The sequence below is a fragment of the Microbispora sp. NPDC046933 genome (assembly GCF_040644635.1).
Lineage (GTDB): Bacteria > Actinomycetota > Actinomycetes > Streptosporangiales > Streptosporangiaceae > Microbispora.
This window is the reverse complement of sequence record NZ_JBEYWW010000027.1, coordinates 1-57,317: the sequence shown is the minus strand read 5'-3', so window position 1 is coordinate 57,317 and position 57,317 is coordinate 1. Positions and strand designations below refer to the sequence as shown.

Below are 57,317 nucleotides of genomic sequence, written 5' to 3'. Positions count from 1 at the left end.
GATCGTGGTGCCCGAGGAGTTGGACACCCCCTTGACCACCGGGCTCGCGATCACCGTCTGCCCGCCGTTCACGCTGTTCGCGACGAGGGCCCCGGTGACCCCGCCGCCGAGCGCCACGGCCACGAGGGCGAGACCCGCGCCCGCCTTCTGACGGGCGGTCAGCGTGCCCTTCCGCGCCGGAGGCGGCGGAAACTGCGCCGTGTCATAAGGGCTGCTCCCGTAGGCGCCGTACGACTGGTACGCCCCGGTGTACTGGCCGTGCTGAGGCGGCGTGCTGCCGAACTGGCTCCAGCCGTGACCGGGGAGTATCTGGGTGTTCTCGTCGCCGGGAACGTGCTCAGGTGAGCTCATCGCCATCCCCCTCAATGGATTCGCCGGTGATCCCGGCTCTCCGCCGGTACACGTAATACGATGGCGCATCGGCGATAAGGTCACGCTAAGCGATCAGCGGTGGGGTCCCCCGAGCGCCCTACGCGTACTTTATGTCAGCTCGTCCGAGGCCAGTACTCGTCCCTGAGCAGGCGCTTGTACAGCTTGCCGGTGGGGTGGCGGGGCAGCTCGTCGCGGAAGTCGACCGATTTCGGGCACTTGTAGTGGGCCAGGCGTTCCCGGCAGTAGGCGATCAGCTCGGCCTCCAGCGCGGGACCGGCGCCGGCCGGGTCCGCCGGCTGCACGACGGCCTTGACCTGCTCGCCCATCTCGGGGTCCGGCACCCCGAAGACGGCCACGTCGGCCACCTCGGGATGCATCGCCAGCACGTTCTCGGCCTCCTGCGGGTAGATGTTCACCCCACCCGAGATGATCATGTACGAGCGCCGGTCGGTGAGGTAGAGGAAGCCGTCCTCGTCCAGGTAGCCGACGTCCCCCAGCGTGGTCCAGCCGCGGCCCTTGGGGTCCTGGACCGACGCGGTCTTCTCGGGGTCGCCGTGATACTCGAACTTCGGGCCGTCGGAGAAGTAGACCGTGCCGTGCTCGCCGGGCGGCAGCTCGTCGCCGTTCTCGTCGCAGACGTGGGCGACCCCGAGCAGCGGCCGGCCCACCGTGCCCTTGTGGGCCAGCCAGTCCTCCGGCCCCGCGTACAGGAAGCAGTTGCCCTCCGTGCCCGCGTAGTACTCGTGGACGATCGGCCCCCACCACTCCATCATCCGCTCCTTGACCTCGACGGGGCAGGGCGCGGCGGCGTGGATGGCGCAGCGCAGCGACGACAGGTCGTAGCGCTCGCGCACCTCCTCGGGCAGCTTGAGCATCTTGACGAACATCGTGGGCACCCACTGCGCGTGGGTCACCCGGTGCCGCTCGACGAGCGCCAGCGCCTCCTCGGGGTCGAACCTCTCCATCACCACCACGGTCGCGCCGAGGCGCTGGAAGGACATGCTGTACCGCAGCGGAGCGGCGTGGTAGAGCGGCGCGGGCGACAGGTACACGCCGTCGGCCGAGGGCGCGAACAGGGACCGGATGAGCCGCACCAGGGCCCCGGGGGCCTCCAGCGGCGCCCGGCTGAGCGGCGGTTTGACCCCCTTGGGGCGTCCCGTGGTGCCCGACGAGTAGAGCATGTCGGCGCCCTGGCACTCGTCGTCGACCGGCGTCGCCGGCTGCCCCGCCACGGCCTCCTCGTACGACGTGAAGCCCGGGGCGACGCCGTCGACCATGAGCCGCAGCTCGACGCCGGGCGTGGCCTCGGTGACGGCGCTCGCGACGGCCGCGAGCTTCGCCGAGGAGATGAAGACCCGCGCCCCGCAGTTGTCCACGATGTACGACAGCTCGTCGGCCTGGAGCCGGGAGCTGATCGCGGTGTAGTACAGGCCCGAGCGGTGCGCGGCCCACGCGATCACGAGGAAGAGCGGATGGTTCTCCAGCATGAAGGCGATGTGGTCGCCCGGCCGCAGGCCCGCGGCCCGCAGCAGATGGGCCAGGCGGTTGGACTCCTCGTCGAGCTCCCGAAAGGTGATCACGCGACCGGAGCCCGCCATGATCACCGCCGGTTTGTCCGGCGTCACCGTCGCGATCGCCCCAGGGTGCATAACCGAACGTTACTCGGTTCGCATTCGGGGCGGTAGGCGCGAATTCCCGATGGGTCCGCTCAGCTCTCCAGCGTCCGGTAGGGGTCGCGTAGCGGCCTGGCCCGCTCGGCGAACGCGGCCTTGATCTCCGTCATCTTCGGCCCCGGCGCGTAGAAGCGGCCCTTCGTCTCCCCGTACGGCTGGAGCCACCCGGTGGCCGCCAGCTCGCGCAGGTCGCGGGCGGCCTGGCCCTGGCTCAGCCCCTCGTCGGCCTGGTACATGCCCCGCCGCAGCCGACGGGAGACGAACACCTGGTAGAGCGCGGAGACCGTGCGCGGGTGCAGGCCCTGCGCCCCGGTCCGCTCCTCCAGCAGCATCCACACCTCGCCCGCCTCCGCGAGCCGGCGTCCCACCCGCTGCGCCTGCATGTGGTGGCAGCGCAGGACGAACCGCACCCACGAGAGGGTGTCCCCGTGCGGGCTCCACCGGCCGTTCTGTACCGTCCGGAGCGCTTGGTAGTACTCGAGAGTGGTTTCGCCTGTACCCAGCCACTCCTCGATCGAGGAGAACTCCGGGGTGGTGATCTGGTCGCGGCCGAGCACGAGCGTCTGCAGCGCCCGCGACATCCGCCCGTTGCCGTCCCGCCATGGATGGATCGCCACCAGATTGAAGTGCGCCATGGCGGCGCGCACGTAGCTGGGCGCGTCGAGGTCGCCCCCGTTGAGCCACTCGACGAGTTCCGCCAGCAGGCCGGGGACCTGCTCGTGGTCCGGGCCCTCGTAGACCACCTCGCCGGTCGCGGAGTTCCTGATGTAGATCCCGCCGGGTCGCACCGTGCCCGGCGTCTTGTCCACGTGGTGGCCGATCATCATGAAGTTGAGCGCGTGCAGCAGGCCCACGTCGTATCGGAAGGCCGATGCCCGCGACAGGGCGCCGATGTAGGTGAGCGCCTGCCGGTAGCCGGCGATCTCCCGGGCCACGGCCGCCGACGTCTCCAGGGGGTCCTCCCCCGACATGATCGACTCGATGTCCTCGACGCTGGCGTGGTAGCCCTCGATGTTGTTGGACCCCTGGATCGCCCGCGCCTGCAACTGCCGCCGCAGCAGGCCGTCCCAGCGGTGGGCCTCGGCCAGGCGGTATTTCAGGTCGCGCCGCATCTCCTCGATCTCGGCGAGCACCTTCTCGTCCGCGGCCTCCAGTGCCGGTGTGCCGTACAACATGGGGCCATGACAGCATGGACGAATCATCCGGTCAAGCGACTGGATGATTCGTCCATGAATGTACGCGTCAGGAGGCGGGGATGACCGAGCCCTTGAACGTGTCCTCGATGTACTTCTTCACCTCGGGGCCGGTCAGCAGCCCGACCAGCGTCTTCACGCGCGGGTCGCTCTCGTGCCCCTGCGCCACCACCAGGCCGTTGGCGTACGGGTTGCCCTCGGCCTTCTCCAGCACCAGCGCGTCGGAGGACGGGTTGAGGTTCGCCTCCAGCGCGTAGTTGCCGTTGATCACGGCGGCGTCCACGTCGTCGAGCGAGCGCGGGAGCTGGGCGGCCTCCAGCGGGCGGAAGGTCAGGTTCTTCGGGTTGCCGGTCACGTCGCGCTCCGTCGCGGCGGTGCCCACGCCGTCCTTGAGCGTGACCACGCCGTTGTCGGCGAGCAGCTTCAGCGCCCGGCCGAGGTTGGTGGCGTCGTTGGGCACGGCGACCGTGCCGCCCTGCGGCAGCGAGGCGAGGTCCTTGACCTTCTTGGAGTACAGGCCGAGCGGCTCCAGGTGCACCGGGGCGACGAAGCTCAGCTTCGTACCCTTCGAGGCGTTGAAGTCGTCCAGGTACGGCTTGTGCTGGAAGTAGTTGGCGTCGAGCTGGCCGTCCTGGAGCTGCAGGTTGGGCTGCACGTAGTCACTGAACTCGACGATCTCCAGCTTCAGGCCCTTCGCGGCGGCCAGGTTGTCGGCCACGTACTTCAGGATCTGCGCGTGCGGCACCGGGCTCACGCCGACCTTGAGCGGGGCGTCCGCCGCCGCCGTGCCGGAGGCGGTCGCCGTGTCCGAAGACGAGGACCCGCAGGCGGACAACACGAGCGCGACCACGGCGGCGATGACGAGGCCGAGCGTTCTACGCATGGGACAGAACTCCTTAGATGGGTTAACGGTGGGAAAGACGGCGGGCGACGGCGTCGCCCAGGGTCTGTGCGAGCTGCACCACGACGACCAGGACGACCACGGTGACGACCATGAGCGTGGTCTCGAACCGCTGGTATCCGTAGCGGACGGCGAGGTCGCCGAGACCGCCGCCGCCGATCACCCCGGCCATGGCCGAGTAGGAGATGAGCGTGACCACGGTGACGGTCAGCCCGGCGACCAGGCCGGGCAGCGCCTCGGGGAGCAGGACGCGGGCCACGATCGTCACCCGGCCCGCCCCCATCGCCTCGGCCGCCTGCACGACGTCGCGGCCCACCTCGCGCAGCGCCGTCTCGACCAGCCGGGCGAAGAACGGCACCGCGCCGATCGTCAGCGGGACCACCGCGGCGGCGGTCCCGATCGTGGTGCCGGTGAGCACGCGGGTCACCGGGATGACCGCGATCATGAGGACGATGAAGGGCAGCGACCGCCCGATGTTGACGACCAGGCCGAGCACGCGCCGCACGGCGGGCGCCGGGAACAGCCCGCCCCGGTCCGTCCCGGCGAGGCAGACGCCGAGCGGCAGCCCGAACAGCACGGTGAACAGCGTGGACCAGCCCACCATCACGGCGGTCTGCCCGGTGGCCTCCCACAGCAGGGGGCTCATCTCCGACCAGGTCATGCGTCCTCCTCCACCAGCAGGCCGCGCTCGCGCAGCTCGGCGAGGGCGGCCGCCGTACCGGCTCCGGTGATCCGCAGCCGCAGCCGGCCCGCCGCGACCCCGGCGACCTGTTCGACCGCGCCCGCGGCGACGGCGACGTCCACGTCGTGCGTACGCGCGAGACGCGACAGCAGGGTCTGGTCCGCGGCCAGGGCGACCGTCACGGTGCCGGGCTCGGCGGGCGGCAGCGGGAACAGCTCGGCCGCGAGGCGCGACCCGGGGGTGGCGAGCAGCTCGGGGATGGGGCCCGCCTCGGCGATCCGCCCGTCGCTCATGATCGCCGCCGAGTCGCAGACGGCCTTGATGACGTCCATCTCGTGGGTGATGAGCAGGATGGTCAGCCCCAGCTCCCGGTTGAGCCGCCGGAGCAGGGCCAGGATCGACTGGGTCGTGGCGGGGTCGAGCGCGGAGGTCGCCTCGTCCGACAGCAGCACCGACGGCTCCGCGGCGAGCGCCCGCGCGATGCCGACCCGCTGCTTCTGGCCGCCGGACAACTGCGCGGGGTAGGCCCCGGCGCGGTCGGCCAGGCCCACGAGGTCGAGCATCTCCGCGACGCGCCGGGCCCGGGCGGCCCGGCCGACGCCCATGACCTCCAGCGGGAAGGCCACGTTGCCCGCCACCGTGCGCGACGACAGCAGCGCGAAGTGCTGGTGGATCATGCCGATGCGCTGGCGGGCGCGGCGCAGGTCGGCCGCGCCGAGGGTGGTCAGCTCGCGCCCGTCGACGGTCACCACGCCCTCGTCGGGACGTTCGAGCAGGTTGACGCAGCGCAGCAGGGTGCTCTTGCCGGCGCCGCTGCGCCCGAGCACGCCGAAGACCTCGCCCTTACCCACGTGGAGGTCGACGCCGTCGAGCGCGACGACGTCGCCGTAGGCCTTACGCAGGCCGGTAACCGTGATCACTTGCTGTCCCCGAAGAAGTTGGCGGCCGATTCCTCATGCGTGTGCGGCTAGCGCGTGCCGGGTGGGAAGGGCAGATGTGTGATCCGGCGCAGGATCAGATCGGGCAGCGGGGAGAGCGTCATCGGGGAGTGCCTTCGTGAGGAGGGGGCGGACAGACGATGTTCAGACCGCGGGACACCCTCGCTCGGGCGGGTTCACCAGGTTCGATACGCTCACGACCGGCTCAAACAGGAGCGAGCTACTCCTTATTCCATACCGGGAATGTGTCCTTTGTCACATGGAAAGGCCTGTGTCACAGGGAAAGGCCCGCGCCTCCGGAGCGGAGACGCGGGCCGTGTGGAGTGGGTCAGGCGGCTGCCTGCTGAGCGACCGTCGCCGGGGTGAGGGCCAGGTCGAGGACCTCACGCACGTCGCTCACCGCGTGGACGGTGAGGTCGGCCAGCACCTCGGCCGGGACGTCGTCCAGGTCGGGCTCGTTGCGCGCCGGGATGAGCACGGTGGTGATCCCGGCCCGGTGGGCGGCCAGCAGCTTCTGCTTGACCCCGCCGATCGGCAGCACGCGCCCGGTGAGGGACACCTCGCCGGTCATCGCCACATCCGCGCGGACCGGCCGGCCCGACAGCAGCGAGGCCAGGGCGGTGGTCATCGTGACACCGGCCGACGGGCCGTCCTTCGGCACCGCGCCCGCGGGCACGTGGATGTGCACCGACCTGTCCTTGAGCGACCCGACCGGCAGCTCCAGCTCGGCGCCCCGCGACCGCAGGAAGGACAGCGCGATCTGCGCCGACTCCTTCATCACGTCGCCGAGCTGGCCGGTCAGGGTCACCCCGGTCGCCCCGGTCTCCGGGTCGGCCAGCGACGCCTCGACGTAGAGGACGTCGCCGCCCGCGCCGGTCACCGCGAGGCCGGTCGCCACACCCGGCACCGCCGTACGCTGCCGGGCCTCCGGCAGGGACGACTCGGGCACGTGGCGCGGCCGGCCCAGGTAGGAGACCAGGTCGTCGGCGGTGACCGTCACCGGGAGCCCGGCGTCGCCGAGGGCCACGTTCGCCGTCACCTTGCGCAGGATCCGGGCGATCGAGCGTTCGAGGGAGCGGACGCCGGCCTCGCGGGTGTACTCGCCCGCCAGGCGGCGCAGCGCCGCCTCCTCCACCGTCACGTCGGCGGCGGTGAGGCCGGCCTTCTCCAGGTTGCGCGGGAGCAGGTGGTCGCGGGCGATGGCGACCTTCTCGTCCTCGGTGTAACCGTCGAGCGTGACGATCTCCATGCGGTCGAGCAGCGGCCCGGGCACCTGCTCCAGCACGTTGGCCGTGGCGAGGAACAGCACATCGCTCAGGTCGAGCTCGACCTCCAGGTAGTGGTCGCGGAACGTGTGGTTCTGCGCCGGGTCGAGCACTTCGAGCAGCGCCGCCGTCGGGTCGCCCCGGTAGTCGGCGCCGACCTTGTCGATCTCGTCGAGCAGCACGACCGGGTTCATCGAGCCCGCCTCGCGGATCGCCCGGACGATGCGGCCGGGCAGCGCCCCCACGTACGTGCGCCGGTGACCGCGGATCTCCGCCTCGTCGCGGACGCCGCCGAGGGCGACGCGGACGAACTTTCGGCCCATGGCGCGGGCGACCGACTCGCCGAGCGAGGTCTTGCCGACTCCGGGAGGGCCGGCCAGCGCGAGGACGGCGCCGCTGCGGCGGCCGCCGACCACGCCGAGGCCCTGGTCGGCCCTGCGCTTGCGCACCGCGAGGTATTCCACGATGCGGTCCTTCACGTCGTCCAGGCCGGTGTGGTCGGCGTCGAGCACCGCGCGGGCTCCCGCGATGTCGTACTCGTCGGTCGTGTGGACGTTCCACGGCATGTCGAGCACCGTGTCGAGCCAGGTGCGGATCCAGCCGCTCTCGGGCGACTGGTCGGAGGACCGCTCCAGCTTGCCGACCTCCTTGAGCGCGGCCTCCCTGACCTTCTCCGGCAGGTCGGCGGCCTCGATGCGGGCACGGTAGTCCTCCTCCTCGTCGGAGGGGTCGCCGTTGAGCTCGGCGAGCTCCTTGCGCACGGCCGCGAGCTGCTGGCGGAGCAGGAACTCGCGCTGCTGCTTCTCCATGCCCTCCTGGACGTCCTTGCGGATGGTCTCCGCGACGTCCAGCTCGGCCAGGTGGTCGCGGGCCCAGCCGACCAGCTTGTCCAGCCGCTCGGCCGGGTCGGGGGTCTCCAGCAGCAGCAGCTTCTGCGGCGTCTGCAGCCAGGGGGCGTATCCCGCGCTGTCGGCGAGGACGGCGGGGTCGGTGATCTGGTTGACCGCGTCGACCACCTGCCACGCGCCCCGCTTCTGCAGGATCGTGGTGGTGAGGGCCTTGTACTCCTTGGCGAGCTCCTCGGCCCTCGGCCCGGCCGCGACCGGCTCCAGCACGGTCGCCTCGACCCACAACGCCGCGCCGGGGCCGGTGGTGCCGGTGCCGACGCGCATGCGGTCGACGCCGCGCACCACGGCCGCGGGCTCCCCGCCCGGCAGCCGGCCGACCTGTTCCACGACGGCGCTCACCCCCACCGGGCCGTAGCGGCCGTCTATGCGGGGCACCAGCAGGACCGTGCTCTCGCCACTGGCGCGGGCCGCGTCGATGGCGGCGCGGACCTCGGAGTCCGACAGATCGAGGGGCACGACCATGCCGGGCAGGACGACCTCGTCGTCGAGCGGGAGGACGGGAAGGATCTGGGACATCAGCACTCCACTGGGTTGAGTTATGTCGACTCAACTAACAGGAGTCCGATCCTGTTCCCTGTTCTGCGTCAGTTCGCTGTGAGCGATCGTAATGATGTAATCCGCCTTGCCGTGAAGGCGCGATCACTCCCCCGGGTAACGCATGATGGCGTCCATGACATCCGGAAATATCCGGCTTCGCTCGGCACCAGGCCGGTGGGTGCTGCTCACCACGGTCCTCGGGTCGGGCATGGCCACGCTCGACGGCACCGTGGTCAACGTGGCCCTCCCCGCCCTCGGGCGCGACCTGCACGCCGGGATGTCCGGCCTCCAGTGGACCGTGAACGCGTACACGCTCACCATGGCCGCGCTGATCCTGCTGGGCGGGTCGCTGGGCGACCGGCTCGGCAGGCGGAAGGTCTTCGTCGCCGGGGTGGCCTGGTTCGCCCTGGCCTCCGCCCTCTGCGGAATCGCGCCGAACACGCCCGTGCTCGTGCTCGCCCGTGCGCTCCAGGGCGTCGGCGGGGCCCTGCTGATCCCCGGGTCCCTGGCGATCATCCAGGCGAGCTACGTGCGGGAGGACCGGCCCCGCGCCGTCGGCGCCTGGTCGGGGCTGGGCGGCGTGGCCGCCGCCCTCGGGCCGCTGCTCGGCGGATGGCTCGTGGAGGCCGCCGGCTGGCGGTGGGTGTTCCTGCTCAACCTGCCGCTCGCGGCCGTCGTGGTCGGCGTCGCCGCCCGGCACGTGCCCGAGACCCGGGACGCCGGACCGCACGGCCGCTTCGACGTGCTCGGGACCGTCCTCGCCGCCCCCGCCCTGGCCGGGCTGACGTACGGACTGATCCTCGCGGGCGACGGGCTGGTGCCGCTGGCCGCCGGGCTCGTCCTGGCCGCCTGCTTCGTGGTGGTGGAGATCCGGCGCTCCCCCCGGTCCCTCGTCCCCGTGGGAGTGTTCGCCTCGCGGGAGTTCACCGCGGTCAACGTCGTCACGCTGGTCATGTACGCGGCGATGGGGCTGGTGTTCTTCCTGCTGGTCGTCCAGCTCCAGGTGTCGGCCGGGTTCTCACCCGTCGCCGCCGGGTCGGCGATGCTCCCGGTCACGATCCTCATGCTGCTGCTGTCGCCCCGGGCCGGCGAACTGGCGAGGCGGGTGGGCCCACGCCTCCCCATGACGGGAGGCATCCTCCTGTGCGCGGCCGGGCTGCTGCTGATGAGCCGCATCGCCCCGGGGTCGTCCTATCTCGCCGGCGTGCTGCCCGCGGCGGTCGTGTTCGGGCTCGGCCTGTCCGCCGCCGTCGCCCCGCTCACCGCGACCGTGCTCGCCACGGCGGAGGAGCGGTACGCGGGTGTCGCCAGCGGGGTCAACAACGCCCTGGCCAGGACGGGCGGCCTCCTGGCCGTCGCCGCCGTCCCGCCGCTGGTGGGGCTGACGGGGGACGCCTACGACTCCCCGGCCGCGTTCACCCGGGGGTTCCACACCTCAATGCTGGTCGGCGCGGCCATGATGGCCGTCGCGGCGGTCGTCACATTCCTCACGATCAGGACGAACGTCCTCGTGGCCGCGCCCGAACCGCCCGCTCCCGGCTGCCCGGTCGACGCCCCACCCCTCGACCCCCGCCCTCCGGCGAGTTGAGGCGCCCGGCGCGGGAGGCGCACGCGGAACCGGATCCCCTGCCCGATCGTCACTACCCATGCACCATCACGCTTATCGAAGGACCCTCCATGCGCAGCGCGCTCTTCGGGAACCTGAACGGCCAGCAGGTCCCCGGCAACTTCGTCCTGCAGAACTCCAAGATGCTCCGCGTCCACCTACCGAGCGAGGTGATCGCCAGGCAGGGCTCGATGGTCGCCTTCCAAGGCCAGATGGACTTCGACTACGAAGGCTCCGGCGGAGTCGGCAGACTGCTCAAGAAGATGGTGACCGGCGAGGGCGCGCCGCTGATGCGCGTCAGAGGGCAGGGCCTGCTGTTCCTGGCCGACGACGCCCACGACATCCACCTGTTCTACCTGGAGAACGAGGCCCTCACCGTCAACGGCCGCAACCTGCTGGCCTTCGATCCCCAGCTCACCTGGGACATCCAGCGTGTGCAGGGGGCGGGGATCGCCGCGGGCGGCCTGTTCAACATGACGATCAAGGGCACCGGCTGGGTGGCGGTGACCGCGCACGGCACGCCGGTGCTCCTCGACACCTCCCAGATGCCGACGTTCGCCGACGGCCAGTCCGCGGTCTGCTGGAGCGCCCACCTGCAGGTGGGCGTCAACCGGACGATGAAGGCCGGCGCGCTGATCGGCCGTGGCAGCGGCGAGGCCCTGCAGCTCGCCTTCCGGGGTCAGGGGTTCGTCCTCGTCCAGGCGAGCGAGGGCCCGCCGGTGGTGCAGGCCCAGTAGACGCGGGGCCGCGGCGCCCGGCGAGATCCTCGTGCGCCCGCTGAACGGCTCAGACCAGCAGCGTCTTGAGGTCCTCGCGCAGGGCGGCGGCGTCGCGGAAGTGGACGGCGGCGAGCCCCGCCCGCTCGGCCGCCGCGACGTTCTCCAGCCGGTCGTCCACGAAGACGAGGTCGCCGGGCGCCACCCCCAGCCAGGCCACGGTCTCGTGGAAGATCTCCGGCTCGGGCTTCACCAGGCCCATCCGGCCGCTGTAGAACCGCGGGCCGATCGGCCGCATGAACGGCAGCACGTCGATGCCCTCGGCGACGCAGACCGGCATGTTGGACAGCAGCGCCATCGGCACCCCGACGCCGGCCAGCTCGTCGATGATCGCCACGGTCTCCTCGTTGGGCCGCGACCAGCTCGCCACGTCGAGGGCGACGACCGCGTCCAGGTCGGCTCCGCCCATCGGCCTGCCGTACACGTGGGACCAGTACGCGGCAGGGTCGAGCGAGCCCCGGTCGAAGTCGAGCCGCACCTCCCAGTAGCGGTCCTCGAATCCCGGATCACCTCCCGCCATGCGCGCGACGTCCTCGGGGGCCTGGGGAAGCGACACGACGTTGCCGTAGTCGAAAAGCACAGTCTTCATGGTCGTACGATCATAACCCGCGTTCGGAACTCAGGTCACGTAGGGCTTGAGGTACTCGTTGGCGCTCCCGCAGCGCAGGTAGTTGCGCACGGTGTGGAAGTCGAGCCAGTCGATGTCGCAGGAGACGTCCCGCTCGACGCCGTCGAAACATGACGCGAGCACGGCCGGGATCGCGGCGATGTCGTCCTTGTCGGCGATGTTGACCCAGCGGCGCACGCCCGGCGGGCGCGCCCCGCGACCCCGGACCGGGATGGGCGCGAGCCGCTCGAATACGACGTCGTGCATGCCGAGCGGGCTGCCCAGCGTCACGAGCAGTTCGACCGAGAGATCGGGATGCGCCCACAGCGCCTCGTACGCCACGACGCTGCCGAGGGAGTGGGCGACGACCACCCGGGGGCGACGCCTGCGGACGACGTCGGCCACCGCGTCGCGGGCCCGCGCGCGCCGGTCGCCGCCGCCGAGGTAGGCGGCCACCTCCGGGCAGAAGTCCTGGGCGAACCGCACCGCCTGCGGGCCCATCCTCGTCAGCAGCCACTCGGCCAGCCGGTGCGCGAGACCGGTGAGCGACTCCCCCGCCGCGTCGCGGAACGGACCGCCGAGCTGGGCCGCCCAGTCGGCGAGGACCAGCTTGGCCGGCGCCTCCATCTGCCGTGGCGGCTTCGGCGGCCCGCCGTGCAGGTGGTGGGCGTAGTAGGCGATCTCGGCGAAGTACTCCCCCGCGCCGTCCGCCCGGCCGGTGAGGCCCTGGTGGAGGTAGGCGTTCCACTTGGCCCGCATGGCCGCGGCCGCGCCGCCCGCCGACCCGCCGGCCTCCTCGTAATAGTGGTACTTGCCGATGCCGTGGACGCCCACGATCGAGGTCATGCTCCCGCCCATCCTGTCCGCTCCGGATTCCGGGGGTCACTGTGCACGACGCGATGGACCGCGACAACCGCAAGCCGCGTTTACGGTGATAAATGGAGAGCGGCGGTGATATTCACCGGGCTAGGTTTGGTCGTCCCCACGACTTCGAGGAAAGGTGCGTCATGTCAGGCCCGTTGCACGTGCGCGGCTCGGTCGTCGTGCCCGAGGCGGAGCTCGCCTGGCGCTTCTCCCGCTCGTCCGGCCCGGGCGGCCAGGGCGTTAACACCACCGACAGCCGGGTCGAGCTGAGCTTCGACCTCGCGCGTACGACCGCCCTCGGCCCGGCGCTCAGGGCCCGCGCGCTCGAGCGGCTCGCCGCCCGCCTGGTCGACGGCGTGATCACGGTGGCGGCCTCGGAGCACCGCTCGCAACTGCGCAACCGGGAGGCGGCGCGGGACCGGCTCGCCGCCCTCCTCCGCGAGGCGATCGCGCCGCCGCCCAAGCGGCGCCGTCCCACCAAGCCGTCCAAGGGCGCGGTCGAGCGCCGCCTGACGGCCAAGAAACACCGCTCCGACCTCAAGCGCCTGCGCCGTACGGAGGACTGAGCCGCGACACGCCACGGGGTAGCGTGGCGGCCCCCTTCGTGGTCACACCCGGACCGTGCCTGCCCTGCGCCGCCCTAGATCCGCCGGTCTTCCATCTCCCAGATGTGGTCGGCGACGTGCCAGATGATGCGGCGTGCGGCGTACCGGACGGGCCAGCCCTCGCCGCCGGGAGGAAAGGCGTCCGAGGGCCGCGCGAGCACCCGCGCGATGTCCTCGCGCATGGCGGTCAGGCCGGCCTCGTCCGTGAAGGGCTTGTGCCGCACGCCGATCTTCCGGGCGTACGCGCGCTCGGCCTCCACGACGTGGGCGACCATCTTGTCCCTGTCCCTGCCGCCGCCCCTGGGGCCCTTGCGCAGCTCCTCGGGGGACGCCTCGGCCACCTCGGCGAACACCGCCCAGGCCGCGCGGGCGAGGGCGGCCGCACGCGCGGCCTCCGGCGCGTCCACCGGCTCCCGGTCGAGGTCCGGGATGGCGGAGATCGCGCCGAAGTCCGTCGTGCGGTCGCCCTTGACCCGCTCGACGACCGTCGGGTCCCCCGGCGCGAACTCCAGTCCGGCCCGCTCGGCGATCACCCGGTAGCGCGGCGTGTAGTCCACCAGAGTGTCGAGCGCGGCCTCCTCGGTCCTGCCGATGCGGCACCAGCCCGGCCAGTCGATCGAGCAGGCGAAGACCTTCTTGGGGCCGATTTCCAGATAGACGCGGTGGTTCATGCCGGCCAGCATGGCAGCCATAGGCGACAGGGTCCGTCAGGTTCAGACCAGGTCGATGAGGTCGGCCACGGAGTTGACCACCTGCGTGGGCCGGAACGGATACCGGTCGATCTGGTCCTTCTGCGTGACACCGGTGAGCACCAGGATCGTGTGCAGCCCGGCCTCGATGCCGCAGACGACGTCGGTGTCCATGCGGTCGCCGATCATCGCGGTGGTCTCGCTGTGCGCGTCGATCCGGTTGAGCGCGCTGCGCATCATCATCGGGTTCGGCTTGCCGACGAAGTACGGCTCCACCCCGGTCGCCTTGGTGATCATGGCGGCCACCGCGCCGCAGGCCGGCAGCGAGCCCTCGGTCGACGGGCCGATGGGGTCGGGGTTGGTCGCGATGAAGCGGGCGCCGTTGTCGATCAGCCGGATCGCCCGCGTTATCGAGGTGAAGCTGTAGGTGCGGGTCTCGCCCAGCACGACGTAGTCGGGGTCGAGGTCGGTCAGCACGTAGCCGACCTCGTGCAGGGCCGTCGTCAGCCCCGCCTCGCCGATGACGTACGCCGAGCCCTCGGGCCGCTGGTCGGCGAGGAACTTGGCGGTGGCCAGCGCGGAGGTCCAGATCGCCTCGGGCGGCACCTCCAGCCCGGCCGCGCGCAACCGTACGGACAGGTCGCGGGGGGTGTAGATCGAGTTGTTCGTCAGGACGAGGAACCGCTTCCCCGACTCCTTCAGCCGCCTGATGAACTCGTCGGCACCCGGCACCGGCTGCCCCTCGTGGACCAGCACCCCGTCCATGTCGGACAGCCACGACTCGATGGGCTTTCGCTCGCTCATGTGTCCAAGCATGGCAGGTCGCGGGGCGACGGAGCACATCCCTCACCGCGTCAGGAAATATCCTGATGAGCCCTCAGGTTGGGCGAAACATGAGTGAGGAGAACATCCGCGGCGTGCCGCGTGGGACGGCCGAGGTGCCGCTGTCGATCCTGGAGCTGGCGACCGTCGGCGAGGGCTCGACGCCCACCGAGGCGCTGCGCGACGCCACCGAACTGGCCCGGCGGGCCGAAGAGTGGGGCTACCACCGCATCTGGGTCGCCGAGCACCACGGAATGCCCGGAGTGGCCAGCTCCTCTCCGGCCGTGCTCATCGCGCACCTCGCGGCGGCGACCCGGTCGATCCGGATCGGCTCCGGCGGCGTGATGTTGCCCAACCACGCCCCGCTGGTGATCGCCGAGCAGTTCGGCACGCTGCACGCGCTGCACCCCGGCCGCATCGACCTCGGCCTCGGCCGCGCCCCCGGCACCGACATGGCCACGGCGAACGCCCTGCGCCGCTCGGCCGAGGTGGACCCGGACGACTTCCCCCAGCAGGTGGCCGAGCTGACCGGCTTCCTCGACGCCTCCTTCCCGCCAGGCCACCCGTACGAGAAGATCCGGGCCGTGCCGGGCGGCGCCGACTCGGCGGCCGCGGGCCGGCCGCCGATCTGGCTGCTCGGCTCCAGCGGGTTCAGCGCCAGGCTGGCCGGGCTGCTCGGGCTGCCGTTCGCCTTCGCCCACCACTTCAGCGCCGCCAACACCGAGCCCGCGCTCGACCTCTACCGCTCCTCGTTCCGGCCCTCGGAGGTGCTCGACCGGCCGTACGCGCTGATCGGGGTGGCGGCCGTCGCGGCCGACACCGACGAGGAGGCGCTGCGCCAGGCCATGCCGGGCGCGCTGTCGTGGCTGCGCCTGCGGCACGGACGGCCCGGCCGTACGCCCACCGTGGAGGAGGCGGAGGCGTACCCGTACACCCCGACGGAGCGGGAGTTCGTCCGCGAGCGGCTGTCGACCGTGGTGCACGGCGACCCGCAGACGGTGCGCGCCGGTCTGGAGGAGCTGCGCAAGCGCACCGGGGCCGACGAGTTGATGATCACCACGCAGGTCCACGGCGGCGCGGCACGCCTGCGCTCCTACGAGCTGATCGCCAAGGCGTACGGGATGGTCTAAGGGCACGACCTAGCCGCGCAGGAAGGCGACGACGGCGAGCACGCGGCGATGCGCGTCCTCGTCGGGGGGCAGGTCGAGCTTGGTGAGGATGTTCCCGATGTGCTTGCCGACGACGGCCTCCGACACCACCAGCGCGCGGGCGATCGCGGCGTTCGACCTGCCCTCGGCCATCAGGGCGAGGACCTCCCTCTCCCGCGCGGTGAGCCGCCGCAGCGGGTCGCGGCGGCGGCGCAGGAGCTGACGCACGACCTCCGGGTCCACGAGCGTCCCCCCGCCGGCGACGGTGGTCAGGGCGTCCACGAACTCCTCGACCTCCCCGATCCGGTCCTTGAGGAGGTAGCCCACGCCGGTGCCGTCCCCGGAGTCGAGGAGTTCGGCCGCGTAGGTCTGCTCGACGTACTGGCTCAGCACCAGGACGGCGAGCCCGGGATGCGCGGCGCGCAACGCCACGGCGGCCCGCAGTCCCTCGTCGGAGAAGCCGGGCGGCATCCGCACGTCGGTGACGACGACGTCGGGGGCGTGCTCCTCCACCGCTTTCACGAGCGCCTCTGCGTCGCCGGCGGTGGCGGCCACCCGGTGGCCGAACCGGGTCAGCAGCGTGGCCAGCCCCTCGCGGAGCAGCACGCCGTCCTCGGCGATGACGACGGTCAGGGAAGGGCCGGCAGGCATTCGATCTCCGCGCGTAGCAGGGTGGGGCCGCCCGGCGGGCTCGCCAGCATCAGCCTGCCCTCGACCACCGAGACGCGGTCGGCGAGCCCGGCGAGCCCGGTGCCGGCGGTGACGTCCGCGCCGCCCACGCCGTCGTCCCGGATCTCGACGGTGAGCTGCCGGCCGTCGAGGCGGCCCCGCACCCAGGCCCGCTCGGCTCCGCTGTGCTTGGCCACGTTGGCCAGGCCCTCGCTGACGACGAAGTAGGCCACCGACTCCACCGGCCCGGGCAGCCGGGGGACGTCCACGTCGACCTCGACCGGGACGGGCGACCGGTCGGCCAGCTCCGCGACCGCGGCGGGCAGCCCGCGGTCGACGAGGATTCGAGGATGGATGCCGCGGATCAGGTCGCGGATCTCCGCGAGCGCGAGCTTCGCCTCCTCGTGCGCCCTTGCCACGAGCTGGGCCGCCTCCTCCCCCGGGGAGACCTTGGCCAGGCCGAGCGTCATGGTCAGCGCGACCAGCCGCTGCTGCGCGCCGTCGTGCAGATCGCGCTCGATGCGCCGCCGCTCGGCCTCGAACGCCTCGACCAGGCGGCTGCGGGAGCGAGTCAGCTCGGCGAGCCGCTCGCCGGACTCGGCTTTCGTGAGGAGCAGCCGGGCCAGCAGGGCGTGCGCGGTCGCGAGGGCGGTGATCGGGTAGGCCGCCAGCACGAGCACCGCGATCCCCAGCAGCGCGGCGGCGAACGCCTCGGCGAGCGAGTCGAGCGGCCAGAACTTGAGCAGCACGATCGACCCCGCCTCCGCGACACTGATCGGAGCGCAGATCATCACGAGCGGCACGAGCAGGCCGTACGTCACGGCGATCAGCTCGATCGGGCCGAGCACGACGGCCAGCAGGCCCGTGTAGGCGAGGGCCCGCCACGTCGCCTGCTCCCGCAGGCGCGTCCCGAGCCATCCGCGCGGGCCTGGGCGCGCGGGGCGGTGCGGGCTCGGCGCGGGCTCGGCGTCCATGATCCGCAGCCTCCGGCGTTCGAGCGCGCCCAGTGGCACGGCGGCGACGACCGGGACCGCCAGCAGCGGCACGCCCACCAGGAAGACGGTGAGCAGCGCCCCGGCGGTCAGCGAGACGACCAGCGATGCCAGCACGACCACGCCGACGACCGCGCCTGTCACCAGGTAGGCGAGGGCGCGCAAGGGCAGCGAGGTCGCCAGCAGGTCCTTCCTGGCGACGGCCTGCCACGAGCCGTTGGGGCGCACCCGACCCACCCTAGAGGCCGTCCGGACCGGCTCGAAGACGGCCAGGCCCACCTGTGGAGGTAGGGCTGGGCATACCTCCACGGGTGGGCCGGGGCGGCTGGCGGGCGCGGGTCCGCCGCCGATCTGATGGGCGGCATGAACGAGACAGTCCAGCAGGTCTCCGATCTGAGGGCGTTCGCGGGCGTGGCGCTGCGCCGGCAGGGCGTCGTGGGAGCCGTGGCCCCGAGCTCGCGCTCGCTCGCGCGGGCCCTCACCACCGTCGTCCCGACGACCGGCCCCGCCGTGGTCGTGGAGCTCGGCCCGGGCACCGGCGCGATCAGCGAGGCCATCCGGGAACGGCTCGCCCCCGGCTCCCGCCAGGTCGCCGTCGAGATCGACCCGGGGATGGTGGCGCACCTGCGGCGCGCCCGGCCCTGGCTGGACGTGATCCAGGGCGACGCGGCCCGCCTCGGCACGCTGCTGGACGAAAGGGGAGTCTCCCGGGTCGACGCCGTGGTCAGCACGCTGCCGTGGACGCTCTTCCCGGAGGACGTGCAGGAGTCGATCCTCGGGGAGGTCGGGCGGGTGCTGCGTCCGACGGGAGCGTTCACGACGGTGACCTACCTGCCCGCGGTGCCGCTGGCCCGGGCGCGGCGCTTCCGGCGGCGCCTGCGCGCCGCCTTCGACGAGGTGCTCACGACCGGGCCGGTCTGGCGCAACGTGCCGCCCGGCCTGGCGTACGTGTGCCGCAGGCCGGTGGGCCGTGGCTGAGCTGCTCGGCTGCCTCCCCGTGGCCGTGGCGGCCGCCGTCGCCGGCCGGCAGCTGTCGTACGCGCAGGGGCGCAGGCGCGAGGGCGTGTCCCGGGCGCACGCGGGTGACGCCGGAGGCTCACCGGGGGGCGAGGGCCTCCAGAGCCTCCTCCGCACGGCGCATGGAGTCGCGGGGGTCGGCCTCGGGGTCACCGATCTCGGGGTCGAAGTTGAGGTCGTGGAACACCTCGGTCACGCCCTTGGCCGCGAGTTCCCCGACATCCCGCCTGATCTTGTCGTACGACCCGGTCAGCGGGCCCTCGTCCGCCGCGCGGACCCGGGTGACGCCGCGGACGACGAACCGCAGCGCGTCCGGGTCGCGGCCCGCCCGCCGGGCCGCCTCCTTCACGACGGCGATCTGCCGGTCGATCGTGTCCAGGTCGGCGCGGCTGGAGCTGATCCAGCCGTCGGCGATCCGCCCGGCCCGCTCCAGCGCCACCCGCGCGGTGCCGCCCAGCATGACGGGCGGCGGCGTGGCCGGTTTGGGGTCCTGGTGCGAGCGCGGCACCTCGTAGAACTCGCCCTTGTGCTCGACGACGTCCTCGGTCCACAGCCGCCGCAGCAGGCCGACGTACTCCTCGCCGCGCCTGCCGCGCCGCTCCATCGGCACGCCGGAGGCGGCGAACTCCTCGGGCAGCCAGCCGAGTCCCAGGCCCACGTCGAGCCTGCCGCCGGACACCTCCTGCAGGGTGGCGAGCTGCTTGGCCATCAGGACCGGGGAGACGAAGGGCAGGTTGAGCACGGCCACCCCGAGCCGTACCCGTTCGGTGACGCCGGCCAGGTACGCGAGCGCGACCACGGGGTCGTGCACGCTGCGGTAGACCGGCCCCATCGGGTTGCCGACCGGGTAGAGCAGGCGCTGGAACGTCCACACCCCGTGGTAGCCGAGCTCGTCCGCGCGGCGCGCGATCCGCCTCATGTTCTCCGGCGTCGCCCACGAGCCCGACACCGGCACCGAAAACCCAATCCTCATAACGGCACCCTAGGGTGTCCCCGTGATCGAGGAACTGGCGCGGCTGGCACGCCGCGACGGGCCGGTGACGGTGCTCAAGCAGGGCCGGGTGCTCGTGGTCAGGGCCGGGGACGTCGTCGTCAAGGCCCATCCCCCGGACACCGACGAACGCGCCCTGCGTGCCCGCCTCGACGCCGCGGGGAACCTGCCCGGCGTCATGCTGGCCCCTCTCGGCCTCGAGCGGCTGGACGGCAGGCTCGTCACGATCTGGCCCGCCGGCGACGCCCTCACCATGGCCGACGTGGACGCGGGGACGACCCCCTGGGAGGAGGGCGGCCGGCTGCTCGCCCTGCTGCACGCCCGGCCGGCGACCACCGGTCTGCCGCCCGCCGGAGGACCGGCGCGGCTGCCGAGGGCCATGGCCGACCTGGCGGCGGCCGGCGTCCCGGACCCCGTCGCCGCGCCCATCCGGGCCGCGTACGCGACGCTGCCGCCGGTCCGGGAGGGCGGCGCGCTGACACACGGCGACTGGCACCTCGGCCAGATCGTCCGGCACGACGGCGCGTGGCTGCTGATCGACCCCGACGACCTGGGCGCGGGCGACCCCGCGTGGGACCTGGCCCGCCCCGCCGCGTGGTACGCCGCCGGCCTGCTCGGCCCCCGGGACTGGGAACGGTTCCTCACCGCCTACCTCGCGGCGGGCGGGACCGCCGTCTCCGCGGACGACCCGTGGCGGGAACTCGACGCGCCGGCCCGGGCGTTGACCGTCCAACTGGCCGCGACGGCGGTGGCCACGGCGGCGCGGGCGGGGGAACCGCCCGACGACGCCGCCGAGGCGCTGGTGTCCGCCTGTGGGAGGATCGTCGCGGCCACGGAGGCCGCGACCTGATCGAGGGAGAGTTCGTCACATGGAGTGCCCCAAGTGCCGTGGCCGGATGCGGACGTTCGACCGCAACGGGGTCCACATCGAGCAGTGCGACAACTGCCGCGGGATCTTCCTGGACTACGGCGAGCTGGAGACGCTGACCCGGATGGAGGCCCAGTGGGCCCAGCAGCAGTACGCTCCCCCGCCGCCGGCGCACGGAGGCCCCGCCTGGGGCGGCCACCACGGCGGCCACTACGGCCACCGGCGCAACAGCTGGGTCGGCATGCTGTTCTCCAGCTGAGCCCCTCGCTCTCCAGCCGAGCCTCTCGTAGAGGCGTGACGGAGGCCGCGGCCCGATCGGGCCGCGGCCTCCCGCGTGTTCAGCGGCCGGTCTCCAGGCCCTCCGGGCCGACGCCGAGCCACCGGGTGATCCCGATCGACTCCAGGAACGGCAGGTCGTGGGAGACCACCACGAGCGCCCCCCGGTAGGCCGACAGCGCCTGCGCGAGCTGGCGCACGCTGGCCAGGTCGAGGTTGTTGGTCGGCTCGTCCAGCAGCAGGAGCCGCGGCGCGGGCTCGGCCAGCAGCAGCGAGGCCAGCACCGCGCGGAACCGCTCGCCGCCCGACAGCGTGCCCGCCGGCCGTTCGGCCCGTGCTCCCCGGAACAGGAACCGGGCGAGCCCGGCCCTGACGGCGTTGACCGACGCCGCGGGCGCGACCGCCCGCACGTTGTCGACCAGGCTGAGCGCGTCGTCGAGCACGTCGAGCCGCTGCGGCAGGTACCGCATCGGCACGCCTCGCCGGACCGAGCCCTCGACCGGCGGGATCTCGCCGAGGATCGTGCGCAGCAGGGTCGTCTTGCCCGAGCCGTTCGGCCCCAGCAGGGCGACCCGCTCCGGGCCGCGGACGACCAGGTCGCCGATCGGCCCGGCGGCCGTGCGCAGGCCGTCCAGTTCGAGCACCGTGCGCCCGGCCGGCACCTCGGTGGCGGGCAGCTCCACCCGGATCTCGGCGTCGTCGCGCACCGCGTCCTCCGCCTCGGCCAGCCGCTCGCGGGCGGCCGCCACCTTCTCCTCGTGCATGAGCCGGTGCTTGCCCGCCGCGACCTGGGCCTGGCGCTTGCGCTCCTGCATGATGATCTTCGGCTCGCGCTTCTGCTCGTACATCTTGTTGCCGTAGCGCACCCGCCGGGCCAGCTTGGTGTGCGCCTCGGCCAGCTCGCGCCGCTGGCGGCGCAGGTCGCCCTCGGCCGCGCGGACCATCCGCTCGGCGGCCTCCCGCTCGACCGCGAGCACCTCCTCGTACTCGCTGAGCGTGCCGCCGAACGTACGGCGGGCGGGCAGGTCGGCGATCTGGTCCACCAGGTCGAGCAGCGTTCGGTCGTGGCTGACGACGACCAACGTCCTCGTCCAGGACGAGACGGCGTCGTACAGGCGCCGCCGCGCGTCGAGGTCGAGGTTGTTGGTCGGCTCGTCGAGCAGCAGCACGTCGGGCTCGGCGAGGAACCGCGCGGCGAGCCCGACCATGACGGTCTCGCCGCCCGAGAGCGTCTCCACCGTCCGGTCGAGGTGCACCCCCGCGAGGCCGAGGCGGTCGAGCTCGGCGCGGGCGCGCTCCTCGACGTCCCAGACCACCGCGTCGTAGTTCGCCTCGCTGAGGTCGCCCCGCTCGATCGCGTGCAGCGCCTCCCGCGCGGGAGTGATCCCCAGCAGGTCGGACACCGTACGGCTCGCGCCGAGCGGGAGGTTCTGCGGCAGGTAGCCCAGCCGCCCGGTGACCGACACCGAGCCGCTCGTCGGGGTCAGCTCTCCGGCGATCAGACTGAGCAGGGTCGACTTGCCGCTGCCGTTGACGCCGATGAGCCCGGTCCGGCCCGCGCCGAACGCGAAGCCGAGCTCCTCGAAGACAGGCGTCCCGTCGGGCCAGGAAAACGACAGATCCGTACAGACAATGGAATAAGACATGAGGCGGCTCCGGGTATCCCAGGGGCGAGATGGCGAACAAACGCGTGGGACACCGCGGGCACGGGCCGCGAGGCGAGGGTCTGCCTGAGGTCGCTGCGCCGGACCACCGATGGCGGCCGTGGGCGCGGTGTCGGGACCTCAGAGCTCCAAGTGACCCTCCAGGGTGCGGCGGCAGGACGTCCGTCACGATAACGGGGAGCGGAGATGGGACGCCACCGAATTAATCCACCGCCCGACGGGGCGTCGCCTCACCCGCCCCTGAAGGTGACAAAAGTCCTACCCCGCTCCATGAGTTCGGGACCTTGTCGGTAAGGTGAACCTGCCCTAACTTAGGTAAGGCTTACCGAGCGTCCGGAGGACGATGTGTTCGCGAGTTACCTCATCGGCCTTCGCGAGGGCCTTGAGGCCAGTCTTGTGGTCTCCATCCTCGTGGCCTTCCTGGTCAAGAGCGACCGCCGCGAACGGCTGCCCATGGTCTGGGCGGGCGTCGGCGTGGCCGTCCTCCTCTCCGTGTCGTTCGGCGCGCTGCTGACCTTCACCGCGGCCCACCTCGGCACCCAGCAGCAGGAGATGTTCGACGCCGTGACGTCGCTGGCGGCGACCGTCTTCGTCACCTTCATGATCTTCTGGATGCGTACGGCGGCCCGCAAGATGTCGGGCGAGTTGCGCGAGAAGATGGGCGCGGCCCTGGAACTCGGGGCCACCGCCGTGGTCGTGGTGGCGTTCCTGTCGGTCGCCCGCGAGGGACTGGAGACCGCCCTGCTGTGGTTCGCCGCCGTCCAGGGCGCGACCAGCAGCGCGAGCCCGCTGATCGGCATCACGCTCGGGCTGCTCACCTCGGTCGCGCTGGGCTGGGGGCTGTACCGCAGCGCCCTGCGGATCAACCTCACGAAATTCTTCACCTGGACGGGACTGCTGCTGGTCCTGGTCGCCGCCGGGATCTTCAAGTACGGCGTGCACGACCTGCAGGAGTCGGGGCTGGTGCCCGGCCTGAACACCTACGCCTTCGACATCAGCGGCGTGCTCGACCCCAGCGCCTGGTACTCGACGCTGCTGAGCGGGATGTTCAACATCACCCCGCAGCCCAGCGTGCTGGAGGCCGTCGCCTGGGTCGTCTACCTGGTTCCCGTCCTCATCCTGTTCCTGCGGCCCGCGGCCAAGACGCCGGCGAGCCCCGCTTCCACGTCTCCCCAGCCCGCTTCCTGACCGGAGTCCACCGAAATGCGCACCCCCATCGTCCTCGCCGCCGCGGCGCTGGCCCTCGCCGGCCTCACCGCCTGCTCGTCCTCGGGGTCGGGCTCCGGCACCACGACCGGGGCGACCGCCGCCGGCGACGGGAAGATCACCGTGGCCGCCACCGACACCGAGTGCAAGGTGGCGAAGTCCGAGCTGGCCGCCGGCACCTCGACCTTCGCCATCACCAACAACGGCACGAAGGTCACCGAGTTCTACGTGTACGCGGCGGGCGACCGGGTCATGGGCGAGGTCGAGAACATCGTGCCCGGCCTGACCCGCGAGGTCGTGGTGGAACTTCCCGCGGGCGTGTACGAGACCGCCTGCAAGCCCGGGATGACCGGCAAGGGCATCCGCGGCCCCCTCAAGGTCAGCGGCGAGCACAAGCCGCTGACCGGCGACGCCAAGCTCGCCGAGGCCGTGGCCAGCTACAAGCGCTACATCAAGAGCCAGTCCGACACGCTGCTCGCCAAGACCAAGGAGTTCACCGAGGCGGTCAAGGCCGGCGACGTGGCCAAGGCCAAGGAGCTCTACCCGGTCGCCCGCACCTACTGGGAGCGGATCGAGCCGGTCGCCGAGGTCTTCGGCGACCTCGACCCGGCCATCGACGCGCGGGAGAACGACGTGGCCGACGGCGAGGAGTGGACGGGCTTCCACCGCATCGAGAAGGACCTGTGGGTCAAGAAGGACGTCGGCGGCGACGGCCCGATCGCCGACAAGCTGATGACCGACGTGAACACGATCGTGACGAAGTCCGCAACGGTCGACCTTTCCCCCGTGCAGCTCGCCAACGGCGCCAAGGGGCTGCTCGACGAGGTCGCCACCGGCAAGATCACCGGTGAGGAGGACCGCTACTCCCACACCGACCTGTGGGACTTCGACGCCAACCTGCAGGGCTCCAAGGCCGCCGTCCAGGCGCTGCGCCCGGTGCTCGAGGAGCGCGACGCCGAGCTGGTGAAGACGCTCGACGCGAAGTTCGCCGACGCCGAGAACGCGCTCGCCGCGCACCGCAGCGGCGACGGCTGGAAGCTGCACACCGACCTGTCCAAGGACGACCTCAAGGCGCTGTCCGACGCGATCAACGCCCTGGCCGAGCCGATCAGCAAGGTGGCCTCGGTGGTGGCCCGGTGACCCGGAAAAGCACAGTGAGCGGCACGGGGATCAGCCGCAGGCGGCTGTTCGGCCTCGGCGCGGCCGGCGTCGCCGCCGTCGGGGCCGGGGCCGTCGTCACCAGGTCGTTCACGGAGGAGCCGGTCGCGCACGCGGCCTCCACCTCCGACCCCGTGCCCTTCTACGGCCCGCACCAGGCGGGTGTCACCACTCCCGCCCAGGACCGGCTGCACTTCGTGGCCTTCGACGTCATCACGAAGAAGAAGGCCGAGCTGGTGGAGCTGCTCCAGGAGTGGACGGCCGCCGCGGCCCGGATGACCCAGGGCAAGGACGCCGGCACGTTCGGCGCCGTCGGCGGCGCGCCGGAGGCGCCGCCGGACGACACCGGCGAGGCGCTCGGCCTGCCCGCCTCCGGACTGACGCTGACCGTCGGCTTCGGCCCGTCGCTGTTCGACGAGCGGTTCGGCCTCGCCGACCGCAGGCCGCCCGCGCTGGCCGACCTGCCCGCCTTCCCCGGTGAGGACCTGCTGCCGGCGATCTCCGGCGGGGACATCTGCGTGCAGGCGTGCGCGCACGACCCGCAGGTGGCGGTGCACGCCATCCGCAACCTCGCCAGGATCGGCTTCGGCAAGGTCTCCGTCCGCTACTCGCAGCTCGGGTTCGGGCGCACCTCGTCCACCTCGCGGGCGCAGGCGACGCCGCGCAACCTCATGGGCTTCAAGGACGGCACCAACAACCTCAAGCTCGAGGACACCGCCATGCTGCGCGACCACCTGTGGGCCGCGCCCGGCGACGGCCCGGCCTGGATGGACGGCGGCACCTACCTGGTCACCCGCAAGATCCGGATGCACATCGAGACCTGGGACCGCGCCCCGCTGGCCGAGCAGGAGGCCATCTTCGGCCGCGACAAGGGCGAGGGGGCGCCGCTCACCGGGCACGGGGAGTTCGACACGCCGGACTTCGCCAAGAAGGGCCAGGACGGCACGCCGGTGATCGCCGGCAACGCGCACGTACGGCTCGCGCACCCCGACGCCCACGGCGGCGCGCGGCTGCTGCGGCGCGGTTACAACTACGTGGACGGCTCCGACGGCCTCGGGCGGCTCGACGCCGGCCTGTTCTTCATGGCCTACCAGCGTGACCCTCGCAAGCAGTTCGTCCCCATCCAGCGGATGCTGTCCCAGAAGGACGCGCTGAACGAGTACATCAAGCATGTCTCCAGCGGCCTGTTCGCCTGCCCGCCCGGGGTGGCCGACGGCGGCGACTACTGGGGACGCACGCTGTTCGCCTGACCCCTCCGCCGTCTCCCCGACAACCGGGACGTGTATAGTCCCGGTTATGCGGATGGGCGAGGGCGTCGAGTGGGGGCTCCACTGCTGCGTGACGCTGGGCTGGCTCGACGACCAGGCCCCCGTGTCGATCCGCCGCCTCGCCGCCTGGTTCGACCTGCCCCAGGAGTACCTGAAGAAGCGGCTGCAGCCGCTCGCCCGCGCCGGGATCCTCACCTCCACCCCCGGCGTCCGGGGCGGCTGGTCGCTCGCCCGCCCACCGGAGCGGATCACGGTGATGGACGTCGTCACCGCCGTGGAGGGGCCGCTCGAACCATTCCGCTGCACGGAGATCCGCAAGCGCGGAGTGAGCGGGCGGGACGCCGGTCCCGAGTTCGACCGGCCCTGCGGCATCTCCGGCCTCATGCGCCGGGCCGAGCTGGCGTGGCGGCGCGAACTGGCCGGCCGCACGATCGCCGACCTGATGGAGCAGGCCCCCGCGGGCGCGGCGCGCACCCGCCGCAACTACGGCCGCATGACCGACTGATCCCCCACTTTGGCACGGAGCGTTCTCATGGACGAAACAGGGACGTTGAATATCCCGGTTAGGCAGCGCGAGGCCGCGCCGCGAGGGCTCGGCTCGACCCTCGTTCTGGCCCTCGGGACGTTCGCCGTCGGGACCGACGCGTACGTGGTCGCCGGTTTCCTGCCCGCGATGGCGCACTCGCTGCGGGTGACGGAGAGCACCGCCGGGCAGTCGGCGACGGCGTTCGCCATCGCCTACGCCGTGCTGTCGCCCGTCCTGGCCACCGCGCTGGCCCGGATGCCGCGCAGGGCCCTGCTGGTCGGCGCCCTGGCCGTGCTCGCCCTGGCCAACCTCGCCTCGGCGCTGGCGCCGAACTTCGGCGCGCTGATGGTCACGCGGGTGCTGGCCGCGTCCGGCGCCGCGGCGTTCACCCCGAACGCGGGCGCGGTCGCCGCGTCGCTGGTGGCGCCCGCGCAGCGCGCCCGGGCGCTGGCCGTGGTGGTCGGCGGCCTGACCGTCGCCACCGCCCTCGGCGTGCCCCTGGGCAACCTGGCCGGGAAGATCCTCGACTGGCGCGCGGCGCTCGGCCTGGTCGCGGCGCTGTGCGCGATCTGCGCGCTCGGCGTGTTCGCCGCGATGCCCGCCTTGCCCGGCAACCCCCGTATCCCGCTGCGGGAACGACTGGCGGCGCTGCGGCGGCCGGGGGTGGTCGCCGTGCTGCCGCTGACCGTGCTCGGCCTGGCCGCCAGTTACGGGCTCTACGCCTTCGCCGTTCCCGTGATGCGCGCACTCGGGGCCGGAGCGCGGACGGAGACCTGGCTGCTGTTCCTGTACGGCGTCGGCGCGGTCGCGGGCAACCTGGTGGCGGGCGCCATGGTGGACCGGCACGGGCCCATCCCCGTGCAGACCGCCGGGTTCTCCCTGCTCACCGCGACCCTGGCCGTCTTCGCCTGGGCGGCCTGGGCGGGCACGCACTGGCTGCCGCTGACCGCCGTGCTGATGGCGGCCTGGGGCGCGGCGACCTGGTTCCAGACCCCGGCCCAGCAGGTGCGGCTGATCAACGCGGCGCCCCAGGAGACCGCCGTGGTCGTCGGCCTGAACTCCTCCGCCCTGTACGCCGGGATCGGCCTCGGCACGGCGCTGGCCGGCGCCCTGCTTCCGGTCGGCCCGTCCCTGGCGCTCGCCGTCTGCGCGGGACTGGCCCTGCTGTGCCTGCCCTACCTGGGCGCCACCCGCGGGTACCGCTGATGCCACCCGATCGACAAAAGGTGATATAGCGGTATTTCTGCATCAAATCGCCGCTAACCCAATTCATTACTCCACGATGAACATTTTCTGAATTCTCACTCGTATCCCTCTCCTCACGCTCGCCCCTTTCCTCTATCTCCCATAATCCGGAATACGGGGATCAGGGCCACGGGGCGAAGGAAAGCATGAATGAAGCGTTGGATCGGGATCGGGCTGGCGCTGGCGCTGGGCGCCGCCGTCGTCCTCGCCCTCGTGCTGGGCAACGGCGGGGGCGGCAGCGGCGGTGAGCGGCGGCCACTCACCACGGTCCGCGGTGTGATCGGCTCGGAGAAGAAACCCTTTTTCGACGATCCCGCTGTGAGGGCGGCGTTCGCCAGGCACGGACTGCGGGTCGAGGTCGACACCGCGGGATCCCGTGAGATCGCGACCACGGTGGACCTGCGCCCGTACGACTTCGCCTTCCCCTCCAGCGTCCCGGCGGCCGAGAAGATCAGGCAGGCGCACAAGATCGCGCGGACGTACTCGCCGTTCTACTCGCCGATGGCGGTCGCGACGTTCCAGCCGATCGTGGACGTGCTCGCGAAGGCGGGCGTGGTCCGCGACTCGGGCGCGGGCTACCAGGTCCTCGACCTGCGCAGGTTCCTCGACCTCGTCGCGAAGGGCACCCGCTGGGACGCGCTGCCGGGCAACACCTCCTACCGCGCCCGCAAGCGGGTCCTGCTCACCACCACGGATGTCCGTACGTCGAACTCGGCCGCCATGTACCTCGCGGCGACCAGCTACGTGGCCAACGGCGACGACGTCGTGACCTCGCGGGCGCAGGTCGCCGAGGTGGCGCGGACGGTCGCCCCGCTGTTCCTCGACCAGGGCTACTCGGAGTCCTCCACCGAGGCGCCCTTCGAGGACTACCTCGCGCTGGGGATCGGCAAGACGCCGATGGTGGTGATCTACGAGGCGCAGTACGCCGCGCGGCTGTTCGCGGGCGGCGGGGCGATCCGGCCCGACATGCGGCTGATCTACCCCTCGCCGACCGTGCTCAGCAAGCACACGCTCGTCCCGCTCACGGACCGGGCCGCGGAGGTCGGGCGGCTGCTGCAGGAGGATCCCGAGTTCGCCCGTCTCGCCGCGAGGTACGGCTTCCGCACCGCCGACCCCAAGGTCTTCGCGGACCTGGTGGCCACGACCAGGGCGCCGGTGCCCGCGAGCCTGGTCGACGTCGTCGAACCGCCCGCCTACGACCGGCTGGAAGAGCTCGTCTCGACCATCGAGCAGCGCTACCTGGCCGGCGCGAAGCCGTCGTCCTGACCCCCCTTCGTCCAGGAAGACAGGGTCCAGGAAAACAGGGTCCAGGAAAACAGGGTCCAGGAAGAGTCCCAGGAAGAGAGGACGCCCGTGTCCGAAGATCTGGTGCTGACTCCGCCCGCCCCGGTGGCGGCGGTGCCGGTCGAGAAGGCGGCCGGGATGCTGCCGCTCCCCGGCGAGCGCGGCGCCGAACTCACCCGCAAGGCGTCCGGCTTCGCCGAGGAGCTCACCACGCTCGATCACCGGTCGCCGGAGTTCACCAGGAAGGTGCACGACATCACCTCGATGGGCGACTCGGAGATCCGCGCCTCCTCCCAGGTGGCCAACCGGATGCTCAAGCGCCCGGTCGCGGCGCTGGCCTCGGCCAAGGGCGAGGGCGCCGACGGCCAGGCGCGGGTCGCCGGTCAGCTCGTCGCGTTGCGCCGCACGATCGTCGACCTCGACCCCAAGCAGGCGAACGCCGGCACCCGGCGGCTGCTCGGGATCATCCCGTTCGGCGACCGGCTGCGCGACTACTTCGCCAAGTACCGCAGCGCGCAAAAGCACATCGACGACATCATCCGGGCGCTCAAGTCCGGGCAGGACGAGCTGCGCAAGGACAACGCCGCCATCGAGGGCGAGAAGGCGAACCTCTGGGAGTCGATGACGAAGCTCCAGGAGTACGCCGTGCTGGCGGCGGCGCTCGACGCGGAGCTGCAGGGACGGATCGACCAGATCGAGCTCACCGACCCCGAGAAGGCGAACGCCCTGCGGTCGGACGCGCTGTTCGGCGTGCGCCAGAAGCACCAGGACCTGCTGACCCAGCTCGCCGTGTCGGCCCAGGGCTACCTCGCGCTGGATCTGGTGCGCAAGAACAACCTGGAGCTGATCAAGGGGGTGGAGCGGGCGACCACCACGACGATCGCGGCGCTGCGCACGGCCGTCACGGTGGCCCAGGCCCTCGCCAACCAGAAGCTGGTGCTCGACCAGATCACGGCGCTGAACACCACCACCTCCGACCTGATCCTCGCGACCAGCGAGATGCTGCGCACCCAGGCGGGAGACATCCAGACCCAGGCCGCCGCCACGACGGTGAGCATGGAGGCGCTGAGCAAGGCGTTCGACAACATCTACTCGACGATGGACATGATCGACGGCTTCAAGGCCAAGGCCGTGGAGAGCATGGCCGTCACCGTCGACAACCTCACCGCGGAGCTCGACCACGCCCGCGCCTATCTGGAGCGGTCCCGCCGCGGCGACGAGGCCGGGTCGTGAGGAGAGCGATCACGGCCGCCGTCCCGGCCCTGCTGCTGACCGTGCTGCTGACCGTCACCGCCGCCTGCTCGGGCGCGGACGGGGATGCCCCTGCGGAAGACGGCCCGGACGTGCTGCGCGTCCTCGCGGGCAGCGAGATCAAGGACCTGGAGCCGCTGCTCGCCAAGGCGGCCGGCGCGGCGGGTGTGAAGGTGTCGCTCTCCTACACCGGCACGCTGGACGGCGCCGAGCAGGTGGCGAACGGCGGCGCGGACGGCCGCTACGACGCGGTCTGGTTCTCCTCCAACCGTTACCTGTCCCTGATCGACGGGGCGAGCGCGCGCCTGTCCACCCAGACCAAGATCATGCTCTCGCCCGTGGTGCTCGGCCTCAGCCGCGCCAAGGCCCGCGAGCTCGGCTGGGACACCGGCCAGGCGACCTGGACGGACATCACCGAGGCCGCCAGGAAACACCGCTTCACCTTCGGCATGACGAACCCCGCGTCGTCGAACTCGGGCTTTTCCGCCCTGGTCGGTGTGGCGGCGGCACTGTCGGACGCGGGCGAGGCGCTCGACCAGGCCCAGATCACGGCCGTCACCCCACGGCTCACCGGGTTCTTCTCCGCGCAGACGCTCACCGCGGGCTCCTCCGGCTGGCTCGCCGACGCCTTCCGGCGGCGCACCGACGTGGACGGGCTGATCAACTACGAGTCAGTGCTGCTCGGCCTGCGCACCGCCTCCGGGGAGCCGCTCACGCTGGTCTACCCCAGCGACGGCGTCGTCACCGCCGACTACCCCCTCACGCTGCTCGCCTCCTCTTCGAAGAAGGAGCTGTACGGCAAGCTGGCGGCCTGGCTGCGTACGCCCGGGGTGCAGCGCGAGATCATGACGACCACGGCGCGGCGGCCCATCGTGCCCGAGGTGCGGCCGGACGCCAGGTTCGGCACGGCCCCGCTGCTGGAGCTGCCCTTCCCCAACCGGCGCAGCGCCGCCGACGCGCTGATCAACGCGTACCTCAACCAGGTGCGGCGCCCGTCGCGCACGGTGTTCGTGCTGGACACCTCCGGCTCGATGCAGGGCGACCGCATCGACGCGCTCAAGCAGGCGCTCGCCGCGCTGACCGGCGCCGACGCCTCTGCCTCCGGCCAGTTCTCCCGGTTCCGCAACAGGGAGACGGTCACGCTGCTGCCGTTCAGCACCGTGGCAGGCCCGGCGCGCACGTTCACGGTGCCGGAACGCGATCCCGCCGAGGTCCTGCGGCAGATCCGCGCGTACGGCGACGGCCTGACGGCGAGAGGCGGCACCGCGATCTACGACGGCCTGCGCGACGCGTACGAGACGGTCCGGGGCGGCCAGGGTGCGGGACAGGGTGGTGGACAGGGCGGCGAGGACTTCACCTCGGTCGTGCTCATGACGGACGGCGAGAACACCGACGGCTCCTCCTACGAGGACTTCGCCGGCTTCTACCGAACCCTGGGCACCCGGATCCCCACGTTCGTGGTGCTGTTCGGCGACAGCGACGTGGCCGAGATGCGCCAGGTCGCCTCGCTCACCGGCGGCGCGGTGTTCGACGCCCGGCAGGCGTCGCTCGCCTCGGCGTTCAAGGAGATCCGTGGCTACCAGTGACCGGATCCTGGCCTACCTCGGCTCGACGCGGAACATCGTCGGCTCCGCCCTCGCACTCGGCGGCCTCGGGCTGCACTTCCTCGGCGTCGCCGGGTCGCTGTGGCCGGTGGTCGTCGCCGGGCTGTACGGCGTGGGCGCTCTGCTCACCCCGCCCGACCGGGTGCGGCTGACGATCTCTCACGCCGAGGTCGAGACGCGGGCGCTGCGGGACGACCTCGACGTCCTCGTGGCCAAGGTGTCGCCGCCCCGCTTCCCCGATGACGTCGTGGCCAAGGTCGGCGACCTCGCCGCGATCCTGCGCGACGTGCTGGCCAGGGCGGAGGCGCTCACCTCCGCCCCCGACCATCTGCACGTCGTCTCCCAGGCCATCCGCGACTACCTGCCCACCAGCCTGGAGGCGTACGCCAACCTGCCGAGGTCGTACGCGCTGACCCGCCGGGGGTCGCGCGAGCGCAGCGCGCACGAGGAGCTGATGGCCCAGCTCGGCCTGCTGGAGTCGGGGTTGTCGGCGATCGCGGAGGCCGTCTATCAGGGGGACGAGCAGGCGCTCAGGGACCAGGGCCGGTTCCTGCGGGACCGCTTCGGCGGATCGTCGCTCGACCTGTAGTTATAGATCTTGGTCACAGATCTCCGCTCACAGGCGCGACTCGTACACCGCGCGGGCCTTCTCAATCAGGTCGAGGTGGTCGCGCAGCTGGGCCCGGGTCCGCAGGCGGGCCCTGGCCCTGACCAGCTCGTCGAGCAGGTCCAGCCACCGCAGGCACCAGCGGACGTCCTCATCCCTGGCCACGTGCCGTCCCCGCACGTCCAGGTAGACCGGGCTGGTGTGGGCGTACGCCCGCCCGCGCGGGGAACGCGGATGCGGGCCGCCGCGGACCACGGCGACCACGTAGGTGGCGTCCGCCACCGACAGGGACGCGTCGATCTCGTGGCCCGGCCCTCCGGCGAGCACGCCGGCCGCGGTCCTGATCTCGATGTGCTCCACCTCCGGCCCGACGGCCCGTGCCCGGATCGCGACCGTCTCACCATCCTCCAGGTCGAGCGTCTCGCCCGGCCCCAGGCCGTTCACCGTGAGCTCCAGCCAGGGGCCGGTGGTGGCGAACGTGCGGCCCCGCCGTACGGCCTCCGCGAACGACTCGGCGCTGAGCGGCCCGTCCACGCGGGCGTAGACGCGCTCCCAGCCCGGCGGGCTGGAGACCGTGTCCTGGCGGGTGAACGACAGCATGGTGTCGGTCCCCGCGAGCGCGGCGAGCCGGTTGCCCGCGCCGACCAGCCTCCGGTAGACCTCGGCGGTCCCCGGCGCGGACGACAGGTCGCTGAAGTGCAGCACCTCGACTCCGTCGACCAGGCCGAGCGCGGCGTCCACCACCAGGGCGCGGCCGGTGCAGTTCCTGGTCCCGTTCGCGGCCACGTCCTCCGGGGAGGAGACCGGGCCGTGGAAGGGGTGGGCGTACCCCAGCACCGCGCGCGGCTCCCGCAGGTCGCCGCAGACCGTGGCGTTGGGCGGCCAGTCGGCGTCGGCGCCGAAGCCGGTGTGGTAGACGGCGGGCGGCGCGGCCACCCCGAAGACATGGACGTGCCCGAACAGGTCGTTGCGATACTCCACGCCCATCCGGGCCACGTGCCCGGCGTCCGACCACGGCAGGTCGCGCCCGGCCCAGTGCTGGAGCGCCTCCCGGTCGTAGACCCGGTCCCCCGCGACGTTCCCCGCGACGAGGTTGAGCACGTGCAGGTCCTCGCCGAGCTGCGCGGCGGCCGCCTCCGCCGGTGCGGCGACCAGGTCGCCCGCCCAGTTCATGTGGACGTGCAGGTCGGCGCCGTACCAGCCCCGGGCGGCGGCGTCGTACAGCCGCTGCGGCGCGAGCCCGACCAGCGTCTCCTCCCCCGTCCTGGGGACGACCGTCGTCTCGGCGATGCCGTACTCCATGCCGCGCGTGACCCGGATCGTGACCGGCTCGCAGGGCACGGCGAGCACGATGTCGTCGCCGTGGAAGAACGGCCTGTCGTCGTTGTCGCGCCGCTCCGGCACGCCCTCCGGATACCAGCCCTGGCCGTCCGCCGACGTGACGCTCCACCGGCAGGGGAAGCCCGCGCGCAACCGCAGCCGCGCGGCCGGCGCGGGCCGGGCCAGCCCGGACAGGTCCACCGCCTCGCCGTCCACCGTGAGCACGGTCGCGGTCGTCACGTCGAGAAGCTTGGCCCCACCCGCCACGATCCCGTACGGCACGCCGTCGGCCGTCACCTCCACCGGGTGCGGCAGCGCGGAGTCGACCAGCAGGACGACGGGCACCGGCCCCGGCGACAGCAGCGGCCTGGCCGGCCCGTGCTCCAGGCGGTGCTTCAGGCGGTGGCCGTCCGTGGTCAGCCGCAACGCCACCAGGCCCCGGGGCACCTCGCCGTCCAGCGTGTCACGGAACTCCGCGTCGAGGTCGGGCCGGATGCTCATCCGGTCGGCCTCCTCCGGGAACCGGAGGAACGGCATCATCCGGACGTATCCCAGCGGCGGCTCCCCCCAGGTCATCCCGTGTGCGGACAGTAACGCGCGGTACTCCCGCAGAGCGCGCTCCACCTGCGGCGGCATCATCGGATCGTGGTTCATCGCACCTCCCCGTAATCGAAAGCGGCCACATGGTGGCACGGTTTCGGCCCGGGAAAACGTGCAACAGTGCATTCCCGGTCACAGGGGTAGCGATCTTTCTCACCCGGGTGGAAAGGTGATCCCCCGGGTGTCATGAAGGAAGGCCGCCAGGATCCGGTCGGCGGCCAGCGCCGGGGTGAGGGTGCCGTCGAGGACCTGCCGCTCGATCTCCGGCGCCATCTCCGCGGTGGCGTCGCGGAGCATGGCCAGCAGCCGCTCCCTGACCAGCGCCCACGTCCACTCGACCTGCTGGCGGCTGCGCCTGGCGGCGAGGTCGGCGCCCTCCTGGTGGCGCACGACGTGCGCCCACAGCTCCTCAAGCCCGGCGCCGGTGAGGCCGCTGCAGGTCAGCACGGGCGTGGCCGAGCGCAGCAGCCGCAGCGCCCCGGACAGCTCCCGCGCCGCCTTGCGCGCGGCCGTCTCGTGCTCGCCGTCGGCCTTGTTGACCGCGATGACGTCGGCCAGCTCCAGCACGCCCTTCTTGATGCCCTGGAGCTGGTCCCCGGTGCGGGCGAGGGTGAGCAGGAGGAAGGTGTCGACCATGTCGGCGACCGCGGTCTCCGACTGGCCGACCCCGACCGTCTCGACGAGCACGATGTCGTAGCCCGCCGCCTCCACCACGACGATGGCCTCGCGGGTGGCCTTCGCCACGCCGCCGAGCGTCCCGGCCGTGGGGGACGGCCGGATGAAGGCGTTCGGGTCGGCCGACAGCCTGGCCATCCGGGTCTTGTCCCCCAGGATGCTGCCGCCGGAGCGTCGCGACGAGGGGTCCACGGCCAGCACGGCCACCCGGTGCCCCTGCCCGGTGAGATGAGTGCCGAGCGCCTCGATGAAGGTCGACTTGCCGACCCCAGGCACTCCGGACACGCCCACTCTGCGGGCCTTGCCGGCGTGCGGGGTGAGCTCGACCAGCAGCCGCTGCGCCATCTCCCTGTGGTCGGCCCTGGTCGACTCCACCAGCGTGATCGCCCGGGCGGTCCACCGCCGGTCGCCCGACAGCACGCCCTTCACGTAGTCCTCGATCACCGATGCGATCACCGATGCCCCAGCCGGGCGGACAGCTCGCGCAGCAGCTCCAGGGCGGCGTCGGCGATCACCGTGCCGGGCAGGAAGATCGCCGAGGCGCCCGCGGCCCGCAGCTCCGCGACGTCGCCCGGCGGGATCACGCCGCCGACCACGATCATGACGTCCTCCGCGCCCAGGTCGGCGAGCGCCTGCCGCAGCGCGGGCACCAGCGTCAGGTGCCCGGCCGCCAGCGAGGAGACCCCGACCACGTGGACGTCGGCCTCGACGGCCTGCCGGGCGACCTCCTCAGGCGTCTGGAACAGCGGGCCGACGTCGACGTCGAAGCCGAGGTCGGCGAAGCCGCTCGCGATCACCTTCTGGCCCCGGTCGTGGCCGTCCTGGCCCATCTTCGCGACGAGGATCCGGGGCCGGCGGCCCTCCGCCTTCTCGAACTGCGCGCACGCCTCCCGGACCCGGTCCGCGGCGCCGCCCACCTCCGCGCGGTACACGCCCGATATCGTACGGATCTGCGCGGCGTGCCGTCCGAAGACCTTCTCCAGCGCGTCGGAGATCTCCCCGACCGTCGCCTTCGCCCTGGCGGCGTTCACCGCGAGCTCCAGCAGGTTCTCCCCGCCGGCCGCGCCCTTCGTCAGCGCCTCCAGCGCCTCGGTGACGGCGCCGGCCGAGCGCTCCTCGCGCAGCCTGCGGAGCTTGTCGATCTGCTGGTTGCGCACGGCCGTGTTGTCGACCTTGAGCACCTCGATCGGCTCGTCGGCCTCGGGGCGGTACTTGTTGACGCCGATCACCGGCTGCCTGCCGGAGTCGATGCGGGCCTGGGTGCGGGCCGCCGCCTCCTCGATGCGCATCTTGGGCAGCCCCTGGTCGATGGCCCGCGCCATGCCGCCGGCCCGCTCGACCTCCTGGATGTGGCCCCAGGCCGCCCGCGCCAGCTCCCGGGTCAGCCGCTCGACGTAGTAGGAGCCGCCCCACGGGTCGATCACCCGGCAGGTGCCCGACTCCTGCTGGAGCAGAAGCTGGGTGTTGCGGGCGATCCGCGCCGAGAAGTCGGTCGGCAGCGCGAGCGCCTCGTCCAGGGCGTTGGTGTGCAGCGACTGGGTGTGCCCCTGGGTGGCCGCCATCGCCTCGACGCAGGTCCGTACGACGTTGTTGAACACGTCCTGCGCGGTCAGCGACCATCCGGAGGTCTGGCTGTGCGTGCGCAGCGACAGCGACTTGGGGTTGCGCGGGCCGAAGCCCTTGACCAGACGGGCCCACAGCAGCCGGGCGGCGCGCAGCTTGGCGACCTCCATGAAGAAGTTCATGCCGATGCACCAGAAGAACGACAGGCGCGGCGCGAACGCGTCGATGCCCAGCCCCGCCTGGACCCCGGCGCGCAGATACTCCAGCCCGTCGGCCAGCGTGTAGGCGAGCTCCAGGTCGCAGGTCGCCCCGGCCTCCTGGATGTGGTAGCCGGAGATCGAGATGGAGTTGAACTTCGGCATCTTCTTGGAGGTGTACTCGAAGATGTCCGAAATGATCCGCATCGACGGGCCCGGCGGGTAGATGTAGGTATTGCGGACCATGAACTCCTTGAGGATGTCGTTCTGGATGGTTCCCGCCAGCTTGTCCGGCGCGACGCCCTGCTCCTCCGCCGCGACGATGTAGAGCGCCAGGATCGGCAGCACCGCGCCGTTCATCGTCATCGACACGCTCATCCGGTCGAGCGGGATCCCGTCGAACAGCTGCCGCATGTCGTAGATCGAGTCGATCGCCACGCCCGCCATGCCGACGTCGCCGGCGACGCGGGGGTGGTCGGAGTCGTAGCCCCGGTGGGTCGCGAGGTCGAAGGCGACCGACAGGCCCTTCTGCCCGGCCGCCAGGTTGCGCCGGTAGAACGCGTTGGACTCCTCGGCCGTGGAGAACCCGGCGTACTGCCGGATGGTCCACGGCTGGGTGACGTACATCGTCGGGTACGGGCCCCGCAGGAAGGGCGCGACGCCCGGGTAGGTCTCGAGGGACGGACCGTCCTCCAGGTCGGCCGCCGTGTAGAACGGCTTGACCGCGATGCCCTCGGGGGTCTCCCAGGCAGAGGTCTCCCAGGCCGGCCCGCCGTCGGGGATGTCCGCCGCCGCGGCGCCCGACCCCAGGTCAATCTCCGAGAAATCCGGAATCATCGGCTCACTCCCAGATCGTCGAACGTCGCGCGGAGCACCCCGAGCGCGTCGCATCCGGCGTACAGGGTGACGTCCACCCCCTCATACTCTCCCTTCCCGGCCAGCCAGACCTTGTGCGCCCCGGCCTCCCGCAGCGCCGCGGCGACCGCCGTCGCGTGCTCGCCGTACAGCCGGTCGCTGGAGCACAGGCAGGCCACAGGCGTGCCGCAGTCGAGGAAGGCCGCGGCGATCGCGGCCGGGTCGGTGCCCGGACCGCTGGTGACGGTCGCGACGCCGCCCGCCGCGAACAGGTTGGCGGCGAACGTCGCCCTCGCGGTGTGCGCGGCGACCGGGCCGATCGTGGCGAGGAACACCGTGGGCCGGCTCGGCTGCGCGTCGGCGAGGTCGCGCAGCGCCTCGAACTCCTCGGCGTAACGCATCACCGGCAGGCCCCCACCAGACACGCTCGTCACGGCGAGCCCTGGGCCGGGCCGCCGGGACACCGGCCTCTCCTTCAGGTCGGGGAACTCGCTGACCCCGGTGATCGGGTCGCGCCGGTGGGCGAGGTTGTCCGCGCGCCTGGCCCTGGTCGCCGCCAGCCGCTCGGGAACCAGCCGCTCCAGCGCGGCGGCCATGCCCCCGGCCCGCTCGATCTCCCGGAACCACTCCCAGGCCCGGGCGGCGAGGTCGTCGGTGAGCCGTTCCACATACCACGAGCCGCCCGCCGGGTCGGCCACCCGGGCGACGTTGGCCTCCTCCACCAGAAGCGACTGGGTGTTGCGGGCGATGCGCCGGGCGAACGCGTCGGGCAGCCCGGCGCAGGCGTCGAACGGCTGGACGGTCACCGCGTCCGCCCCGCCCACCCCCGCCGCGAAGCAGGCCACGGTCGTGCGCAGCATGTTCACCCAGGGGTCCCGGACCGTCATCATCGCCGAGGAGGTGACCGCGTGCTGGAGCTGCCGGGCGGGTGCCCCCGCGACCCCGGTGACCTCGGCGACCCGCGCCCACAGCCGCCGGGCTGCCCGGAGCTTGGCGATGGTGAGGAACTGGTCGGCGGTCGCGGCGTAGCGGAACTCGAGCTGCCCGAACGCCTGCTCGGCCGTGAGGCCCGCGCCGGTGAGCGTCCGCAGGTAGGCGACGCCGGTCGCGACCGAGCAGCCGAGCTCCTCCGCGTCGGCGCCGCCCGCGTCGTGGTAGGGCAGGGCGTCGACGGTGATCGCCCGCAGCCCGGGGTGGTCGGCGGCGCAGCGGCGGGCGAGCGCCACGGCGGTGCCGGTGTCCACGGTCACGCCGGTGCGGGCGGCCAGCCCGATCGGGTCGGCGCCGAGGTTGCCGCCGGGCAGCGCCACCCCGCCGGCCAGGCGTAGGAAATGCTCCGCCGCCTCGGCCGTACGCGGGCCGGCGTCGAGGACGACCGGGGCGAGGTCGAGCAGGACGCCGTCGAGCACGGCCGGCAGCGCGGCCGGGTCGATCGCGTTCAGGTCGAGCCACAGGGACGTGACGCCGTTCTCCAGGTCGGCGTGGATCGCCTCCCGGGTCGCGGCCGGATCGGGGTCGGCGTGCCGCTGGCGCACGTCCCACGGGCCCGGCCCGCGCCCCTCACGTGCCGCGCCCGGCGCGGCCGGCAGGTCAGCGGCGTCGTACAGCGGGGCGACCGCCACCCCGTCGTAAGTCGTGCTGGTCAAGGCGGCCTCGGCCTCGTCCGGCGAACCATCCCAGCCGGACTTGCGCAGCACCTCGGCCGCGAGTGTCCTCCACTGCTCCCGCGTGGCTTGCGGGAACCCCGCTGCGGGATCGGCGAGATCGTCGAGTTCAACAGGCGGCACCGTCATGAACCGGATGCTAAGGGCACCGGTTCGCGTCCGGGGCCCCGGGGTCCCGGTCTGTGGACAACGCTGCCCGGGGTGAATTGCGATCTTCCTCAGTATTGTGATCCCGGTCATCGATGGGGAGGTGGACGGTGGGCGCGGACGGGGCCGGGATGTCGCTGGGCAGCGGCTACGTGCTGCTGGAGGAGATAGGCGCCGGCGCGATGGGGAGCGTGTGGCGGGCGCGGCACCGGGACACCGGGGAGACGGTGGCGGTGAAGCTGCTGCACGAGGGCCTCGGCGACGACCAGGACCTCGTTCTGCGGTTCGTGCAGGAACGCAACGTGATGCGGAGGCTGCGTCACCCCAACATCGTCACCGTGCGCGACTTCGTCGTCGAGGGCCGGCGTCTCGCCCTGGTGATGGACCTCATCGAGGGGCGCAACCTCCGCACCCTTCTCCAGCCGCGCGGCACGCTGCCCCCGGCCGAGGTGGCCATGCTGCTGGGCCAGGTGGCCGACGCCGTGGGGGCCGCGCACGCCGAGGGCGTCGTGCACCGGGACATCAAGCCGGGGAACATCCTCGTCGAGGACAACACCGGACGGGTGCGGCTCACCGACTTCGGTGTGGCCCGCATCCTGCACGGGCCGGGCCTCACCCAGACGACCTCGATCATCGGCACGCCCACCTACCTGGCTCCCGAGGTGGCCGAAGGAGGCACCCCCACGACCGCGGTGGACGTGTACGCGATCGGGTTGATCCTGTACGAACTGCTCGCCGGGCGTCCCCCGTTCGTCGGCGACCACCCGATGCTGGTTCTGCGGCGGCACGCGACCGCCGTGCCCCGGCGGCTGCCCGGGATGCCGGACGCCCTGTGGCCGGTCATCTCGGCCTGCGTCGCGAAGGATCCCGCCGCGCGCCCGGGCGCTGCCGAGGTGGCGGCCGCGCTGCGCGCCGCGGCGCCGTCGCTGACCGGGCTGCCCGCCCTTCCGCCCGTCGCGTGGTCGGACCCGCCGTCCGCCACCTCGGAACCCTTCCCCGCGGCCGGAGAGCCGGCCGCGGGACCCCCGGATCCCGCGATCCCGCAGGAGACGACACCTCCGGCGCCGGCCTCCCGGCGACGCCCGATCGTCGTCGCCACGACCGCCACAGCGGTGGCGCTCGGCGCGGCGGTCCTGGTCGTCGTGTCCCCGTGGGGGCCGGGTGGCGGGACCGGAGAGGGAGGCGGCGCCGCGGCACTGGAGGCGACGGCACCGGCCCAGGTTTCCCCCGGACCGGACCCCGCGTCCACGCCGTCCACGCCGTCCACGCCGTCCGCGCGGAAGGAGGCGTCGCCCACGCCGTCATCGGCCGCAGAGCCGGGGCACCGGCCCACGGGCGAAGCGGCGCGGCACACCCCGAGAGCGGCGGTCTCCACGGCGCCGGCCCGCCCGCGCCCGGCGAAGTCGGCGACCCAGCAGGCCGCGACACTCCGGCCGACACCCCGGCCGACACCCCGGCCCCGGCGGTCGGAGGCCGAGGCGTCGGGCGAGGGCAGCGCGCAGGAGACCACGCGATCCCAGCGGAGTCCCGAGTGGCGATGCCGGGCCTGGATCTCGGTGGGCGCCGGCACGGGCACGGAGATGTCGCCCTGCTTCGCGATGGTGGACGACGTCTTCTACCTGATGGGGCGGATCAGGGGGGACGGCTCCGTCCGGTCCGACATCCACATCCAGTTGTACGACAGCACGGCGAACGTGAACGTCTCGCAGCCCTTCATCTGCTCGGGCGTCTCCCCCTCGCGTGACGGCGCGATCGTCACCTGCGGTCCGTTCACCGCCACCGCCCCGCGCACCGGGGGCGAGCACAACGTCCGGCAGCGATGGAGGAGGACGGGAACGACGGCCTTCGGCGGCGGCGCGGAGAGCCCCGGCGTCACCTGGTGACCCCAGGGCTCACCAGGCGGTGCGCCTAAGCCTGGGCGGTGAAGGCGGCGTTCCAGGTCTCGGGGCCGACGACGCCGTCCACGTCGAGGTGCCGGTCCTTCTGGAACCTGCGGCACACGTCCTGCGAGTGCGGCCCGTACGCGCCGTCGACCACGATGTCGTAGCCGAGCTCCTTCACCCGGGCCTGCCAGGTGCGCACGTCGTCGCCGCGCATGACGGGCGGATACCTGAGCAGGCGGCCGGGCCACTTCTGGGTGGGCTCCGGTTCGGGGTCCGGCTGCGGCTGGGTGCTGCCGGGACGCGGCGCACCCCTCCTGATCCAGGCGTACAGCGGGTCGCCGGGGCAGTCGGTGGAGTAGCCGTCGCGGTGGCCCTTGATCTCCTTGCCCGCGCCGCCCTTGGCACGCAGATACTCCACCGCGTCCAGGATCGCATGCAGGATGCCGTCGGTCGGCTGGACCAGGCCGGCGTTGCCGACGAGACCGAGCACGGCGTAGTGGCCGGAGTTGAGGCCGGGGCCGTTGGCGGCCGGCAGGTGTCCCGGCCCCCGCCCGACGAAGACCTTCCGATGCGGACAAGCCACCATCGAATAGCCGATGTCGATCCAGCCGTTGCCGTCGATGTGGAAGTTCTGGATCGACTTCACCATGTCCACGCACTTGGCGTGGTCGCCGACGATGCCCGGGTCCACCCGGCCGCCGGTGTAGTGGACCTTCACGCCACGGGTCGAGGCCAGCGACGAGTACGAGCCCCTGGGAGGACGCGCGCCCCATTCAGCGCGGGACACGAGATCGATGGCCACAGTGCTCTCCGTTGAAAACCGTACGACTGTATACGAAGCGTAGCGGTAACGCCCCACCAGGTACTGCCTTTTGCCCTCATAAACTTGTTTAAACGGCAAGCAAAGTGAATGAGCCAATAAATCCGTTCGACAGCGCCTGCCGGGCGTCGAGATCATGGCTGTATGTCCGTTGTCAAGGAGGTCGACTTCTCTCCTCACTCCGCGCCCGCGTCCCCTCGCCCGCCGGTGCCGATGCGCATCTGGCTCGACGACGCCGACAGCCCGGCGGACGTGATCGACGCCCTGGCGCTGTCTCCGTTCGCGACCGGGGAGCAGCCCTGGTCCCGCACCACCAGCCTCGCCCGGGTGCGCGCCGACGCCCCGCTGACCGCGGAGGGCGGCCGGCTGCTGCGCGTCGCGCAGCACACCGACGGGTACGAAACCCGGCTCATCGCGGGTGAGGGGTGGACGCTGCGGGTGGTCCGCAACCACAACCGGTCGGCCACTCTCACCGCCACCGCCGTGAGCGAGGAGCTGGCCGGCTCGGTCCTGGAGCAGGCGACCAGGAACGCCGAGGAGGCGGCCCCCGACGCCGACCACGTGCGGATGGGCTTCTGGTGGCGGTCGAGCCACGGTCCGCACCGCTCCGCCAAGCCCATCACGACCTCGCCCTGGCAGGAGATCAGGCGGAACTACCCCACGGCCGCCGCCGGTCGCCTGGACGCCCTCATGGCGACCACCGCGGCCGGCGTGACAGGCCGGCTGGTGCTGCTGCACGGCCCGCCCGGCACCGGCAAGACGACGCTGCTGCGCACGCTCGCGCGGGAGTGGGCGCCCTGGTGCCAGGTCGACTGCGTGCTCGACCCCGAACTGCTGTTCAACGACCCCGGCTACCTGATGGACGTCGCGGTCGGCTGGGACGGCCCGGGCGAGGACGAGGAGCCGCGCTGGCGGCTGCTGGTCCTGGAGGACTGCGACGAGCTGATCCGCGCCGAGGCCAAGCAGTCGACGGGCCAGGGCCTGTCGCGCCTGCTCAACCTGACCGACGGGCTGCTCGGCCAGGGCAGGGACGTGCTCGTGGCCATCACGACCAACGAGGACCTCAGCAGGCTCCACCCCGCGGTCGTACGGCCCGGGCGGTGCCTGGCGCAGATCGAGGTGGGCCGGTTCGAGGCCGGGCAGGCGGCCGAATGGCTGGGCCGCGCCGAGGGCGCCGGCCCTGGCGCCGTGACGCTGGCCGAGCTGTTCGCCCTGCGGGACGGCCGCCAGGCCACCGCCGCCGAACCCGCCCCCGCCACCGGCCTCTATCTCTGACCGGCTGTCCCCGACCGGCCGCACGGAGCATCGCCGCCGATGGCGTAGCGTCCATGTGTCGGATACGTAAACCATCCGATGTGCCAGGTCGGGGCGGTAACAACAATCGGCGAGGTGGTCACCCTGCTGTCGGCCGGACCGAGCCCCCAGGTGAGCCCCGTCGTCCTCCACCGGTGGTCCGTCGAGGCCCGGGAGACGGGGACGGCGAAGTATCTGGATCCGTTCGCACCCGGCGGCGAGCGGGAGTGGCCCTACGTCCGCTGGACGTCCCCCGAGCGGGAGATCGGCTTCGCGGCCACCGAACTGGTGCCGTCGTGGACGGCCGCCGCGCCGCCCGGCGCCTGGCTGGAGATCGAGATCCAAGGGCGGACCGTCACCGGTGCCCTGACCAAGTGGTACGTCATGGGCCGGTGGGCCGAGACCGACGCCGACATCCACCGCACGTCGCTGCCCGGTCAGGGCGACGCCGACGGAGACGTCGCCGTGGACACCTTCGTCGCCGCCCGCCCCGTCACGGCGTACCGCGTGCGCGCCACCCTGTACGGCAGCGGCGGCGGCGTGCGCTCGCTCACCGTGATGGCCTCGGCGGTGGGGCAGGCGGGCAGGGGCGGCCCGCCGGGGCTGCGGGCGGTCGAGCTCGACGTGCCGCGCCGTTCGCAGAAGGTCCACACGGGGCACTATCCGCAGTGGGACGGCGGCGGGGAGTCCTGGTGCAGCCCCGCGTCGTTCACGATGGTGCTCGGCTACTGGGGGCTGGGGCCCGCCCCGGCCGACCTCGCCTGGGTCTCCCCCGGCGACCCGTGCCCGGCCGTGGACCACGCCGCACGCGACATGTACGACCACAGCTACCAGGGCACCGGCAACTGGCCCTTCGGCGTCGCCTACGCCGGGCGGTACGGGCTGGACGGCTTCGTCACGCGGCTGCGCTCGCTGGCCGAGCTGGAGCGGTTCATCGCCGCCGGGGTCCCGGTGATCACCTCACAGGCGTTCCGCGATCACGAGCTGCCCGGCGCCGGATACTCCACCGGCGGCCACCTCATGGTCGTCACCGGGTTCACCGCGGAGGGCGACGTGATCGCGAACGACCCGGCCGCGCCGGACGACGAGGGCGTGCGGCGGGTGTACCAGCGCGACGCGTTCGAGAGCGTCTGGCTGCGCGCCACGAGCAGCGGGGGGATCGCGCACATCGTGCATCCCCCCGGCACTCCGCTTCCAGACTCCGGGGGGAACTGGTGACCATTCGGGCCGTCGACGTCGCGCGGGTGGACGACCGCCCGCTGTGGGTGGAGATCTCGGGAGACGAGGTCTGGTGGGACGAGCCGCGCCCGCGGGAGGGCGGCCGGCGCTGCGTGGTGCGGCGCAGGGCCGACGGGGTGATCGAGGACGTGCTCCCGCAGGGCTGGAACGCCAGGAACCGGGTCATGGAGTACGGCGGGCGGTCCTGGCGGGCGCACGAGGGCCGGCTGGTGTTCACCAACTGGGCGGACGGCCGGATCTACCTGTGCTCCCCCGGCGGGGAGCCGGTGCCGCTCACCCCCGAGGAGCCCGCCCGCTACGCCGACCTCGTCGTCCACGGCGGCGAGGTGTGGTGCGTGCGCGAGCGGGGCGACGCCCGCAGCGGCGAGCGTGACATCGTCGTGGTGCCGCTCGACGGCTCCCCCCTGCGCAGCGTGGTGAAGACCCATCATTTCCTGATGAACCCGCGCGTCTCGCCGGACGGGCGGTCGCTCGCCTGGATCGGCTGGAACCATCCGGACATGCCGTGGGACGCCACCGAGCTCTGCGTCGGCTCCGTGGACGGCGGCCCCCACCGCGTCCTGCTGTCCGGCGCGTCCACCTGCCAGGCCGAGTGGCGCGACGACCAGAGCCTGTACGCCGTCACCGATCCCACCGGCTGGTGGAACATCCACCTCGTCGGCCTGGACGGCACGGCCCGCGATCTGACCCCGGTGCCGCTGGAGTTCGGCGACGCCACCTGGAAGATCGGCGGCACGTTCTTCGCCGTCGCGGACGGGCGGATCGCCGCCGTGTACGGCACCGCCGACGAGCGGCGGCTCGGGGTCCTCGACGACCCCGCGACGGCAGGCTCCGTCCGCGACGTCGGCGGCGGCTACACCTACTGGGCGTCCGCCCTGTCGGCCCGGGGCTCCCATGTGGTGGGCGTCGCGGCCTCACCCCACCGGCCGTACGAGGTGGTGCGGGTCGACCTGGACACGGGGGTGCACGAGGTGCTGTCCCCGGGCAAGCCGGTGCCCGAGGACGCCGAGCTGCCCACACCCGAGGCCGTCACCGTCGGGGGGACCGCCGAAGGGGTCCACGCGCACCTGTACGCCCCTCCGGGCGGCGGGCCCGCGCCGTACGTGGTGTTCGTGCACGGCGGGCCGACCGGCTCGGCCGCGCCGGTGCTCGACCTGGAGATCGCCTACTTCACCAGCAGGGGGATCGGCGTCGCCGAGGTCAACTACGGCGGTTCCACCGGCTACGGCCGGGCCTACCGCGAACGGCTGCGGCACAACTGGGGCGTGGTCGACGTGCGCGACTGCGAGACGGTGGCGCGGTGGCTGCTGGACACCGGGCGGGCGGAGAAGGTGGCGATCAGAGGCGGCAGCGCGGGCGGCTGGACGTCGATGGCCGCGCTCGTCCACAGCGACGTCTTCTGCGGCGCGGTGTCCCACTACGGCATCTCCGACCCAGAGCACTGGGCGGCGGAGACGCACGACTTCGAGTCGCGCTACCTCGACGGACTGATCGGCCCACTGCCCGAGACCCGGCAGCGCTACCTCGACAGGTCGCCCGAACTCCACGCGGAACGGGCGTCCGGCCCGGCCCTGCTCCTGCACGGCCTGGAGGACAAGGTGGTCGATCCGGCGCAGTCGGAGCGTTTCGCCGCCGCGCTGGCCCGTCACGGGCACCGGTGGGCGTACCTCACGTTCGAGGGGGAACAGCACGGGTGGCGGCGTGAGGAGACCATCGTCCGGGCCCTGGAGGCCGAGCTGGCGTTCTACGGGATCGTCTTCGGCTTTCCGACGCCGGAGGTGCCACCGCTGACGCTCCACGAGGGGGAGACACAGTGAGTGAGGTCGCGGCGATCTGCTCGGAACTGCTGCGGATCGACACCACCAACGACGGGTCCGGCGACGGGCCGGGCGAGCGGCGGGCCGCCGAGTACGTGGCGTCGCTGCTCGCCGAGGTCGGCATCGAGCCGGTGGTGTTCGAGTCGGCACCGCGCCGCACCAGCGTGGTGGCCCGCATCCCCGGCGACAGCCCCGACGCGCTGCTCCTGCACGGGCACCTCGACGTCGTGCCCGCCGACCCCGCCGAATGGCGTACGCACCCGTTCTCCGGGGAGATCGAGGACGGCTGCGTGCACGGCCGGGGCGCGGTCGACATGAAGGGCACGCTCGCCATGACCCTCGCCTGGGCCCGCGAGAACGCGCGGAGGGGCGTGCGCCCCAGGCGCGACCTGGTGCTGGCGTTCCTGGCCGACGAGGAGTCCACCGGCGAGTACGGCGCGGGCCACGCGATCGAGCGGCACCGCGACCTGTTCGAGGGCTGCACGGAGGCGATCAGCGAGTCCGGCGGCTTCTCCTGGTATGAGGGGGACGTCCGGATCTACCCGGTGGCCGTCGGGGAGCGCGGCACCGCCTGGATGCGCCTGACCGCCCGCGGCGTGCCCGGCCACGGGTCCAAGCCCGCCGTGGACAACCCCGTGGCCGAGCTCGCCCGGGCCCTCGCCCGCCTCGCCGACCACACCTGGCCGGTACGGCTGACGCCCGAGGTGGCCCGGCTGATCGACGAGCTGTCGCGGGCGCTCGGCCGGCCGATCGACGCCGACCGGCTGGAGGAGGAGATCGAGCGGATCCCGCGTGCGGCCGCCCTGTTCAAGGGCGTGCTGCGCAACTCGGCCAACCCGACGATGCTCGACGCGGGATACAAGGTCAACGTCATTCCCGGCACGGCCGAGGCGCACGTGGACGGCCGGTTCCTGCCGGGGCAGCGCGACGAGTTCCTGGAGACCGTCGACCGGCTGCTCGGCCCGAAGGTCACCCGCGAGTTCGTCAGCTTCGAGGAGGCCGTCTCCACCCCCGCCGAGGGGCTGTTCGACGAGCTCACCGCCGCCCTGCTCGCCGAGGACCCCGCCGGCAGGCCGGTGCCGTACGTCATGACCGGCGGCACCGACGCCAAGTGGTTCGCCAGGATCGGCATCAGGGGGTACGGCTTCGCGCCGCTGCTCCTGCGGCCTGATCTCGACTACTTCGGCATGTTCCACGGTCTCGACGAGCGGGTGCCGGTCGAGGGCCTGGAGTTCGGCGTCCGTGTCCTCGACCGGCTGCTCGTCGCGCCGTAGAAGTCGCGCGACAGAAACGGTCAGCCCTGGTAGAAGGCGAGGTCCACACCGGAGACGGTGTGCCGGACGAGCGTGAACCCGTCCAGGCCGGCATGCGCGGCCACCGCCTCGCTCAGGCAGACCAGGCCGGGAGCGGCGAGGTCCTGGGCCATCTTGGAGGCCTGGTTCACGGGCGCGCCGGCCACGTCGCGGCCGCCGTCGGGCGTCCGCCCGGACAGCACCGGACCGCTGTCCACCCCGACGCGGCAGGTCATCCCGGCCTCGGCCAGGGCGGCGCGCAACTCCAGGGCGAAGGGCACGGCGGGGCCGGGGTCGTCGAACAGGTAGATGGCCAGCGGACCGGCGACCTTGATCTCGACGGCGCCCTCCGCGGGCAGGAGGCGCAGGCCGATCTCCCGCATGCGGGCCGACAGGTCGAGACTCCGCAGCAGCTCGACCTCCGAAACGTCGTTCCCCGTCCCGGCCTCGCCGCGCTCGATGAGGACCACCGTCCGCTCCCGCAGGTGCTTTTCCGCGAGCGTCGCGGCGAGCCCGGCGTCGTGCGGGTCGAGGCGTAGCAGATCCTCGTAGAAGGCGGCGGAGTAGGGGATGGGGTACCACCCGCCGGGGAGCTCCGCGTCGCCGGCCCGCGGGCCGTCCAGGACCCGGTAGACCGCCCCCAGGGTGCCCGCGGACCTGCGGCGCAGGACGAAGCCGTGGTCCGCGGGCAGCCGCTCGGCCACCGCCTCCGTGACCGCGATCTCGCCGCCCTCGGTGTGGTTCTCCGCGAGGTGCTCGATCGCGTCGGCCTCGGCGCCGTACAGGCCGCCGTCCAGGTCGTAGTAGTCGCCGTGGTGGACGCCGACGCCGATGCGGATCCGGCAGGTGCGCCCGATCTCGTCCTGCGCCCGCAGCAGCGCCGACAGCAGCGTTCCCGCGTCGGTCGAGGCGGGATGGAACATCTGCGCGTTGTCGGCCGCCCAGACGCCCACGGCCCGGCCGCCCGCGCCGGTCCCGTACGCGTGCAGGAGGCGTTTCGGGCCGTCGATGAGCGCCAGCACCTCCAGCAGGCCGAGGCTGCGGCTCAATCTGGTCAGCCCGGCCGAGTCGGAGACCACGCTGTATCCGGTCGTGACGTGCGCGCCGAGCAGGCGCCGGGCGTCGGCGGCGGTACGGCCGCTCGCCCGCCACTGCTCCACGAGCGTCAGCGGCAGGCCGGGGGCCGCGTCCCTGGCGAGGTCGAAGTCGCCCGGGTCGTGCCGGGCGGGGAGATCGGTGGACACGGGCGCACGCTAACTCACGCACCGTGTTCGTTCCGGAACTTCGGGTGACGAAGCTGGAGCCTCAGCGCAGGCGGGGGTCGAGGGCGTCGCGGACGACGTCGCCGAGCATGAGGAAGCTCAGCACGGTCGCGGTGAGGAACAGCGCGGGGAAGACCAGCAGGTGCGGGTGCTCGGCGAAGAACGTCTGCGCGATGTTCAGCTGCAGGCCCCACGACACGTCGGGGTACTGCAGGCCGACGCCGAGGTAGTCGAGTGTCGCCTCTCCCGCGATGACGTTCCCGACGTTCAGCATGGCCACGACGATGACCGGCGCGATGGAGTTGGGCAGGATGTGCCGGAACATGAGCCTGCGGTCGCTCGCGCCCAGCATGCGGGCGGCGGCGACGAAGTCCATGTCCTTGACGGCGATGACCTGGCCGCGCATCAGCCGGGTCATGGTCGTCCAGCCGAGCAGCACGAGGACCAGCGTCATCGCCCATATCCCGTGGTCGGGGAAGGCGACCAGCACGACGGTCGCGCCCAGCACGAACGGGATGCCGAAGAACACGTCGGTGACCCGGGAGATGAGCGCGTCGGCGATGCCCCCGTAGTAGCCGCCCACCAGCCCCAGCACGATGGAGATCAGCAGGGCGAACACGGTGACGGCGACGCCGACCACGATGGACGCCCGGGTGCCGTGCACGACCTGCGACCAGTAGTCGCAGCCCTGCAGGTCATATCCGAACAGCGCGCCGCCCGCCGGGCCGCGCTTGGACATGCGCAGGTCGCAGGCCTCGTTGGGGCCGAGGCGGGCGAATAGCCCGGGGAAGGCCGCCATCGCCACGGCCACCAGCAGGACGGCCGTGGAGAACCAGAAGACCACCCGGCCGCGCAGTTCCAGCCAGGCGTCACGCGCGAGCACGGCGGATCCTCGGGTCGAGCACGCCGTACAGCAGGTCGACGGCCAGGTTGGCGAGAATGAAGATCATGACGAGCAGGGTGACGACGCCGACGACGACGGGACCCTCCTGGAGCTGGATGGACTGGAACACCTGCTGGCCGATGCCGGGCAGGTTGAAGATGCCCTCGGTGACGACCGCCCCGGCCATGAGGTTGCCGAAGTCGACGCCAAGGTAGGTCACGACCGGGATGAGCGAGTTGCGCAGCGCGTGCAGCCCCACCACCCGCCGCCGGGACAGGCCCTTCGCGGTCGCCGTACGTACGTAGTCGGCGCGCAGGTTCTCCACGAGGGAGGTGCGGGTGAGCCTGGCCACGTACGCCAGGCCGAAGGAGCCGAGGACCATGCCGGGCAGCAGGTAACTGCCCGGCCAGCCCTCCTCGGTCCCGGCGGTCGGGAACAGCCCCAGATTGAGGCCCAGCACGATCTGGGCCGTGTACCCGACCACGAACACCGGGACCGCGATGACGAACGTGGTGCCGGCGAGGACCGCCGTGTCGGCGGCCCCGCCGCGGCGCAGCCCGGCCAGGACGCCCAGGCCGACGCCGACGACGAGCTCGAAGACCCAGGCGGTCAGCGCGAGCTGCGCGGTGACCGCCCAGCGGTCCTGGAGGAGCTCGCTCACCGGCTGGCCGGTGAAGGTCTCCCCCAGGTCGCCCTGGAACACCCCGAGCATGTAGTGGCCGTACTGCACGAGCAGCGGGTCGTTCAGGTGGTAGTGCTCCCGCATCACGTCGAGCACCTGCTCGGGCACCGGCTTGTCGCCCGCGAGCGCCAGGATCGGGTCGCCCGGCAGCGCGAACACCATCGTGTAGATCAGGAAGGTGGTCGCGAAGAACACCGGGATCGCCTGGGCCAGGCGCTGCGCGGCGTACCTCACCCCCGTGTCACCCCTGCTTCACGCTGATCGTGTACAGGTTCTTGCTGTACGGCGTCACGTCCACGCCGCTCAGCCGTTTGGTGAAGCCGATCTGGTTCTGCCAGTTCCACAGCGGGATCATCGGCATCTCGGCCAGCGCGACGTCCTCGGCCTTCTGGTAGAGCGGCAGGCTCGCGTCCAGGCTGGGCGCCGAGTTCGCCTGCTTGATCAGGTCGTCGAACTCCTTGTTCTCCCAGCCCATCCGGTTGCCCGCGCCCCACATGTACTCCAGGTAGTCCTGGGGGCTCGGGTAGTCCATGACCCAGTTGTTGCGGTACGGACCGTCCTCCTTGCGCTGGCGCAGGGTCGACAGGTAGTCGGCGGCCGGGATCTTGCGGAACTTGATGTCCGAGATGCCGAGGTTCTGCTTCAGCTGGTTGGCGACCGCCGTCATCCACTGCTCGTAGCTCGGGTCGGCGTTGGAGAACCACAGGTTCAGCGTGCCGCTGAAGCCGCCGGCCTTGTCGAACAGCGCCTTGGCCTTGGCCGGGTCGTACGTGCACGCCTCGCCGCAGGCGTTCTCCCGGTAGCCGGGCACCAGCGGCGCCAGCAGCGACGCCATCGGCTTGAACGCGCCGTCGTAGACCGCGTCCACGATCGCCTGCCTGTCGATGGCCATGGAGAACGCCTTGCGCAGGTCCGCGTTGGCGAACCGCTTGTCGAAGGTCGGGAAGCCCAGGTAGTCCATCGTGCCGTCGGGGGTCCGCACGAAGCGGTCGCCGAGCAGCTTCTTCGCCTCGCCGGTGCTGGCCGGCGGGACAGTCGTCATCAGATCCACCCGGCCGGCCCGCAGGTCGGTCCACGCCGTGTCGCGGCTGGCGTAGATCTTGAAGGTGACGCCGTCGGCCTTGGCCTTGCGCTCGCCCGCGTACGACGGCGACCGCTTGATCTTGATCTGCTTGTCGTGCTCCCAGGCGCCGTCGAGCACGAACGGCCCGTTGCCGACCGGGGCCTGGTCGAACGCCTTGAGGTCGCCGAACGCCGCCTTCGGCATCGGCGCGAACGCGATGTAGGCGAGCGTGATCGGAAACTGGCTGAACGGCGCGGTGAGCGTCACCTCGAGCGTGGTGTCGTCCACCACCTTGAGGCCGCTCATCTTGTCCGTGGACGGATCGCCCTTCTCGGGGTTGAGCGTGTCGTAGCCCTCGATGTTGGCGAAGTAGTAGTTGTTGGTCCACCCGTTGGGGCCGTAGGCCGTGGCGTTCCAGGAGTCGGCGAAGCTCTGTGCCGTCACCGGCTCGCCGTTGCTGAACTTCTGCCCCGGCTTGAACTTGATCGTCCAGACCTTCTGGTCGGTGCTGCTCACCGACTCGGCCGCCCGCATCACGGGCTTGCCGGTGGCGGCGTCGATGGAGACCGGAGTCTCGAAGAGCGTGTCCAGCACCGTGATCGAGTAGTCGCTGGAGGTGTTGCCCGGGGTGAGATGGTCGGGTTCCGTCAGCGCGACGGAGAACGCGTTCGCCTCCTTGCCGCCGCCCTGGGACGACGATCCTCCCCCGCACCCGCCGCTCAGCATGATGGCCGCCACAGCGAGGGCGGCCGCCCGGCTTCTCGTGACCCTCACTGGTCCTCCGCCTCTCCGTCGTGTTGCGGGTGAGGGTAGGAAACGGGGCCGCCGACTGCATCGGAGACTTTACGTATTCCTTGCGCAACCTTTACCGGGCAGGCTGAGCATGGAGGATCCATGGATGCAATCAGCCTCAGCGCGCGGAGCCTGCACGCCGTCGCCGAACTGGGCTTCCAGGTGGCCCGGCAGGGGGCGCACGGGGCGATGACCGCGCTGGGCGAGGTCATCCCCGTGGAGGCCTACGAGTTCGTCGCGTTCGACCCGGCGACCGGCCGGCACCGTTCGCTGGTGTCGTCGGGGTACACGCGGGTGGACGACGACGCCGCGGAGGAGTACGCCCGGCTCGACACCTACCGCCGGGCCATGTCGCTGCGCACGCCCGTCGTCATGGGCTCCCCCGGCACCGAGCGTTACTTCCGCCGCCACCTGGAGCCGTACGGCTGGCGCGCCGGGATCACCACGCCGCTGTTCCTGTCCGGCGGACGCTACACCGGGCTGCTGCACGTCAGCTCACGCGCGGACCTGCCGCCCGAGGCGCCCGCGGTGATCAGCGCCGTCTCCCCCGCCCTGGCCCACCTCACCGACGTGACCCGCTGCGTCATCGACCCGCTCGGCCTGCCGCCCGGATTCCACGCCGTGGCGTACGAACGGGGCGGGCGGCGCAGGGACGTGGCCGGGTGGCCCCCGTCGGATGCGCTCGCGGCCGAGCCGGCGATGGCGGAGCTGGCCAGGGCGTTCATCGACTCCCGCGAGCTGTCGCGCCGGGGGCTGTGGCTCGACGGCACCGGCCAGTGGCGCGAGCTGCGCCTCCACCGGGCCGGCGTGGGCTTCCACGGCTCCATCCAGGGCGCGGTCATCGCCGAGCGCCCGTGCGCCCTGCCGTACGATCTGACCTCGCGGGAGATCGAGGTGCTGACGCGGGTCGCACAGGGCGACTCCAACCCGCAGATCGCCGCCGCGCTCGTCCTGAGCGTGCGCACCGTGACCACCCACCTGGAGCACATCTTCGCCAAGCTGGGCTGCGACAGCCGTACGCGCCTGACCACGAAGGTTCTCGCCGAGGGGCTGTGCCGGCTCGACATCCCGTAATGATCGCCCTCGCGGGACGCGCCGAGGCCGGGTCCGACATTATTGGCGCATGTCGGTTCACGAGCGTCGGCGGCTCCCCACGGGCCTGGAGCTGCTGTTCGGCGACGGCGGCGACGGGCGGGTGCTGTCCGTCGAGCTGCCGTCCGGGTCCCTCGTGTGGCCGGACCCCGACTACGACAAGCTGCGCACCCACCACCGTCCCTCGTTCTGGCTGAGCGACGAGCCGGTGCCGGCCGGGCTGTGGGCCCGGCTACGCGCCGAGCACCCCCGGTCGGGCCTGTGGCCGGTGCTGCTGGAGGACGGCGTGCAGCCCTGGTCGGCCGGGCAGATCGCGCCGGACTCGCCCGCCCAGATCGACTACTACAGCGCGGCCGGGTTCATGGCCGAGGCGTGGCAGGACCTGCTGCTGGGCCACGAGGCGTACCTGGCGCCGTTCGGGGCCGAGTGCCCGGGGATCGCACCGCCCGCCGCGCTCGTCGCCGACCCCGACGTGGTCGCCGACTGGTACGCCGACGTGGTCGCCGAGCGGATGACGCCGCTGGGGCTCGCCGCGGTGACCCGCGGCGCCGACGCGATGGTCGCCATGGGCTGGCAGGGGGCGCTGCACCACAACGAGTGGACCGTGCCGCTGGCGGCCGTCGTGCGCAGCTGGGAGGAGCGGTTCGGGGCGCGCGTGGTCGGCATGGGGTTCAACACGCTGGAGCTCAGCGTCGCCGCGCCGCCCGCCACCCCCGCGCACGCGCTGCACGTGGCGGCCGAGCACTGGACGTTCTGCCCCGACAGCGTTCTGCAGGGCCCGGGCACGCTGGCCGACTACGCCGAGCAGATCGTTGGCCAGAACGCCTGGTCGTTCTGGTGGGATTAAGACGATAATTACCAGTGTGACTGAGGGAGGCGGTTTGGGCGGCACGGGGCTGGCCGGGGAGCCGGGCGGGGGCGAGCGGCCCGCCAAGGTGGCGGGCCTCAACACCGGCACCGCGAACATCGCCCGGATGAGCGACTACCTGCTCGGAGGCAAGGACAACTTCGCCGCCGACCGGAGGTTCGCCGAGCGGCTGATGTCCATCGCGCCCGAGGTCAGGACGATGGCCGTGGACACCCGCGAGTTCCTGGAACGGGTGGTGCGCTTCCTCGTCGAGCAGGGCGTGCGGCAGTTCCTCAACGTGGCGTCCGGGCTGCCGACCCGGCGCAACACCCACGAGGTCGCCCAGGAGCTCGCCCCCGATGCCCGTGTGGTGTACGTCGACGACGACCCGGTGGTGCTCAACCACGCGCGGGCCATGCTCGCCCGCAACCCGGGCACCGGGGTGGTCGACGGCTCCATCCTGCGCCCGGCGGAGATGCTGGCCGACCCCGAGATGCTCCGGCTCATCGACTTCGGGCAGCCGGTCGGGGTGCTGATCCCGGCCCGGCTGCAGTATCTCCCCGACGCCGCCGAGCCGTACAAGTGCGTGGCCCGCGTGCGCGACCACCTCGCCCCGGGCAGCTACCTGGCCATCGGTCACGCCGTCTTCGACAGCCGGCCCGAGCTGGCCGCGCCGATCGTCGAGCTGTTCCGGCAGATCGTGCCGCAGGCCGACGACGCGCCGCGGGACCGGGAGAAGGTGCTGCGCTTCTTCGACGGCACCGAACTCGTCGATCCCGGCCTCGTCTACATCCGCCAGTGGCGGCCGGCGGTCCCGCGGAGCACCGGGCAGGCCCAGCGGGTGTGGATCGTCGGCGGCGTCGGCCGCGTGCTCTGACGACTTAGCGGATGAGTACGCACGAAGGGGTGCCCACCGCCAGCGCCTGACCGGTCGGCTCGGGCAGCCCGTCCTTGAGCGCCAGCACGGCGACCGAATCGGACCGCTGGTTGGCGACGTAGAGGCGGTCGCCGTCGATCGCGAAGTGGCGCGGCCAGCTTCCGCCCGACGGCACTTCGGTCACCATCGTGAGGCGGGGCCCGTCCACCTCGAAGACGGCCAGGGTGTCCGGCCCCCGGTTGGCGACGTACAGGTGGCGGCCGTCGGCCGACAGCGCGATGTGGGAGGGCAGGTTGTCCACCACGGCGCCGCTCGCCCGCACCACGGCCGCCTCCCGCCACTCGGCGTCGTAGACGCGGACGGTGCCGTCGAGCTCGCCGGTCACGTACCAGTGCCCCTCGTGGTGCAGGAAGTGCCGGGGGCCGCTGCCGGAGGCCAGCCGTACGGGGCCGTCGGGGTGCGGGCGCATGTCAGGCAGGAAGCGGCGCACCTCGTCGGTGCCGAGGTCGGTCACGTACAGCACGCCGCCGGGCCCGAAGACCGCCTGGTGCGCGTGCGGGCCCTCCTGCCGGTCGGGGTGGGGGCCTCGGCCCTCGTGCGGGAAGGTCAGCGGGCCCGGCTCGGGCATCCCGTCCTCGCCCAGCCGGTAGGCCGTGACGGTCCCGTCGCCGTAGTTGGCGATCGCCAGCCACCGGGCCTCCGGGTCGAGCGCCAGGTGGCACGGCAGCGAGCCGCCGCTGGGGTGCTCGGCCAGCAGCCGAGGCGCGGAGTCGTCGGCGAAGACCGCGAGCCCGCCGTCCCCGGCGCGTTCGAGCACGGCGTACAGCAGCGGCAGCCGCGGGTGGGCCACGACGAACGACGGCCCGGACGCGGCCGTCTCGGCCACCGCCTCCAGCCGCCCGTCCGCGTGCGCCCGGGCCACCGTCAGGCCGGGGCCCGACCCCTCCGTGTCGGGGGTGTATCCGCCGATCACCAGACCGGGTCGGGGCATTGTCACTCCAAAGATCAGATTGTCGGGATATCGCATGGTATCGGCCAGACGGGCGCCGGGTGGACGACCGCGACCGGACAGGGGGCGCGCCGCAGCAGGCCCTGCCCCACCGAACCGAGCAGCCGGGCCCCCGTTCCGTGCGCACCCACGACCAGCAGCCACGCATCCCGGGCGCAGGCCACCAGGGCGGGCAGCGGCGGCGCCTCGACGACCCTGGTCCCGATCGCGGGCCGGGCCCGGCAGCGCCGCCGCCACGGCTCGACGATCCGCGCCAGTGCCCGCTCGCCCTCCGGCTCACGCCCTCTCGTGGCATACACCGCGGTCAGCGGCAGCGACCTGCCGCGCGCGATCTCCACGGCGAAGCGCAGGGCGGAGTCCGCCTCGGGACCGGCCGGCCGCGCCGCGTCGATCCCCACCATCACACCGCCGGCGGGCGGCCGGTTGCCCCCTGACGCCTGCGCGCCGACCACGACGACCGGGCAGGCGGCGTGCGCCGCCGCGTACGCGCTGACCGACCCGCGCAGCAGCCCGGCCAGCCCGCCCAACCCCCGGTGTCCCACGACCAGCATCGCCGCGTTCCTGCTGAGGCCGACCAGGATCTCCTTGGGGTCTCCCCGCACGAGCACGGGACGGACCTCGCGGCCCGGCAGCAGGCGCTCGGCCAGCCGCACCCCCTCGAACAGCCGCAGCCCCGCCAGGCGGCGCTCCTCGGCGGCGACGGCCTCGGCGCGCTCCGGGTAGGGGCCGTCCCACACCTGGCACACCGTGACGCCCGCACGGTGGCGGACGCGGCACTCCGCCGCGGCCCACTCGATCGCGGCCCGGCTCTGCCGCGTGCCGTCGTAGGCGACCACGATCTCCTGCTTCATCCGCCCCCCAAGGCACCAGCAGAACACGCGGGCGCCGCCGCCGGCGCCGGGCGAAAGCCACCGGCCCGCGGGACCTTCGGCCCGCCCGCGGCTTAACGTGGAGACATGATTCGGGTGTTCCTGGTGGACGACCACGAGGTCGTACGGCGTGGGGTGGCGGCGTTGCTGGACGCCGAGGACGACATCGAGGTCGTCGGCGAGGCCGGGACGGCCGACTCTGCCGTGGCCCGCATCCCCGCACTGCGGCCCGATGTCGCGGTGCTGGACGTGCGCCTGCCCGACGGCGACGGGGTGGACGTCTGCCGCGAGGTCCGCTCGAAGGTGCCCGGCCTGGCCTGCCTGATGCTGACCTCCTACGCCGACGACGAGGCGCTGTTCAACG

51 protein-coding genes (1 of these 51 running past the window's edge) are annotated in these 57,317 nt (G+C 72.5%); 25 read left to right on the top strand and 26 right to left on the bottom strand.

Annotation, left to right across the window (positions count from 1 at the left end):
• From ABZ857_RS30850 to lon, 7 genes are all read right to left on the bottom strand, one after another.
• Positions 1-351, bottom strand: the 5' portion of a protein-coding gene (locus ABZ857_RS30850; RefSeq protein WP_357049717.1) for a trypsin-like peptidase domain-containing protein. Its footprint begins 954 nt before the window's first position; 351 of the gene's 1,305 nt are visible here — the first part of the coding sequence; it begins with the start codon at positions 349-351; the stop codon falls past the left edge of the window.
• A gap of 134 nt (positions 352-485) precedes the next feature.
• Positions 486-2,021 (bottom strand): acyl-CoA synthetase, encoded by a 1,536-nt coding sequence (locus ABZ857_RS30845; protein ID WP_357049714.1) that lies wholly within the window; start codon positions 2,019-2,021, stop codon positions 486-488.
• Between the two features lie 59 nt (positions 2,022-2,080).
• Positions 2,081-3,220 (bottom strand): Fic family protein, encoded by a 1,140-nt coding sequence (locus tag ABZ857_RS30840; RefSeq protein ID WP_357049711.1) that lies wholly within the window; start codon positions 3,218-3,220, stop codon positions 2,081-2,083.
• 67 nt (positions 3,221-3,287) lie between these two features.
• Complete coding sequence (locus ABZ857_RS30835) at positions 3,288-4,121, bottom strand: MetQ/NlpA family ABC transporter substrate-binding protein (RefSeq protein ID WP_193204576.1); 834 nt, start codon at positions 4,119-4,121, stop codon at positions 3,288-3,290.
• Between the two features lie 22 nt (positions 4,122-4,143).
• Positions 4,144-4,800, bottom strand: coding sequence for a methionine ABC transporter permease (locus ABZ857_RS30830; RefSeq protein ID WP_357049708.1), 657 nt, complete (start codon positions 4,798-4,800; stop codon positions 4,144-4,146).
• Entirely contained in the window at positions 4,797-5,741 is a 945-nt protein-coding gene (locus tag ABZ857_RS30825; RefSeq protein ID WP_357049705.1) for an ATP-binding cassette domain-containing protein, read from the bottom strand. The genes ABZ857_RS30830 and ABZ857_RS30825 overlap by 4 nt, the downstream gene beginning before the upstream one ends.
• A 346-nt stretch (positions 5,742-6,087) precedes the next feature.
• Entirely contained in the window at positions 6,088-8,448 is a 2,361-nt protein-coding gene (lon, locus tag ABZ857_RS30820; RefSeq protein ID WP_357049703.1) for an endopeptidase La, read from the bottom strand.
• A 154-nt stretch (positions 8,449-8,602) separates the two neighbouring features.
• On the opposite strand from lon, the gene ABZ857_RS30815 reads away from it, so the two are divergent.
• Together ABZ857_RS30815 and ABZ857_RS30810 are read left to right on the top strand one after the other, a co-directional pair.
• Positions 8,603-10,057, top strand: coding sequence for an MFS transporter (locus ABZ857_RS30815; RefSeq protein WP_357049700.1), 1,455 nt, complete (start codon positions 8,603-8,605; stop codon positions 10,055-10,057).
• 89 nt (positions 10,058-10,146) lie between these two features.
• Positions 10,147-10,812, top strand: coding sequence for an AIM24 family protein (locus ABZ857_RS30810; RefSeq protein ID WP_357049698.1), 666 nt, complete (start codon positions 10,147-10,149; stop codon positions 10,810-10,812).
• A 49-nt stretch (positions 10,813-10,861) separates the two neighbouring features.
• Here the strand turns inward: ABZ857_RS30810 and ABZ857_RS30805 are convergent, their stop codons facing one another.
• On the bottom strand, positions 10,862-11,440 hold the full coding sequence (locus ABZ857_RS30805) for an HAD-IA family hydrolase (RefSeq protein WP_357049695.1): 579 nt from the start codon (positions 11,438-11,440) through the stop codon (positions 10,862-10,864).
• A 30-nt stretch (positions 11,441-11,470) separates the two neighbouring features.
• A complete protein-coding gene (locus ABZ857_RS30800) occupies positions 11,471-12,304 on the bottom strand; it encodes a hypothetical protein (protein WP_357049692.1) in 834 nt (277 codons plus the stop codon).
• A 161-nt stretch (positions 12,305-12,465) separates the two neighbouring features.
• Here ABZ857_RS30800 and arfB point away from each other — a divergent pair, with 161 nt between their 5' ends.
• Positions 12,466-12,888 (top strand): alternative ribosome rescue aminoacyl-tRNA hydrolase ArfB, encoded by a 423-nt coding sequence (gene arfB, locus ABZ857_RS30795; RefSeq protein WP_357049689.1) that lies wholly within the window; start codon positions 12,466-12,468, stop codon positions 12,886-12,888.
• A 74-nt stretch (positions 12,889-12,962) separates the two neighbouring features.
• Here the strand turns inward: arfB and ABZ857_RS30790 are convergent, their stop codons facing one another.
• Entirely contained in the window at positions 12,963-13,619 is a 657-nt protein-coding gene (locus tag ABZ857_RS30790; protein WP_357049686.1) for a hypothetical protein, read from the bottom strand.
• Positions 13,620-13,640: 21 nt separating this feature from the next.
• Positions 13,641-14,420, bottom strand: a complete 780-nt coding sequence (locus ABZ857_RS30785; protein ID WP_079319985.1) for an HAD-IIA family hydrolase — start codon at positions 14,418-14,420, stop codon at positions 13,641-13,643.
• An 89-nt stretch (positions 14,421-14,509) separates the two neighbouring features.
• Between ABZ857_RS30785 and ABZ857_RS30780 the strand changes: the two genes are divergently transcribed.
• Positions 14,510-15,568: an LLM class flavin-dependent oxidoreductase gene (locus tag ABZ857_RS30780; protein ID WP_357049683.1), complete on the top strand. Its 1,059-nt coding sequence runs from the start codon at positions 14,510-14,512 to the stop codon at positions 15,566-15,568.
• A gap of 9 nt (positions 15,569-15,577) precedes the next feature.
• On the opposite strand, the gene ABZ857_RS30775 is transcribed toward ABZ857_RS30780, so the two are convergent.
• Positions 15,578-16,237, bottom strand: coding sequence for a response regulator transcription factor (locus ABZ857_RS30775; protein WP_357049680.1), 660 nt, complete (start codon positions 16,235-16,237; stop codon positions 15,578-15,580).
• A complete protein-coding gene (locus ABZ857_RS30770; RefSeq protein ID WP_357049677.1) occupies positions 16,216-17,475 on the bottom strand; it encodes a sensor domain-containing protein in 1,260 nt (419 codons plus the stop codon). Before ABZ857_RS30770 ends, ABZ857_RS30775 begins: the two co-directional genes overlap by 22 nt.
• A 135-nt stretch (positions 17,476-17,610) precedes the next feature.
• Between ABZ857_RS30770 and ABZ857_RS30765 the strand changes: the two genes are divergently transcribed.
• The gene (locus tag ABZ857_RS30765; RefSeq protein WP_357049674.1) at positions 17,611-18,225 is read left to right on the top strand and encodes a methyltransferase domain-containing protein; all 615 of its coding nucleotides are present in this window, start codon (positions 17,611-17,613) and stop codon (positions 18,223-18,225) included.
• A gap of 118 nt (positions 18,226-18,343) precedes the next feature.
• Here ABZ857_RS30765 and ABZ857_RS30760 read toward each other — a convergent pair whose 3' ends face one another.
• Positions 18,344-19,237, bottom strand: coding sequence for a TIGR03619 family F420-dependent LLM class oxidoreductase (locus tag ABZ857_RS30760; protein WP_357049671.1), 894 nt, complete (start codon positions 19,235-19,237; stop codon positions 18,344-18,346).
• A gap of 22 nt (positions 19,238-19,259) precedes the next feature.
• Here ABZ857_RS30760 and ABZ857_RS30755 point away from each other — a divergent pair, with 22 nt between their 5' ends.
• Both ABZ857_RS30755 and ABZ857_RS30750 read left to right on the top strand, forming a co-directional pair.
• A complete protein-coding gene (locus tag ABZ857_RS30755) occupies positions 19,260-20,105 on the top strand; it encodes an aminoglycoside phosphotransferase family protein (protein WP_357049668.1) in 846 nt (281 codons plus the stop codon).
• Positions 20,106-20,124: 19 nt separating this feature from the next.
• Positions 20,125-20,382: a zf-TFIIB domain-containing protein gene (locus tag ABZ857_RS30750; RefSeq protein ID WP_357049665.1), complete on the top strand. Its 258-nt coding sequence runs from the start codon at positions 20,125-20,127 to the stop codon at positions 20,380-20,382.
• Positions 20,383-20,461: 79 nt separating this feature from the next.
• Here ABZ857_RS30750 and ABZ857_RS30745 read toward each other — a convergent pair whose 3' ends face one another.
• Positions 20,462-22,045 (bottom strand): ABC-F family ATP-binding cassette domain-containing protein, encoded by a 1,584-nt coding sequence (locus tag ABZ857_RS30745; RefSeq protein WP_357049662.1) that lies wholly within the window; start codon positions 22,043-22,045, stop codon positions 20,462-20,464.
• A gap of 363 nt (positions 22,046-22,408) precedes the next feature.
• On the opposite strand from ABZ857_RS30745, the gene efeU reads away from it, so the two are divergent.
• The 9 genes from efeU to ABZ857_RS30700 all read left to right on the top strand — a co-directional run bounded on the left by efeU (position 22,409) and on the right by ABZ857_RS30700 (position 32,194).
• Entirely contained in the window at positions 22,409-23,251 is an 843-nt protein-coding gene (efeU, locus tag ABZ857_RS30740) for an iron uptake transporter permease EfeU (RefSeq protein ID WP_357049658.1), read from the top strand.
• Between the two features lie 15 nt (positions 23,252-23,266).
• On the top strand, positions 23,267-24,409 hold the full coding sequence (gene efeO, locus ABZ857_RS30735) for an iron uptake system protein EfeO (RefSeq protein ID WP_357049655.1): 1,143 nt from the start codon (positions 23,267-23,269) through the stop codon (positions 24,407-24,409).
• Positions 24,406-25,677 carry an iron uptake transporter deferrochelatase/peroxidase subunit gene (gene efeB / locus ABZ857_RS30730; protein ID WP_357049652.1) on the top strand — a complete coding sequence of 424 codons (1,272 nt, stop codon included), beginning with the start codon at positions 24,406-24,408 and terminating at the stop codon, positions 25,675-25,677. The genes efeO and efeB overlap by 4 nt, the downstream gene beginning before the upstream one ends.
• 46 nt (positions 25,678-25,723) lie before the next feature.
• Positions 25,724-26,200 (top strand): Rrf2 family transcriptional regulator, encoded by a 477-nt coding sequence (locus tag ABZ857_RS30725; RefSeq protein WP_357049649.1) that lies wholly within the window; start codon positions 25,724-25,726, stop codon positions 26,198-26,200.
• A gap of 27 nt (positions 26,201-26,227) precedes the next feature.
• Positions 26,228-27,427 carry an MFS transporter gene (locus ABZ857_RS30720; protein WP_357049646.1) on the top strand — a complete coding sequence of 400 codons (1,200 nt, stop codon included), beginning with the start codon at positions 26,228-26,230 and terminating at the stop codon, positions 27,425-27,427.
• A gap of 189 nt (positions 27,428-27,616) precedes the next feature.
• Positions 27,617-28,732 (top strand): hypothetical protein, encoded by a 1,116-nt coding sequence (locus ABZ857_RS30715; protein ID WP_357049643.1) that lies wholly within the window; start codon positions 27,617-27,619, stop codon positions 28,730-28,732.
• 87 nt (positions 28,733-28,819) lie between these two features.
• A complete protein-coding gene (locus tag ABZ857_RS30710) occupies positions 28,820-29,983 on the top strand; it encodes a toxic anion resistance protein (protein WP_357049641.1) in 1,164 nt (387 codons plus the stop codon).
• Positions 29,980-31,587 (top strand): extracellular solute-binding protein, encoded by a 1,608-nt coding sequence (locus tag ABZ857_RS30705; protein WP_357049638.1) that lies wholly within the window; start codon positions 29,980-29,982, stop codon positions 31,585-31,587. The genes ABZ857_RS30710 and ABZ857_RS30705 overlap by 4 nt, the downstream gene beginning before the upstream one ends.
• Positions 31,574-32,194 (top strand): hypothetical protein, encoded by a 621-nt coding sequence (locus ABZ857_RS30700; protein ID WP_357049635.1) that lies wholly within the window; start codon positions 31,574-31,576, stop codon positions 32,192-32,194. The genes ABZ857_RS30705 and ABZ857_RS30700 overlap by 14 nt, the downstream gene beginning before the upstream one ends.
• A gap of 27 nt (positions 32,195-32,221) precedes the next feature.
• On the opposite strand, the gene ABZ857_RS30695 is transcribed toward ABZ857_RS30700, so the two are convergent.
• From ABZ857_RS30695 to ABZ857_RS30680, 4 genes are all read right to left on the bottom strand, one after another.
• Positions 32,222-34,186 carry a CehA/McbA family metallohydrolase gene (locus ABZ857_RS30695; protein ID WP_357049632.1) on the bottom strand — a complete coding sequence of 655 codons (1,965 nt, stop codon included), beginning with the start codon at positions 34,184-34,186 and terminating at the stop codon, positions 32,222-32,224.
• Between the two features lie 99 nt (positions 34,187-34,285).
• The gene (meaB, locus tag ABZ857_RS30690; protein ID WP_357049878.1) at positions 34,286-35,260 is read right to left on the bottom strand and encodes a methylmalonyl Co-A mutase-associated GTPase MeaB; all 975 of its coding nucleotides are present in this window, start codon (positions 35,258-35,260) and stop codon (positions 34,286-34,288) included.
• Positions 35,260-37,404, bottom strand: coding sequence for a methylmalonyl-CoA mutase (scpA, locus tag ABZ857_RS30685; RefSeq protein WP_357049629.1), 2,145 nt, complete (start codon positions 37,402-37,404; stop codon positions 35,260-35,262). Before scpA ends, meaB begins: the two co-directional genes overlap by 1 nt.
• Complete coding sequence (locus ABZ857_RS30680; protein ID WP_357049626.1) at positions 37,401-39,215, bottom strand: methylmalonyl-CoA mutase family protein; 1,815 nt, start codon at positions 39,213-39,215, stop codon at positions 37,401-37,403. The genes scpA and ABZ857_RS30680 overlap by 4 nt, the downstream gene beginning before the upstream one ends.
• A 128-nt stretch (positions 39,216-39,343) precedes the next feature.
• Between ABZ857_RS30680 and ABZ857_RS30675 the strand changes: the two genes are divergently transcribed.
• Positions 39,344-41,116: a protein kinase gene (locus tag ABZ857_RS30675; RefSeq protein WP_357049623.1), complete on the top strand. Its 1,773-nt coding sequence runs from the start codon at positions 39,344-39,346 to the stop codon at positions 41,114-41,116.
• Between the two features lie 25 nt (positions 41,117-41,141).
• Here ABZ857_RS30675 and ABZ857_RS30670 read toward each other — a convergent pair whose 3' ends face one another.
• Positions 41,142-41,918, bottom strand: a complete 777-nt coding sequence (locus ABZ857_RS30670; RefSeq protein WP_357049620.1) for an N-acetylmuramoyl-L-alanine amidase — start codon at positions 41,916-41,918, stop codon at positions 41,142-41,144.
• Positions 41,919-42,080: 162 nt separating this feature from the next.
• On the opposite strand from ABZ857_RS30670, the gene ABZ857_RS30665 reads away from it, so the two are divergent.
• From ABZ857_RS30665 to ABZ857_RS30650, 4 genes are all read left to right on the top strand, one after another.
• Entirely contained in the window at positions 42,081-43,211 is a 1,131-nt protein-coding gene (locus ABZ857_RS30665; RefSeq protein ID WP_357049617.1) for a DUF5925 domain-containing protein, read from the top strand.
• 114 nt (positions 43,212-43,325) lie between these two features.
• The gene (locus ABZ857_RS30660) at positions 43,326-44,447 is read left to right on the top strand and encodes a C39 family peptidase (RefSeq protein WP_357049614.1); all 1,122 of its coding nucleotides are present in this window, start codon (positions 43,326-43,328) and stop codon (positions 44,445-44,447) included.
• Positions 44,444-46,285 carry a prolyl oligopeptidase family serine peptidase gene (locus ABZ857_RS30655; RefSeq protein ID WP_357049611.1) on the top strand — a complete coding sequence of 614 codons (1,842 nt, stop codon included), beginning with the start codon at positions 44,444-44,446 and terminating at the stop codon, positions 46,283-46,285. Before ABZ857_RS30660 ends, ABZ857_RS30655 begins: the two co-directional genes overlap by 4 nt.
• Entirely contained in the window at positions 46,282-47,559 is a 1,278-nt protein-coding gene (locus ABZ857_RS30650; protein ID WP_357049608.1) for a M20/M25/M40 family metallo-hydrolase, read from the top strand. Before ABZ857_RS30655 ends, ABZ857_RS30650 begins: the two co-directional genes overlap by 4 nt.
• Positions 47,560-47,579: 20 nt before the next feature.
• Here the strand turns inward: ABZ857_RS30650 and ABZ857_RS30645 are convergent, their stop codons facing one another.
• From ABZ857_RS30645 to ABZ857_RS30630, 4 genes are all read right to left on the bottom strand, one after another.
• The gene (locus tag ABZ857_RS30645) at positions 47,580-48,821 is read right to left on the bottom strand and encodes a hypothetical protein (RefSeq protein WP_357049605.1); all 1,242 of its coding nucleotides are present in this window, start codon (positions 48,819-48,821) and stop codon (positions 47,580-47,582) included.
• Between the two features lie 61 nt (positions 48,822-48,882).
• A complete protein-coding gene (locus ABZ857_RS30640) occupies positions 48,883-49,722 on the bottom strand; it encodes an ABC transporter permease (RefSeq protein ID WP_357049602.1) in 840 nt (279 codons plus the stop codon).
• The gene (locus ABZ857_RS30635; RefSeq protein WP_357049600.1) at positions 49,709-50,638 is read right to left on the bottom strand and encodes an ABC transporter permease; all 930 of its coding nucleotides are present in this window, start codon (positions 50,636-50,638) and stop codon (positions 49,709-49,711) included. The genes ABZ857_RS30640 and ABZ857_RS30635 overlap by 14 nt, the downstream gene beginning before the upstream one ends.
• Positions 50,639-50,645: 7 nt before the next feature.
• Positions 50,646-52,241, bottom strand: coding sequence for an ABC transporter substrate-binding protein (locus ABZ857_RS30630; RefSeq protein ID WP_357049597.1), 1,596 nt, complete (start codon positions 52,239-52,241; stop codon positions 50,646-50,648).
• 120 nt (positions 52,242-52,361) lie between these two features.
• Here ABZ857_RS30630 and ABZ857_RS30625 point away from each other — a divergent pair, with 120 nt between their 5' ends.
• The 3 genes from ABZ857_RS30625 to ABZ857_RS30615 are packed head-to-tail and all read left to right on the top strand — an operon-like array spanning position 52,362 to position 55,075.
• The gene (locus tag ABZ857_RS30625) at positions 52,362-53,333 is read left to right on the top strand and encodes a LuxR C-terminal-related transcriptional regulator (RefSeq protein WP_357049594.1); all 972 of its coding nucleotides are present in this window, start codon (positions 52,362-52,364) and stop codon (positions 53,331-53,333) included.
• Positions 53,334-53,382: 49 nt separating this feature from the next.
• On the top strand, positions 53,383-54,198 hold the full coding sequence (locus tag ABZ857_RS30620) for a DUF4253 domain-containing protein (protein ID WP_357049591.1): 816 nt from the start codon (positions 53,383-53,385) through the stop codon (positions 54,196-54,198).
• Positions 54,199-54,214: 16 nt separating this feature from the next.
• Positions 54,215-55,075, top strand: coding sequence for an SAM-dependent methyltransferase (locus tag ABZ857_RS30615; RefSeq protein ID WP_357049588.1), 861 nt, complete (start codon positions 54,215-54,217; stop codon positions 55,073-55,075).
• 4 nt (positions 55,076-55,079) lie between these two features.
• Here ABZ857_RS30615 and ABZ857_RS30610 read toward each other — a convergent pair whose 3' ends face one another.
• Together ABZ857_RS30610 and ABZ857_RS30605 are read right to left on the bottom strand one after the other, a co-directional pair.
• Entirely contained in the window at positions 55,080-56,066 is a 987-nt protein-coding gene (locus ABZ857_RS30610; protein ID WP_357049585.1) for a lactonase family protein, read from the bottom strand.
• Between the two features lie 14 nt (positions 56,067-56,080).
• Positions 56,081-56,935: a universal stress protein gene (locus ABZ857_RS30605; protein ID WP_357049582.1), complete on the bottom strand. Its 855-nt coding sequence runs from the start codon at positions 56,933-56,935 to the stop codon at positions 56,081-56,083.
• 105 nt (positions 56,936-57,040) lie between these two features.
• On the opposite strand from ABZ857_RS30605, the gene ABZ857_RS30600 reads away from it, so the two are divergent.
• On the top strand, positions 57,041-57,317 hold a 277-nt coding region (locus tag ABZ857_RS30600), incomplete at its 3' end, for a response regulator transcription factor (protein ID WP_357049578.1).

Bases quoted from the DNA above. Each gene is read 5' to 3' on its own strand.
- ABZ857_RS30845 (WP_357049714.1), bottom strand. From the start codon at position 2,021: ATGCACCCTGGGGCGATCGCGACGGTGACGCCGGACAAACCGGCGGTG.
- ABZ857_RS30840 (WP_357049711.1), bottom strand. From the start codon at position 3,220: ATGTTGTACGGCACACCGGCACTGGAGGCCGCGGACGAGAAGGTGCTC.
- ABZ857_RS30835 (WP_193204576.1), bottom strand. From the start codon at position 4,121: ATGCGTAGAACGCTCGGCCTCGTCATCGCCGCCGTGGTCGCGCTCGTG.
- ABZ857_RS30830 (WP_357049708.1), bottom strand. From the start codon at position 4,800: ATGACCTGGTCGGAGATGAGCCCCCTGCTGTGGGAGGCCACCGGGCAG.
- lon (WP_357049703.1), bottom strand. From the start codon at position 8,448: ATGTCCCAGATCCTTCCCGTCCTCCCGCTCGACGACGAGGTCGTCCTG.
- ABZ857_RS30815 (WP_357049700.1), top strand. From the start codon at position 8,603: ATGACATCCGGAAATATCCGGCTTCGCTCGGCACCAGGCCGGTGGGTG.
- ABZ857_RS30810 (WP_357049698.1), top strand. From the start codon at position 10,147: ATGCGCAGCGCGCTCTTCGGGAACCTGAACGGCCAGCAGGTCCCCGGC.
- ABZ857_RS30805 (WP_357049695.1), bottom strand. From the start codon at position 11,440: ATGAAGACTGTGCTTTTCGACTACGGCAACGTCGTGTCGCTTCCCCAG.
- ABZ857_RS30800 (WP_357049692.1), bottom strand. From the start codon at position 12,304: ATGACCTCGATCGTGGGCGTCCACGGCATCGGCAAGTACCACTATTAC.
- arfB (WP_357049689.1), top strand. From the start codon at position 12,466: ATGTCAGGCCCGTTGCACGTGCGCGGCTCGGTCGTCGTGCCCGAGGCG.
- ABZ857_RS30790 (WP_357049686.1), bottom strand. From the start codon at position 13,619: ATGGCTGCCATGCTGGCCGGCATGAACCACCGCGTCTATCTGGAAATC.
- ABZ857_RS30785 (WP_079319985.1), bottom strand. From the start codon at position 14,420: ATGAGCGAGCGAAAGCCCATCGAGTCGTGGCTGTCCGACATGGACGGG.
- ABZ857_RS30780 (WP_357049683.1), top strand. From the start codon at position 14,510: ATGAGTGAGGAGAACATCCGCGGCGTGCCGCGTGGGACGGCCGAGGTG.
- ABZ857_RS30775 (WP_357049680.1), bottom strand. From the start codon at position 16,237: ATGCCTGCCGGCCCTTCCCTGACCGTCGTCATCGCCGAGGACGGCGTG.
- ABZ857_RS30765 (WP_357049674.1), top strand. From the start codon at position 17,611: ATGAACGAGACAGTCCAGCAGGTCTCCGATCTGAGGGCGTTCGCGGGC.
- ABZ857_RS30760 (WP_357049671.1), bottom strand. From the start codon at position 19,237: ATGAGGATTGGGTTTTCGGTGCCGGTGTCGGGCTCGTGGGCGACGCCG.
- ABZ857_RS30750 (WP_357049665.1), top strand. From the start codon at position 20,125: ATGGAGTGCCCCAAGTGCCGTGGCCGGATGCGGACGTTCGACCGCAAC.
- ABZ857_RS30745 (WP_357049662.1), bottom strand. From the start codon at position 22,045: ATGTCTTATTCCATTGTCTGTACGGATCTGTCGTTTTCCTGGCCCGAC.
- efeO (WP_357049655.1), top strand. From the start codon at position 23,267: ATGCGCACCCCCATCGTCCTCGCCGCCGCGGCGCTGGCCCTCGCCGGC.
- ABZ857_RS30725 (WP_357049649.1), top strand. From the start codon at position 25,724: ATGCGGATGGGCGAGGGCGTCGAGTGGGGGCTCCACTGCTGCGTGACG.
- ABZ857_RS30720 (WP_357049646.1), top strand. From the start codon at position 26,228: ATGGACGAAACAGGGACGTTGAATATCCCGGTTAGGCAGCGCGAGGCC.
- ABZ857_RS30715 (WP_357049643.1), top strand. From the start codon at position 27,617: ATGAAGCGTTGGATCGGGATCGGGCTGGCGCTGGCGCTGGGCGCCGCC.
- ABZ857_RS30695 (WP_357049632.1), bottom strand. From the start codon at position 34,186: ATGAACCACGATCCGATGATGCCGCCGCAGGTGGAGCGCGCTCTGCGG.
- scpA (WP_357049629.1), bottom strand. From the start codon at position 37,404: ATGATTCCGGATTTCTCGGAGATTGACCTGGGGTCGGGCGCCGCGGCG.
- ABZ857_RS30680 (WP_357049626.1), bottom strand. From the start codon at position 39,215: ATGACGGTGCCGCCTGTTGAACTCGACGATCTCGCCGATCCCGCAGCG.
- ABZ857_RS30665 (WP_357049617.1), top strand. From the start codon at position 42,081: ATGTCCGTTGTCAAGGAGGTCGACTTCTCTCCTCACTCCGCGCCCGCG.
- ABZ857_RS30625 (WP_357049594.1), top strand. From the start codon at position 52,362: ATGGATGCAATCAGCCTCAGCGCGCGGAGCCTGCACGCCGTCGCCGAA.
- ABZ857_RS30620 (WP_357049591.1), top strand. From the start codon at position 53,383: ATGTCGGTTCACGAGCGTCGGCGGCTCCCCACGGGCCTGGAGCTGCTG.
- ABZ857_RS30610 (WP_357049585.1), bottom strand. From the start codon at position 56,066: ATGCCCCGACCCGGTCTGGTGATCGGCGGATACACCCCCGACACGGAG.
- ABZ857_RS30605 (WP_357049582.1), bottom strand. From the start codon at position 56,935: ATGAAGCAGGAGATCGTGGTCGCCTACGACGGCACGCGGCAGAGCCGG.